Here is a 55,349-nt window from a genome sequence, read left to right on the forward strand (position 1 = left end):
ACGACCGGCACCCCGCTCGCCATCGCCTCCTGCACGGTCTGGCAGAAGGTCTCGCTCTCGCCGGGGTGCACGAAGACGTCGAGGCTCGCCATCGCGCGTGCCAGTTCGTCGCCGCCGAGGAAGCCGGTGAAGCGGGCGCCGGGCAGCATTCGCTCGAGCAGAGCCCGAGACGGGCCGTCGCCGATCACGACGAGCCGCACGCCGGGCAGGGCCGTGATCGCGCGAAGATCCTCGACCTGCTTCTCGGGCGCGAGGCGGCCGACGTAGCCGACGAGCACCTCGCCGCCCGGCGCCATGTCGCGGCGCCACGCCTCGTCACGTCGCATCGGCGAGAAGCGTTCGGTGTCGACACCGCGCCGCCACAGCCGCAGCCGGTCGACCCCGAGGGACTCGAGCTTGTCGACCGCCGACGACGACGGTGCGAGGGTCAGCGTGGCGCGCCGGTGCAGGCGTCCGAGATGCCTCGTGAGGGCGGGCGCCGCGCCGGGCACCCCGTACCGCTGCGCATATGACGGGATGTCGGTCTGGTAGACCGCGACGCTCGGGATGCCGAGCGACTCTGCGGCGAGCACCCCGCGCCAGCCCAGCACGAACGGCGACGCGAGGTGCACGACGTCGGCCCGGTGAGCGCGCATCACCTCGGCGAGCCGGTGCGCGCCCGCGAGCGTCACCCGCACGTCGGGGTAGCTCGGCAGCGGCACCGACGGGAGGAGCACGGCGCGGGCGCCGTAGAGGGTGTGGTCGATCGGCCCCGAGCGCGGGGCGATCACGAGGGCGTCGTGCCCCCGGCGTTCGAGGTGGCGCAGCGCCTGGAGCAGCGAGTGCGTCACGCCGTTCATGTGCGGGAGGAACGATTCTGCGAGGAGGACGACCTTCACGCCTCCAGCGTGAGGGGTGCGCGGGAGCGAGCACCCCGGAATCGCCCGCAGGAACCGAGGATTCATCGATCCGTCGACTCCTGTTCGCCGCCGCGTCGTCGAGACGCTCCGTGCGGCCCGTGCGGGTCTCGCTTTCCGCCCGGGCGTGGCGCAAGATGGGTCGTACGCACACACATCATTCGAGGGGGAATGCCATGTCATCCGTCGCACGTGTCACCACGATCACCGTCCGCTCCGAACAGGGATTCGACGACGCGGTCGCCACCGGCGTCGCGCGAGCATCGGAGACCCTGCGCAACGTCACCGGCGCCTGGGTGAAGGAACAGAAGGTCGACGTCGCCGACGGCACGGTCTCGGCCTGGTCGGTCACGCTCGAGGTGACCTTCGTGCTCGACGACTGAAACACGCGCCGAGACATCCGCTGTTCACCTCGCCGGGCTAGAACGGGCGAGTGGATGACGCATGGCTCGTCTCGCTCGCCGCCTCGCCGTGGCTGCTGCCCGCGGTCTTCGCGCTCGTCGTCGGCGATGCCTTCTTCGTCGTGCTGCCGAGCGAGACGGTCGTCGTGGCGCTCGGCGCGCTGTCGGCATCGACCGGGTCACCGCAGCTCTGGCAGCTCGTGCCCGTCGCCGCCGCCGGTGCGGTCGTGGGCGACGGGCTGTGCTACCTGATCGGTCGACGGGTCGGCCTCGATCGGTGGCGCTGGCAACGCACGGGTCGCACCGCGACGGCGATCGGGAAGATCCGCACCGCCGTGCACCGCAGAACCGCGCTGCTCGTGTTCACGGCCCGCTACGTGCCGTTCGCCCGCATCGCCGTGAACCTGGCCGCCGGAGCGGGCCGGGTTCCGCTCCGGCGTTACCTGCCGCTGTCTGCCGCGGCCGGGATGGCCTGGGCGTTGTTCAACGTCGCGATCGGCTCGATCGTGGGCGGCCTCCTGCGTGACTCTCCGCTCCTCGCGGCCGCGATCTCCGTTCCGATCGCGATCGTGCTCGGCGTCGTCGTCGACCGTGTGGTCGTGCTGCTCGATGACCGCCGTGCCCGAGGCGAAGCGTCACTCGCCGGCGAGACCGCCGATGAGGTGCCCGAAGGGACGATCGAGGGCGAAGGGATCCCTGATGTTCGCTGAGCGGTCGCTCGCTGCGACGAGCGCCGCGAGTTCGCCCCGAGGCCCGCTCGATGCGCGCGGGCAGCGTCTTCACGCTGTCGGCCGATTCGCCCCAGTCACCGGTCGCGGCGAACACCCCGGTCGGTGCGACGACGGCGTGCAGGTAGGTGAACATCGGCCGCAGCGCGTAGTCGAGTGCGAGCGAGTGCCGCGGCGTGCCCGGCAGTGGCGCCGATCACGACGGGCAGTCCGGCGAGCGCGTCGCTGTCGATCACATCGAAGAACGACTTGAAGAGTCCCGAGTAGCTCGTCGTGAAGATCGGCGTGACGGCGATCAGCCCGTCGGCGCCGGTGACGGCCTCGATCACGGCCTCGAGCTTCGGGCTCGGAAAGCCCGTGAGCATGTGATTCATGATGTCGGTCGCGACATCCCGGAGCTCGAAGGTCTCGACGGTCGTGTCGATGCCGTCTTCGGCGAGCCTGGCAACGGCGGCCCCACTGAGCTTGTCGGCCAGCATGCGGGTCGACGAGGGCTGGCTGAGTCCGGCGGAGACGACGGCGAGGGCGCGGGTGGTCATGCTCCGGCCCCTGTCACGGTTGCAGCGCCGAACGCGGCCCCCTTCGTCGCGGCATCCGCTCCGCCTTCGACCTTCACCGAGTTGCGAAGCGCGACGAGCGACGCGTGCGTCGGGGCATCCGGAACCGTCTCGGGGCGGTTCTTCGCGAATTCGCGGCGCAGCACCGGCACGACCTCGGAGCCGAGCAGGTCGAGCTGCTCGAGCACGGTCTTCAGCGGCAGACCGGCGTGATCCATGAGGAAGAGCTGGCGCTGGTAGTCGCCGACGTAGTCGCGGAAGCCGAGGGTCTTGTCGATGACCTCCTGCGGGCTGCCGACCGTGAGGGGGGTCTGCGAGGTGAACTCCTCGAGGCTCGGACCGTGCCCGTACACGGGCGCGTTGTCGAAGTACGGGCGGAACTCGCGCACGGCGTCCTGCGAGTTCTTGCGCATGAACACCTGGCCGCCGAGGCCGACGATCGCCTGGGCAGCGGTGCCGTGACCGTAGTGCTCGAAGCGCTGACGGTAGAGCCCAACCATGCGCCGGGTGTGCGAGGCAGGCCAGAAGATGTGGTTCGCGAAGAAGCCGTCGCCGTAGTACGCCGCCTGCTCGGCGATCTCGGGGCTGCGGATCGAGCCGTGCCAGACGAACGGCGGCACGTCGTCGAGCGGGCGCGGCGTGGACTGGAAGCCCTGCAACGGCGTGCGGAACTGGCCCTCCCAGTCGACGAAGTCCTCATGCCACAGACGGCGCAGCAGGTTGTAGTTCTCGAGCGCGAGGTCGATGCCCTGGCGGATGTCCTTGCCGAACCACGGGTAGACCGGCCCGGTGTTGCCGCGGCCGAGCATGAGGTCGACGCGGCCGTCGGCCACGTGCTGGAGCATCGCGAAATCTTCGGCGATCTTCACGGGGTCGTTCGTCGTGATGAGCGTCGTCGAGGTCGTCAGTTCGATCTTCGAGGTCTTCGCCGCGATGTAGGCGAGGGTCGTGCTCGGCGAGGAGGAGAAGAATGGCGGGTTGTGGTGCTCGCCGAGGGCGAAGACGTCGAGGCCGACCTCTTCGGCGTGCTGGGCGATCGTCAACACATCGGTGATGCGGTCGTGCTCGCTCGGCGTGCGCCCCGTCGTCGGGTCCTGGGTGATGTCGCTGACGGTGAAGATTCCGAACTGCATGGCGGCCTCCTGGGCTCATCCTCGTGGGAGCTTTCCGTGATACATGCTTTTGCATGTACTTTACCGAACGGATGCCTCACCTCCACTATTCCCGAATGGCAGGTGCCGGCGTGCGCGACGAAGAGCGGGGGCGCCGCGCGGCGCCCCCGCCCTTCGTCTTCGCGTCAGCCGAGTCGTCTTCGTGTCAGCCGAGCTCGCCGTGCTCGTGGCCTCCACCGCCGCCGACCGTGCCCTGCGGGCCGGCCGGATCCGGGAGGAAGTTGAACGGCAGCTTCTTGCCCTTCACCCCGTTGACGTCTTCGGTGGAGTACGCGTACGTGAGCACCGCGGTCGCGATCGCACCCGTGTTCACCAACAGCGCTTTACGGTCGATGTTCTCGATCGTGTCGCACGCGATGTGGTAGCACTGGTCGAGTTGCTCACCTGCGGTGCCGCCCCAGATCGCCGCCTGCTGCTCGGTCTTCACGACCTCGGCTCCGGTGAACAGGCCGCCTGCCGGAATGCCGTTGAGGATGAAGGCCTCGTAGTCGCTCCGCCCCGAGAACTCCGCATCGTCGTACGGGATGTGGAGCAGGGTGAAGTAGCTCTCGAAGAGGTCCTCGATGGCGATCGACCCCTCGGGCACCGGCACTGGCGCCTCGTACCCCGACTCGTCGCTGTCGTAGATCATGAACATGTAGTTCGGCGACGCGATCATGTCGAAGTTGAGGTAGAGCGCGATCTCATCCTTCTCGGCCTGCGAGAGGCCGGCGACGTACGCGGCCGAGCCCAGGAGCCCGGACTCCTCCGCGCCCCACCAGGTGAACCGAAGCGTGTTCTGGGGCTTCAGTTTGCCGATGTTCTCGGCGATCTCCAGCAGCGCGGCCGAACCGCTCCCGTTGTCGTTGATGCCGGGGCCGGCCTGTACCGAGTCGAGGTGCGCACCTGCCATGACGACGTTCTGGTCGTTCTTGCCGGGAAGCTCGGCGATCACGTTGGTCTGCGGCCGCTCCTCGGGCTCGGGCACGAAGGCCTTCGCCGTCGATCCTGTCTCCGCGAGCGCGACGCCCTGATCGAAGCTCGCACCGACCACCGGTATCAGCAGCGGGTCGGGATTCTCGCCGATGAGCGTTCCCGTGACGAGACCCGATCGTTCGGGCGTGTTGCCCTGGTTGAAGATGATCACCGCTTCGGCCCCGGCATCCTGTGCGTTCTTCGCCTTGACGCCGAACTCGCAGGTGCCGCGCTGGATGAGCGCGATGTCGCTCTCGCCCGAGAAGTCGAGCCCGACGAAGTCTGCTGCCTCGCAGCCGCTCGTCACGGGGTCGTACGGCGCGGTGAGCACGACATCGACGGGAACGACGGTGCCCTCGACCGTTCCCGAACCGGTGCCGGTGAACGACTCGGTCTCGTAGACGGCGGCGACCGGCGTCAACTGCTCGAGCGAGGCGGGCCCGGTGTACGTGTAAGGGAACTCCTCGAGCGTCACCTGCCAGCCCGCGTCTTCGAGCGTCTCAGCCACGTAGTCGACGCTGGCGTCGTAGCCGGGCAGGCCGGCCGCACGGTTGCCGCCGTTCTCGTCGGCGATCTGCTGGAGCTTGTCGAGGTGGGCCATGATGCCGAACGGTCTCACGCACTCGAGGAGCTTGGCCGCGGTGTTGTTGTTGCGATTGTCGCACTTGGCGGATGGCCCGGCCACGGCCGCCCCCGCCGGAATCAGCGCCACGGTGAACGCCGCGACGGTCGCGATCGCGGTCACCTTGGCCCGCCTGGAACGTGTTGCAGATGGGTACATCGTCTCCCCTTCCGTGCCGGTTCGTCTTCGTTGACCCCCGGACGGGGGCCAGCATAGGCAGATCACTCCCCCGTCCGACAGCCCTGATGCCAAATCGACCGCTACGACGCACGGATCGAGCGTGAAACGACCGCTCCGTGGCTAGACTCGCCGTGATGGGCACCATTTCGGTCGTCATTCCGAGCCTGAACGACGCGGTCTTCCTCACCGTGTGCCTCGATGCGCTCGCGAAGCAGACCCGGCGCCCCGACGAGATCATCGTCGTCGACAACGGCTCGACGGATGCCTCGGCCGACGTCGCCCGTGCCGCGGGCGCTCGGGTGGTGCACGAGCCGCTGCGCGGCATCTGGCCGGCGACGGCTGCCGGCTTCGACGCGGCTTCCGGCGATCTGCTCGCCCGTCTCGACGCCGACTCGGTGCCCGCGCCCGACTGGGTCGGCGAGGTCGAGCGGCGCATGAGCCGGCCCGACCGACCCGCGGTCGTGACGAACGGGGGCACGTTCTACGGGCGCAACGCGCTGGTGCGATGGATCGCCCGCAACATCTACATCGGCGGCTACTTCACCGTGATCGGCCCGTTGCTCGGGCACCCGCCGATCTTCGGCTCGAACTACGCGATGCGGGCCGACGCGTGGGCGATGCTCCGCGATCTCGTGCACCGTGACCGCGCCGACCTGCACGACGACCTCGACCTGTCGTGGTGGATGCAGCCCGGCATGACGGTCGTGCGCGACCGCCGGCTCGTCGTCGGCGTCTCGGCACGCCCGTTCGACAGCTTCGGCGGGCTCGCCCGCCGCGTGCGCATGGCGTTCCACACCATGTCCGTGGAGTCGCGGGAGTGGCCGCCGCTGCAACGACGTGCCGATCGCCGCCGCGGATCCGTGCAGGTGTGGGCCTGGGAGGCGGCAACGGGAGACCGGCAGGCCGACGCTCATTCCGGCGAGCCCGACCCCGACGGTGCTGCGGCATAGGTGCAGCAGTTCGACGCTATGGCGTGAGATCGGTCTCCGCGAAGAGCGCGAGCATGTCGCGCGCGAGCTGGTGCGGCGCCGTCTCGCATGGGCTGTGTCCGGCGGGATACACCGCCAGTCGCGCCCCGATCTCGGCGGCGAACCGTTCGTGCAACCACCGCGGCCACAGGTCGTGCTCCCCGACGGCCACGAGCTTCGGAATCGTCGTCGCGGCCAGCTGCGCCCGCAGGTCGGGTGTCTGCATCATGAGGGCGATGATGTCGTCGACGCTCTCACGCCGGGTGAGCGCGAAGCGTTCGCGCACGAACGCGAGCCGGCCCGGCGGCACCCGGTTGAGGTTGTTGCGGATGCCCCACAGCATGAGTGCTGCGCCCTGGCGCGGTGAGGTGAATCCGCTGATCGCACCGATGCGCTTGATGCTGCGGAACACCTGGCCGGGCTCTGGCGGGGCGCTCATCAGGGTGAGGCTCGCGAAGCGCTGGGGCCGCTCGAGCAGTGCGAGTTCGGCGAGGGTGCCGGCGAAGCTGTAGCCGAGCACGTGCGCGGGCGAGCCGCCGTCGTCGAGCACCGCGAGCAGGTCGTCGAGGAAGAGCCGCTCGTCATAGCGCAGCCGCGGTGGCCGAAGGTTCCAGGGCCCGGCTCGCCACGACTCGTACTGCCCGGCGAGGTCGAACGACTCGACGCGGTAGCCCGCCTTCGCGAGGAGCGGCAGCATGAGCACGAAGTCCTCTTTCGAGCCGGTGGCGCCCGGCACGAGCACGACGCGCGGACCCGATGCCGGACCGAGTGCGACACGTGCGAGCGTTCCGCTCGGTGCTGCGAAGTCCGAGCGTTCGGCGCCCTCGGGAAGAACCCGCCAATCGAGATCGGTGATGACGGCATCGGCCAGACGCGCGGCATCCGGAGTGGGCGCGGCATCGACGGCGACGTCGGAATTCGACAATGCATCGGATTCCGGCCGGCGCCGACGGAACGAACCCAGCGCACCTCCGAATGCGGCCACGCCTTCACGATAGCGGCGACCGTTGCGCCGGCGCATCGACCGCACTGAGCTGTCACTACCGCACTGAGCCGTCACGACCGCACTGAGCCTTCGCACAGCGATCGACGCTTAGGCTGAATGCATGGCTACCGTCGCGCTCACCCTGGACACCTTCGAGAAGACCATCCTCGAGGGTGGCACCGTCTTCATCGATTTCTGGGCCGGGTGGTGCGGCCCGTGCCTGCAGTTCGCTCCGAACTACGAGGCGGCCTCCGAGGCGAACCCCGACCTCACGTTCGCCAAGGTCGACACCGAAGACCAGCAGCAGCTCGCTGCCGCCATGAACATCACGTCGATTCCGACGATCATGGCCTTCAAAGACGGCATCGGCGTCTTCTCCCAGGCCGGCGCACTCCCCCGGCCGATGCTCGACGACCTCATCTCGCAGGTGCGGGCGCTCGACATGGTGCAGGTGCGCGCCGATCTCGCCAAGCAGGAGCAGGAGCAGGAAGCCTCGGTCTGAACCGGCGCACGCCGCACGGCAGCGTCAGCCCGCTGCAGCGTCACCCGGTGTCGCCCGCGTCGCCTGGAGCCGCATCGCTCAGGCGCTCGACGCCGCTGAGATCGAGCTCCACTCCGTAGGGCCGTGAGGCGCCGGTCACGAGCGCAGGCACCCGCACGTAGCGACCGCTCGCACGCAGGCCGTCGAGCAGTTCGCGCCACCGACCATCGGCCGCAGCGCTGAGAAAGCCGGCGTGACGCGGGCGGTCGCCGCCCACGAGCTGCACTCCGATGCGGTAGCGCCGAGAGAGCCATCGACTCGCCCGCGGCACGAGCACTGCGGGCTGCTCGGGCCCGCCCTGCAGGCGGGCGAGTTCGATCGCCGCCTGGTGGCGATGCGCATCGGCGACGGGAGCGACCGCGCGCACCTCGCGCTCGACGCGCGGTGCGTCGAGGAGTTCGAGCCCGTCGAGGGTCGCGAGATCTCCCCACTGGTCGGGGTTCGACCTCCGTGCGCCGCGCACCACGCCGACGATCAGCCAGGTGATGGCGGCGACGAGAATCACGAGGAACGGCCAGAGCAGCCACGGCGGGGCATCCGGTCGCACGAACCCGGTCAGCACGAGCAGCACGACCACGACGAGGAACGGGAAGGGCTCCCACGCGAGCAACGGCTTCGAACGGGGTGCGGGCATGGGAATCAGGCTATCGCGGCCGCGGCAGCCGCATGCTCAGCGCAGGCGCTGCATGAGCTGCGCCACGTCGTCGAGCACGGTCTCGTCTCCCGCGTAGAGGCCGTGCTCCCGCGGCCAGTGCACGACGACGTCGGTGAACCCGAGTTCGGATGCGCGCTCGACGGCGTCTTCGAAGGCCGCGGCGCTCTCGAGGCTGTATCGGGGCTCGGAGTCGAGCGAGAGAATGCGGTCGAGGCTCGCCGGGTCGCGACCCTCCCGCGCACAGGCCTCGTCGAGCCGGGTGCTCAGCTCGGCCAAGCGCCGCCACCAGGCGTCGGTGTCGTCGATCGTGCCGCCGGTCGTCACCCAGCCGTCGCCGACCCGCGCCGTCAGGGCGAGCGACCTGGGCCCTTCTGCGGCGAGGTGCAGCGGCATGCGCGGGCGCTGCGCGGGCTCGCCCACCATGCGGGCACCGGATGCCGCGAACCACTCGCCGTCGAACGAGATGCCGTCGGAGCCCCGCTGCTCGAACCGCAGCAGCACGTCGAGCGCCTCGGCGAACTCGGTGAACCGCTCGAGGCGCTGCCGCGGCGTGTACTCGGGCTGGCCGAGCACGAAGGCGTCGAAACCGGTGCCGCCCGAGCCGACGCCGAGCAGCATGCGACCGCCCGAGATCTGGTCGAGAGTCGCGGCGTCTTTCGCGAACGGCACCGGATGCCGGTAGTTCGGGCTCGCCACGAAGGTGCCGAGCCCGATGCGCTCGGTGACCATCGCGGCCGCAGTGAGTGTCGGCACCGTGGCGTGCCAGCGCTCCCCGGCGAGCCCGCGCCACGAGAGATGATCGTAGGTCCACGCATGGTCGAAGCCCAGTTCTTCGGCGCCGCGCCAGTAGCGCACCGCGTCGGGCCAATCGTGCTGCGGGAGGATGACGACGCCGAATCGCATGGTCCGAGTCTAGGCACCGGCGCCGACGTCAGCTCGCGAGCGGCCCCACCGCGACATCGAGCGCCTGCCGCAGGTCGGCGATGAGGTCGTCGGCGTCTTCGAGCCCGATCGAGAAGCGCAGGTGCCCGAAGGTCTTGAACCCGTCGGGGTAGTACGCGACGCGCGGTCCCGTCGTACCGACGTGCACGATGAGCGACTCGTCGTGCCCGAGCGAGACCGCCGAGGTCACGATGCGCAAGGCGTCGACGAAGGCGTTCTGCACCTCGGGCCCGCCGTCGACGGCGAACGACATCACACCGCCGAACGCGCCGCCGAACTGTGTCGCAGCGAGCTCGTGCTGCGGATGCCCCGCGAGCCCCGGGTAGGCGACGAACGCGATGCGCGGGTCGCCGTCGAGCACCTCGGCCACGCGCAGGGCAGTCGCGAACGTCTGGCGCAGACGCAGGGACAGCGTCACCGAGCCGCGCATGATGAGCCATGCGTTGAACGGGCTGATGACCCCGCCGACGTCGACCATGGCGTCGGCCTTCAGTTGCGCCACGAGTTCGCGGCGACCCGAGACCGCCCCGCCCATGGCGTCGCCGTGGCCGTTGATGTACTTCGTGAGCGAGTGCACCGAGAAGTCGGCGCCGTGATCGAGCGGGCGGAAGAACGGTGGCGGGGTGAACGTCGAATCGACGCTGAGCAGGGCGCCGGCCGCGTGCGCGATCTCGGCGATGCCCGCGACATCCGTCACCTTCGTCGTGGGGTTCGCGATCGCCTCGATGTGCACGAGGCGGGTGGTCGGGCGCAGTGCTGCACGCACCGCGGCGAGGTCGCTCGTGTCGACGAAGTCGGCCTCGATGCCGTACTTCTCGGGAAGGATCTCGTTGAACAGGCGGAACGTCGCCTCGTACGAGACATCCGAGACGATGACGTGGTCGCCCGACCTCAGGAACGTGAAGAAGACGGCGTGCAGCGCCGCGACACCGCTCGCGAGCACGACGGAGTCCTCGCCGTGCTCGAGCACCGCGAGCTTGTTCTGCAGCCCGATCTGGTTCGCCCCGGAGTTGCGTGTGTAGAGCGGCGTCTCGGTGCCCGACCAGCTCATCGTCGACGGGTCGTCGGGCAGCGCATAGGAGTTCGCCATGACGATCGGGGTGCGGATCGCCCCCGAGCCGCCGTCGACGGCGTTGCCGGCGTGCACCGCCTGGGTCGTGTCTGCGAGTTCGGTCCAGTCGGCGCGGGTCATGCTTCGACGCTACGCCTGTCGCCGCGCGTGTTACGGCGCATGGCGGGCGCCGGCCACCGTGCTTACTCCCTGGCGTCGACCGGCACCGGCACGAGATCGATGTCGAGCGCCACTGCTGCGGCATCGCGCGGCCGCTCGAACCGCACGAGCACGATGCCGCCGAGGATGAGGAGCCCGCCCACCGCCTGCAACGGCCCGATCGCCTCGCCGAGCACGAACCAGGCGATGATCGCGGCGAAGATCACCTCGGAGAGCCCGAGGAACGACGAGAGCCGCGTGCCGAGCAGGCGGATCGCGCTGATGCCCGCGACGTATGCGAACGCCGTCGAGACCAGCCCGACCGTCAGCACCGGCACCCACCACGGCGCGATCGTGCCGAGGTAGGGCACGTCGGCGAAGGTCGCGGAGAACGGCACGACGCCCGTGATGCCCGCAGCGCCGAGCACGACGGCTCCCACCACGAATCCGCTCGCGGCGAGGGCGATCGGCGGCACCGAGGCATCCGCTCGCTCGCCGAGCACGTAGTAGACGCAGACCCCGACCATGGCGACGCCCGCAAGCAGCAGTCCGACGACGTCGAGGCCGCCGCCGCCCGGGCCGATCACGAGGTAGAGACCGGTGATCGCGAACACCGAGCCCGCGATGACGACGAACTGCGGAGCCCGTCGCTGCCGGGCCCAGGCGACGAGCACGAGGGCGACCGGCGCGAGGTACTCGATGAGCAGGGTCGTGCTGACAGGGATGAGGGCGATCGAGGCGTAGAAGGCGACCTGGGTGCCGACGACGGCGATGATCGAGTAGGCGAGCACCGTCCACCGAGCGCGCCACAGCGGCCGCAGGTCGAACTTCAGGGCGATGAGGCCAGGCAGCAGCAGCGCGATCGCGGCGACGCTGATGCGGGCGAAGACGCCCGCTCCCGGTGACCAGCCGGCCTCGAGCAGCGGCTTGACGACGACGCCGCCCGCACCGAAGGCGAGCCCGGCGGCGACGCCGATCACGATGCCCGGCAGGCTCTTCGAACCGCGCATCCGCGTCTCCTTGCTCTCGCCAGCGGCGTGTTCGCTGTTTCGTCTGCTGCTGTGCCCATCGTGCCCATGCAGCGCCACGTCATGACCGAACGACGTTATGCTCGTGACAGTACCGCCAAAGAATGTCAGGAGTCAAATGATTTTCACCGATGACACGAACTCGGCGCTGAGCTTCGTCGCCGCGCTGGCCGACACCGTGCCCGAGGCATCCGAATCAGGGGTCGACGAACTCTCGACACCCGAGCAACTGGCCGCGATCCTCGATGCCTGGTGGTACTCGGGCCGGCGCGACGGCACCGCCGCCGAGGTGGCCGAGGTCGCCGCCGCGCGTGACCGGTTGCGCGCCCTCTGGCGGCTCGATCGCGACGACGTCGTCATCGAGGTGAACTCGATCCTCGAAGAGGCGAACGCCCTGCCACGGCTCGTGCGACACGACGATCTCGACTGGCACGTGCATGCGACCTCGCAGGACGCCCCGCTCACCGAGCGCATCCTCGTCGAAGCGGCGATGGCGTTCGTCGACGTCATCCGCGCCGACGGCATGGACCGCCTGCGTGCCTGCGAGGCTGACGACTGCGACGGCATCTTCGTCGACCTGTCGAAGAACGCGTCGCGCCGCTTCTGCAGCACCCGATGCGGCAATCGCATGGCCGCGCGGGCGTACCGGGCACGCGGCGAGTAGCCGACCGTTTCACTCCGTCCGTGAGTTGCGCGCGGCCCGCCGAGCCGTCCCCGCCGACCTGCCTGCGAACGACGAAAGCCCCCGGCCGGCTCGTGAGAGCGGGGCGGGGGCCTCGCAAGAAGTTCGCGGTTCAACGAGAGCCGCGTCAGCCGCACGGATGCGGCGCGTGACGCTTAGCGGCGCAGACCGAGACGCTCGATGAGCTTGCGGTAGCGGTTGATGTCGACGTCGGCGAGGTAGCCGAGCAGACGACGACGCTGACCGACGAGGAGAAGCAGGCCACGACGCGAGTGGTGGTCGTGCTTGTGCTCCTTCAGGTGCTCGGTGAGGTCTTTGATTCGCTTCGAGAGGAGCGCGATCTGAACCTCGGGGGATCCAGTGTCACCGGGGTGCGTCGCGTACTCTTCGATGATCGCCTTCTTGACATCAGCTTCAAGTGCCATAGATGGGATCCCCTTTCTCCTTGTTGCGCGCTGCCCGTGGCCGAATGCCTGGGCTCTCTTTGTGCGCGGCCGTCATGACGGCAACCTCAATACTCTACCAGAGCGGATGCCTCGCGGCAGACCTGCCCGGTTCGTCAACCGAGTTCGATCACCGACTTGCCGAGCACCGCGCCCGCCTGCAGGCGCGCGAGTTGCTGCGGCACCTGCTCGAGCGGGTGCGGGCCGTCGATGAACGCGCGCAGCTCGCCGGTCACGGCGAGCGCGGCGATCTCGGGGAGGTCGCGATTCGGCACGGCGGCGAGCAGTTCGACGTGCCGGTCGAGCTCCGCCTCTCGACTCCGCGGGTCCTGCCCGCTCTGGCGATTCGCGCGAGCACTCGCGAAGAGCACCTGGGCGATGCGGCGCGGGCTCCCCCCGATGTACGCGGCGCGCCCACCGTCGGCGAGCAACTCGTTCGTCTGCGCCGGCACCAGCGCGCCGATCACGTCGAGCACGAGGTCGAAGGCATGACGCGATGCGGCGCCATCGACGACGCCCGCGGAGACGTCGTCGGCCCCGAGATCGGCGAGCGCGTCGAGCTTCCACATCGCTCGCTCGACGGCGGTCACGTGCGCTCCGCCGCGCTTCGCGAGCTGGATCGCGAAGGTACCCACTCCCCCGCCGGCGCCGACCACGAGCACGCGCCTGCCGTGCAGCGAGCCGCTCGGCGCCGCCGCCTCGGCCCCGCCGAGCGCCTGCCACGCCATGCTCGCGGCCTGGGGAAGTGCGGCGGCGGTGAGGTCGTCGAGCGCAGGCGGCCGCGGCACGAGGGCATCCTCACGCGCGGAGACGATCTCGGCGAAGCCGCCCCAGCCCGATGCCGAGAGCTCCCCGAAGACGGCGTCTCCGACGCTGTGGCGAGTGACGCCGGGCCCGACGGCGACGACGGTGCCCGAGACATCCGAGCCGATCACCCGGCGCTTCGGGCGGAACGGCGCCTCGAGACGCACGAGCAACGCCCCGGTGGCGAGGTCGACATCCCACGAGTTGAGCGAGACCGCGGCGATCCGCACGGTGACCTCGCCGGCTCCCGGCACGGGATCCGGGAGTTCGGCGAGATGCATGACCCGCTCGGGCGGGCCGTACCGGTCGAGCACGATCGCGCGCATAGCCAGATCATGTCACGATGCTTGCGGCTCGGCCTCGGGTGCGAGAGGCTGCCCGCATGCGAAAGCCTGTGCTCGTCGCGATCGGGTCGCTCGTCGTCATCATGGGCGTCGTCTTCACCCTCCAGGGGGTCGGCCTCATCGGCGGCAGCGCCATGACGGGCTCCACGCTGTGGGCGATCCTCGGGCCGATCATCGCGCTCCTCGGCATCGCGCTCATCGTCGTCGGCCTCCGGAGTCGCACGAACAACTGAGCAGCGGGCTTCGGCACTTCCTTGGCATCGCGGATGCCGCGGGCCAGACTGGCACCATGGGATTCGTCATCAAGCGGGTGTACGAGCCCGCAGAAGCATCCGATGGCTACCGCGTGCTCGTCGACCGGCTCTGGCCGCGCGGAGTGTCGAAGGAGCACGCCGAACTCGACCTGTGGGACAAGGAGGTCGCCCCCTCGCCCGACCTCCGCACCGAGTGGCATCATCATCTCGAGCGATTCGACGAGTTCGCTGCCCGCTACCGGGCCGAACTCGATGAGAACGATGCGGCGAAATCGCTCGTCGGGCTCGGCGGCGAGCACGATCGGGTGACCCTGCTCTACGGCGCTCGCGACCGGGAAGTCAACCACGCGGTCGTGCTCCTCGAATGGCTCGGCGAGCACGGGGCCTCCGTCGAGCCGTGAGGCCGAGCGCCCGGCGGTCGATCGGCGTGCGGAACGCGGGCGGCCGGTCACATTCAACCCTGCCGAAACTTCAACCCTGCCGAAACGCACGCCCATCTCCTACCCTCGATGCATGGACGTCGTACTCGAGGGCATCGCGTTCGGTGAGTCGCCGCGCTGGCACGACCGCAGGCTGTGGGTCTCCGATTGGGGGCGCGGACGGGTGGTATCCCTCGCGCCGGGCGGCACCGCAACGATCGAGGCGGAGGTGGCATCGTTCCCGCTGTGTGTCGACTTCACCACCGACGGGCGACTGCTGCTGGTGTCATCCGCCGACAGGGCGCTGCTGCGACGTGAACGCGACGGCACACTGGTGCCGCAGGCCGATCTGAGCACGCACGCCACGACGCCGTGGAACGACATCGTGGTCGACGGGCGCGGCGACGCCTACATCAACAACATCGGGTTCGACTTCCCCGAGGGCGAGCCCCGGCCCGGGTTCGTCGTGCTCGCCACGCCCGACGGCGGGGTCACGCGGGTCGCCGACGACCTGCAGTTCCCCAATGGGATGGCGATCACCGCCGACGGCACGACCCTCGTCGTCGCCGAGTCGTACGCCGAGCAGCTGACGGCGTACGACATCGCGGACGACGGCACGCTGGCCGGCAGGCGGGTCTGGGCTGCGACCCCAGGCGACCACCCCGACGGCATCTGCATCGATGCTACGGGTGCGGTCTGGTACGCCGACGTGGGCAACAGCCACTGCCGTCGGGTGAAGGAGGGCGGCGAGGTGCTCGACACGGTCGGCTTCGGGCGCGGGGCGTTCTCATGCACGCTCAGCCGCGAGGGCGACCCGACGCTGTATGTCGTCGGTCAGGACTTCAACGCCCCCGAGGATGCGCCGCCCAGCGGCATCGTCGCAGGGTTCCCAGCGCCGGCTTCAGGCGCTGGGTTCCCATGATCATCAGGGTCGCGTGAGCCGTCAGCCGTGGCCGCGGCATCCGCCCCACCAGCGGTGATCGCCCGAGAACACACCGTCGATCCGCCAGACCTCACCGTCGAGCGCGGTGACGAAGGCAGCGTCGCGAGTGAGATCGAGCGAGGTCGGGCGGTCGAGACCGTCGACGACCACGTCGAACGTGCCGTCTGAAGCGACCTTCACGAGTGCACCGGTGTCGGGCGCCGCGGGCGAACCCTCGGGGGCGCCCTCAGGGTAGTCGCCCTGGGCCAGGGCATAGAGGCCGCACCGGCTGCCCTCCACGTCGACGAGCAGCGGAGCTCCCGATGCGACGACGCGCGGCGTTGGCCGCCAGAGGCTGAGCGAGACGACCGTGCCGTCCTCCGGGTTGTGCGGCACGGGCCCGGCCTGAGCGATGTACAGCTTCAGCCCCACGAGGTCGAGCCCGGTGGGCACGATGTTCTCGAATTGCGTCAACTGCGTCACCTGGCCCGACAGCGCCGCGAACACCAGACGGTTGTGATGACCGTCGGTGACGAGGAATCCGCCCGGCACCGGCTCCATCGCGAACTGCACGCCGCTCGGCACGAAGAAGTCCGTCGGGGGCGGGTTCGCGATCGACCAAGCGCCGATGTCGGCGACGACGGTGTTGCTGTCGGCGTCGTCGATGCGGTAGATGCCACTGACCGAGGTGCCGCCCGCGCCGGGATCGACGAGGGTGACGAGCGCGTACGCGGTCGCTCCGAGGAACGCGACGTCGATCACGCCGCCGATGGAATTGACCGCCGGCGGCAGCCCGCTGGCGAAGGTCGACTTCTCACCCGTTTCGGTGTCGACGCGGGTGATCACCCCTGTTGTGCCCTCACCCACGTAGAGGGCACCGTCGGGCCCGATCGTTGCGCCGCTCGCGCCCTGCAGCCCCGATGCGAGCAATACGGCCACCGGATCCGGCCCGTTGTCGTGCCCGCCGTCGGCGCTGGCCATCGACGACACGAAGAGCGACGGCAGCAGTGCTGCCGTCATGATCGCACCGAGCAGCGCGATCCGCTTGAGACCCATGTCTTCCACCTCCCGTTTCCCTTCGGGAAGGCCGGCCGCGCTCACCGTGCGGTCGTACCCCCAGGCGCTGCCCGACGTCGGTTCACAGAAGATCTCGCTGCACCACTGGGCAGCTCGACGGCAAGTCTCCTCGGATCATGGACCAGCGTCAAGGAATCCTCATGTTATGGATCGGTGAGCATTGGGTTTCGTCAAGTGGGGAGGCGAATGAAGAGCAGGTAGGTGATCTGCTCGATCACCTCGACCGGGTTCGCGATGCCGCCCGACCAGAACGCATCCCAGACCCGATCGACCTTCGACTTCAGCTCACCAGTGACCATGCTGCGCGTCGCCGCCCTCACTGTTGGCGCGCCCGGCAGAGAAGTGACTGCGGCACGCAACCTCGATCTTCTCAGAGGGCGACCCCACTCGCCGCACGCGGCTGGGCATCACCCCACTTCGGGGGTGAAACCCCGTGTTCGCCGCGAACTAGGGCCACGAGTGTCGGTGGCCTTCCGCATCCTGATCTACTTGCCGAACGCACGATCGGCGGTCGTCTCGGTCATCTGATCTGGATGCTGACACAGCGGGCGTGCGCCCAGGAGAACGACATGACCGACACGCAGAACCCCCAGCCCGAGCCGCAGCACGTCGTCGGCGACGAGGTCAACGGCCACCGCCTCACACAGACCGAATCCGGCACCCTTGAATGGGTGCCCGTGCCCGGTGCCGGTTTCGGTACAGGGCAGCCCACCTCGCCCGAGCCGACGGAGCATTCCCAGCCGCCGAAAGGCCGCACGTTGCCGGTGTGGGCGTGGATCGTGATCGGCGTCGTCGCCGTACTCACCGTGATCGGCGGCATCGGCGCGATCGGCAACGCGAACCGCTCCGACACGGCCGCCCCGACGCCATCGGTAGCCACCACCAGAGCTCAGCCGGCCGAAGCGAAAAAGCCCGAGCCTTCGGCTGAGCCCGTGATGGTGACGATCGGCGACTACACCGGGCAGACCGCCGAGTATGCCGCCGCCGCACTGAAATCGCTCGGCCTCGAGGCGAGCTATGCCACTGCGGGCGATGCCACCGTGAACGGCACCGTGCCCGCCGCCGGCACCGTCGTCGAAGCGGGCACTGCCGTCACCATCGACGCGACCGAGAAGCCGAAACTCACGCTCGCTCAGCAGAACGCGCTGAAGACGGCTGGAGACTATATCGCCTACATGCCCTTCTCTCGGCAGGGGCTCATCGACCAGATGACCTCCGAGTACGGATCCGGGTACGACGTTGAAACGGCAACGTGGGCGGTCGACTACCTCGCCATCGACTACAACGCACAGGCAGCCAAGGCCGCGCAGCAGTACCTCGACCTGACCGGGTTCTCACGCGACGGGCTGTTCGAGCAGCTGACCTCTGAGTACGGCGGCCAGTACACCCCCGAGCAGGCCAACGCCGGGCTCGCCGCGGTCGGCTACTGAGCTTCGACCATCGGCCGGCGGCCAGTTCGCCGGCCGATGGGATCCGGCTGCCCCAGAACCTACGGCGTCAGCAGGAAGATCGCCGGCCACCCCGTGTGCGCGTAGACGATGACGGCGAACACGACGGCGTCGAAGAGCATGTGCACGACGAACACATAGGTGAGCGACTTCGTGAGCTTGAACGTGTACCCCTGGATGAGGGCGAAGGGGATCGTGAGCAGCGGTCCCCACGACTGGTAGCCGAGCTCCCAGAGGAACGACACGAACACGATCGACTGCAGCAGGTTCGCCTGCCACGACGGAAAGTGCCGTCGCAGCAGCACGAAGACGGTGCAGATGAAGAAGAGTTCGTCCCACGTGCCGACGGCGATCACGCCGACGAGGAGGCGGCCGATCGAGTCCGGCTCGGTCACCGTCGGCCAGTTCTGGTAGACGCCCGAGGTGATGAAGTAGAACGGCAGGATCAGCCAGCCCGCGAGCGTCACGAAGATCAGGTAGAGCCACTGCGTGCGGTTCCAGCGCTTGCCTGTGCGCCACGGGAAGGTGATCGTCCGCTCGCGGTAGACGAACCTCGAGATGACATAGGGCACGAGCACGGCGAGCCCGAGCACGACCGCGAACCGCACCATGCCCTCGTCGCTGAGGTCGGCCTTCAGCGACACCGTCGAGATGATGACCTGGCCGACGGCGATGAGCGCGAGGTCGGCCGCGAGGCGCTCGGTGCGGCCGGAGCGGTCGCAGAGCCATGCGGCGATGAGACCGGCGGCGAGCATCGCGTAGCCCGCGATCGGCACCATGAAGCCGAAGAGCAGCACCGCCGCCCCGCACACGAGCAGGGCGGGCACGAGGGCGATCGGATGCGTCCGCAGGGCGGCCATGTCGACGGATGCCGCGGCGCCGGGTGTCGGATCGTTCGTGCGCGACATCTGCAGCCCGCTACTCGTCGTCGCCGAGATCGCCGCGCGTGGACGCCGCTGCCCACCGGGAGAGGAACGCCGCACCGGCCTCGTCGTGGATGAGCTCACCCGCGGTGAGCACCGGATAGTCGGTCGCCGGAATGCCCTCGGCCGGGCGCACGTCGATGTGCTTCACGCGCTCACCGCGTTCGAAGAGCCAGTCGGCCATGCGGTAGTCGCCGCGCGAGTCGCCCATCGTTCGCCAGTGCTGCGGGCGGATGCCTCGCTCCTCGAGCAGTTCGATGGCCCGCGCGGCCCCGAGGTCCTTGCCGAGCCGCACCGACTCGACATCGGTCGAGATGATCGTCGGATCGATGCGCCAGTGCACGCGCCCCGCGGCATCCGGTCGTTCGTCGACGCCCCGCACGGTGCCGAAGCCGCGAGCGGCGAGCGACTCGTGCGCGTGCGCGTCGAAACGCGGCTGGGCGCCGAGATAGTCGGCGGATGCCACATGCACGTGCTGCTCGACCGAGACCATCGCCCGTTTCGTGTCGTCGAAGAAGCCGAACTCGTCGAAATGCTCCTCGACGTAGTCGCGCATCTCGGCGGCGAAGTCGGTCGGCATCGCGAGATCGAGGTCGACGAAGACCTCGCCGAGCCCGCCCCGGTCGATCGCGGCCCAGACGGCACCCTTCTCGCAGATCGCCCAGACGGGCGCGTCCGGCTCGAGTCCGGCGGCGAGGAGCGGCGGCACGACCTGCTCGGCGATGAACGCGTCGGAGCGGCCCGTGTTGAAGATCACGGGGTTGCCCGCGTTCGCGAGCGCCGCGAGATCGCGGGCGATCGACGGGATCGCGATCGACCTGGTCACGGGGCTCGCGATGGGGCCGTCGACGTCGAGCAGGAGGCCGAGGAGCGGGGTGGTCGTCACACGTCCAGCCTACGGGCGCGGGTGCGGGCGCGTCGCATGGCTCATGTCGCCGGCAGGTGCGACGATCGAGCCATGCAGCAGATCGTGCCTCCCTACCTCCTCGACCGCATCGCTCAGCTCGCCGCCCCGCGGTTCCCGCTCGCGGCCGAAGCTGCGCGGCGCACCCTGCTGCGCGAGCCTCCCGCACCCCTCGGCATCGACCCTCTGCCCGAGCTTCCGAGCGTGCTGCCCGACGTCCCGTCGAAGCCCGACCGCCGCATCTCCGACGCAGAGGGCCGAGAGACGTTGCCGGGTCGCCTCGTGCGTCGCGAGGGCCAGCGCGCCACCGGCGACGAGGCCGTTGACGACGCCTACGACGGACTCGGCGACACGCATCGCATGTTCGACCGCGTCTTCGGCCGCGATTCGATCGACGGCGCCGGCATGCCGCTCGAGGCGACCGTGCACTTCGGCAAGAACTACGACAACGCCTTCTGGGACGGCGAGCGCATGGTGTTCGGCGACGGCGACGGCGAGATCTTCCGCGGCTTCACCGATTCGCTGACGGTCATCGGCCACGAACTCGCCCACGGCGTCACCGAGCACACGGCGAAGCTGCGCTACCAGGGGCAGAGCGGCGCGCTCAACGAGCACGTCTCCGACGCCTTCGGCGCACTCGTCGAGCAGTACACCCTCGGGCAAGACGTCGAGGCGGCGAGCTGGCTCATCGGCGAGGGCATCTTCACCGACGAGGTGCAGGGACGAGCGCTGCGCTCCATGCTCGAGCCCGGCACGGCGTACGACGACGACGTACTCGGCCGCGACCCGCAGCCCGCCCACATGCGCGACTACATCGAGACCGTCGACGACAACGGCGGCGTGCACCTGAACTCGGGCATTCCGAACCGGGCGTTCGCGCTCGCCGCACGAGAGCTCGGCGGTTTCGCGTGGGAGCACGTCGGGCGCATCTGGTACGACGTGCTCACCTCTGGGCGACTCCCCGCCGATGCCGACTTCGCACTCTTCGCCGCCGAGACCGTGCGGGCCGCGCGTGAGCGCTTCGGCAATGACAGCGGCGAGGAGCGCGCGGTCGCCGGCGGCTGGTCGGCGGTCGGCATCGAGGTGCCGCGCGAGTAGGCCGACGCGGCCACGGTCATGGCCACCGACGTGGGCACGACTCGGTCTTCGAGGCGGGAGTAGCATCGGCCCATGGACGTCATCGTGTCCCGCAGCGGCGGCATCGCCGGCATGAGGCTCACCTGGGAGGTTCGCGTCGACGAGCAGCCGGATCCCGACGAGTGGTACATCCTCATCGACGAGATCCCGTGGGGCGAGACGCCACCGCTGCCGCCCGAGCCCGACCGCTTCGTCTACGACATCCGCTGCGAGCCGCACGAGGCGACCCTCGCCGAGCGACAGCTCACGGGGCCGTGGCGCCAGCTCGTCGATCGAGTGCAGGAGACGACGGATCCGAAACGGCGCGGCCCGCGCGAATCGCCGCCACAGCGCCCCAGGCGATGAGTCCCTGCGCCGCGAGATAGGTCGACATGACGACGAAGTCGTGCGCGACGAACTCGTAGCCGGGCAGGAACCGCCCGAGGGCGAGCACCGAGTCCGAGGCGATGAAGAACGCGCCGCCGAGCGCGATCCACCTCGTGTGCAGGGACGCACACACCGCCATCATTCCGATCGCCGCCGCGTAGAGCACAAGCGGCACCGCGAGCGAACCCGCATGCGGCAGGAGGAGTCCGAGCACGACGATCATCCACGCCCAGTAGGCGTACGACCATGCCGGCGGGTGACGACGGACACGAGGCATCCGCAGGAAGAGCACGATGTAGGCGACGTGCGCGAGGAGAAACGAGACGAGGCCCGCCGCGAACCATCCGTCACCCGGGAAGGAGAGCAGCACGTCGCCGCCCCACGACAACGCGATGGCGGCGAGCAGCAGCGACGCCGGCGCACGGCGGTCGCGCGAACCGACCGGGCGAACGCAGAGCACGACCGCGAGGGCGAGGAGCGGCATCAGCATCGCCTTGGTCGCCGTCACGCTCCAAGCCGGGCCGATGTAGAGGAGCACGAGGTGCACGACCGAGAGCGCGAGGTACGGGGCGAACGCGAAGACGGGCGATCTGAACCGGGTCACGTCATCGTGTCCTTCTGCTCGGAACCGGCGGCGCCGGTCGGCACCTCGGCAGGTTCTCCCGATCGTAATCGACCCGGTGCATGAAGATCGGTGCATGAAGAAAGGCCGCCGGCATTCGCCGGCGGCCTTCACTCACGGTTCGTGCCGTCAGCTCACGCCGAGCAGGTCGATCACGAAGACGAGGGTCTTTCCCGAAAGCTGGTGGCCACCGCCGGCGGGGCCGTAGGCGAGCTGCGGGGGCACGGTGAGCTTGCGACGACCGCCCACCTTCATGCCCGGGATGCCCTCCTGCCAGCCGCTGATGAGCGCCTGCAGGGGGAAGTTGATGGACTGGCCGCGGCTCCACGAGGAATCGAACTCCTCGCCGCTGTCGTACTCGACGCCGAGGTAGTGCACGTCGACGGTCGAGCCCGGCTGAGCCTCGACACCGTCGCCCACGACGATGTCTTCGATCACCAGCTCGATGGGAGCCGGCCCCTCGGGAGCGTCGATCTCGGGCTTGCTGTTCGTATCGGTCATGCGTCCAGTTGAGCAGGTTCACCGCGCAGCCGCAAACGTGGACACCCGTCCACCTTCCTCTTGCGCTCACTGCGAACACGTTGCAGTCTGAAGTCCTAGAACTCGCCGCCCAGTCGAGTCGTCGGCATTGCCACACCACCGGGCGGCGAGTTTCTTTTGCGCCGTGCTCTCTGGCGCCGTGCCTTGGTCGCGAGAAGCGGATGCCTCAACTCAGCAGGATCCGACGATCCTCGACGACCGCGGCGAGCAGACCCTGCTCCTCGGCGAAGGTGGCGTCCTTCGCGAGCCCGGCGGCGATGCGCTGGCGGGTGAACGCGAGATGCGTGGCATCCGTGATGAGCTTGCGCATGGCCGCAGTACGCGCCGGGGTCTGCATCTTCGCCCACGCCTTGGCCTGCCGCCGCCCGGCCGGAGTCGCGAGCATCTCGACCTCGGCGGCACTGAACCATCCGGCCGACGCATACTCGGCGAGCCGGCGCCGGGTGACTCGCACCTCTTGGCGGCGAAGGAGCACTGTGATCACGACGGCGAAGATGAAGATCGGCACCTGCACGGTGAAGTAGAGGCCGATCGCATCGTCGGCGAAGGTGAGCGAGCCGTTCCAGAGCGCGTGCAGCAGCGTCGCGCCGAGGAGGCCGAACAGGAACCATCCGACGACCCCGACTCCCCCGCCGCGCCGGGCGCCGATGCCGATGGCGAGTCCCGTGCACACCGTGAAGAGCACATGGGCGAACGGGGAGAAGAGGCCCCGCACGACGAAGGTTGCTCCGAGCGTCTGCGCGCCGCCCTCGGCGAGCGCGGCGCCGAAGTAGAGCACGTTCTCGGTGAACGCGAAACCCGCGGCGACAGTCGCGGCGTAGACGAGCCCGTCGACGGGTCCGTCGAAGTGGGAGCGCGAGAAGGCGAAGATCGCCAGCACGCCGACGCCCTTCGCGAGTTCCTCGACGATCGGCGCCTGCACGACGGCCTGCAACGCCTCATCGGGGGTGCCCCCGGTTTCGGCGAACGCCATCGCGAGTTGCACGCCGAGGTCGACGACGAGGGCGATCGCCACCGAGACGGCGGCTCCCCAGAGGAAGGCGAACCAGAGCGCCCAGCGCGGTTCGGGCTCCCAGCGGTCGACCCAGCGCACGGCGAGCAGCACGAGCGCGAGCGGCACGAGCGCGAGGAGCGATCCGATCAGGAGCGTCGGGACGCCCAGGCCGCTCGCCAGGTAGGCGATGACGAGGAGCGCCACGAGTCCGGCGACCACGATGCCGACGATCGCGAACGCCAGTCCGCCGCCGCGCGACTTCGGCGGGGCGTTCCAGATCGGCGGCGTGGGCGACGGGTTCTGGGCAGGGTTCTGGGCAGGACTCGGGGCAGGGTTCTGGCCGTGTTGCTGGGCGCCGGAGGTCACCGGGGCAGCCTATCGAGCGGGTGCGTCGGGCGCCTCGAACATGACCCCCGGGTTGAAGATGCCCTTCGGATCGAAGAGCGCCTTGATGCCCCGCTGCAACTCGAAGGAGTCGTCACCGAGTTCGTCGGCGAGCCAGCGCCGCTTCAGGATGCCGACGCCGTGCTCGCCCGTGAGCGTGCCGCCGAGTGCGACCGCCGTGCGGAACATCTCGTCGGCCGCGGCCCAGACGTGCGCGGGCACCTCCTCGCCCGTGAACACGAAGTTCGGGTGCAGGTTGCCGTCACCGGCATGCGCGACGACGGGGATCTCGACACCGTACCGGCGGCCGATCTCCTCGATTGCACGGAACATCTGCGGCAGCCGGGAGCGTGGCACGGCGACGTCTTCGATGAGCACCTGCCCCGACGCCGCGAGCGCCGGGTGCATGGCACGACGGATGCCGAGCAGGCGGTCGCCCATCGCGGCATCCGCTGATCGGCTGACCCGGCCGCCCGCGGCCGTGAACAGACGTGCGATCGCCTCAGCCTCGCCGGCGGCGCCGGCGTCGTCGCTCTGGGCGAGGAGGAAGGTCTCGGCGGGCGCGAGCGACTCGAGCGGGGTGCCCGCGAGCCCATGCGCCCCGAGATGGGCGGCGATGCGAGCGAGCCCCGCCGAGTCGATGAGTTCGAGCACCGCCGGGCGCAGTCGCGCGGCGGTGACGGCTGCGGATGCCGCGGCCGCCGACTCGACGTCGGGAAACACCGCCGCGACGGTGACCGTCTCGCCCGGCGTGATCGGCCGCAGCCGCACGGTCGCCTCGACGATGATGCCGAGTGTGCCCTCGGAGCCGGTGAGGAGCGCCGTGAGGTCGTACCCCGTCACGCCCTTCACGGTGCGGTGGCCCGTACGCAGCAGTCGACCGTCGGCGAGCACGACGGCGAGGCCGAGCACGGCCTCGCGCGTGACGCCGTACTTGGCGCAGAGGAGCCCGCCGGCGTTGGTGGCGATGTTGCCGCCGATCGACGAGATCGCGCGACTCGCGGGGTCGGGCGCGAACCAGAGCCCGAGCGGGGCGAGCGCATCGTTCAGGTCACCGTTCAGCACGCCCGGCTCGACGACGGCGAGTTCGTCTGCCTCGGAGACCTCGAGCACGCGGTTCATGCGCGACACGTCGAGCACGATCGCGCCGGGGCTCGCGATGGCCCCGCCGGCGAGGCCCGTGCCGGCGCCGCGCGGCACGACGGCGGTGCCGGTCTCGTCGGCGACGCGCATGACGGCCTGCACTTCGGCAACGGATGTCGCGTGCACGAGCGCAATCGGCCGCGTGACGCTGCGCCGGCCCGAGCGATCTTCACGAACCGCATCGAGATCGGCCGGCAGGGTGGAGACGGCATCGCCGATCGCCGTGCGCAAGAGGGTGACGACGGCGTTCTGCATCTCTCCACCATAGGAGGCGTCGAACGCGCCGACTGCCGCTCGGTGATGTCCGATTCCCGCTGGTCGATGCCGGCGGCGCATGCGAGGGTGGAGGCATGACCAGCACCGCGACCGCCCGCCGCCCGCTCGGCGACTCGCTCGGCGACCCACTCGACGACCCCGTCTTCGCAGAGCGCTACCGGGCGATGCAGGCGCGCGACGCCCGCTTCGACGGGCAATTCATCACGGGAGTGCATTCGACGGGCATCTACTGCCGGCCGAGCTGCCCGGCGGTCGCGCCGAAGCCGTCGAACGTCAGCTTCTACCTCACCGCAGCGGCCGCGCACGAAGCGGGGCTGAGGGCATGTAAGCGCTGCCTGCCCGACGCGGTGCCCGGCTCTCCCCAGTGGGACCTGCGCGACGACCTCTCGGCCCGCGCCATGCGTCTCATCGCCGACGGCGTCGTCGAGCGCGAGGGGGTGCCCGGGCTCGCCGCACGGCTGAGCTATACCCCGCGTCACCTCACTCGCGTGCTCACGGCCGAGCTCGGCGCGGGGCCGCTCGCGTTGGCACGCGCCCATCGGGCACAGACCGCGCGGGCCCTGCTCACCTCGACCGCACTGCCTGCGGCCGATGTGGCCTTCGCCTCGGGGTTCGGCAGCATCCGCCAGTTCAACGACACGGTGCGCGAGGTCTACGAGCGCAGCCCGCTCGAACTCCGTGCAGCCGCGCGCCTGCGCGAGCGGCGCGCAACGACGACCGACCATGAACCGGGCGCGGCGATCGATGGCGGGGTCGTGCGGCTTCGCCTGCCGGCTCGCGCGCCCTTCGACGCTGCGGGCGTCTTCGGCTGGCTCGCGGCTCGAGCCCTCGACGGTGTCGAGCGCGCGGGCGACCTCCGCTATGCGCGCACCCTTCGCCTCCCGGGCGGCCCGGGCATCGTCGCCTTCACCGCGTCCGCCGCCGCCGAGTCGCCCGCGATCGAGGTCGAGGCGCGCCTCGCCACGCTCGCCGACCTTCCACCGCTCGTCGCTCGGGTGCGCCGACTCTTCGACCTCGACGCCGACGCCGTGGCCATCGACGCGGCGCTCTCGAAAGACCCCGCGCTCGCCGCATCCGTTGCCGAGACTCCCGGCATCCGCGTGCCCGGGTGCCTCGATCCCCACGAACTCGTCTTCCGCGCTCTCGTCGGGCAGCAGGTCTCGGTGAAGGCGGCCCGCACGACGCTCGCCCGGCTCGCCGCCGAACTCGGCGAGCGCGTGGCGCCGCCGAGCACGTCGACGCAGAGCCCTTCGATGCCGAGTACGTCGGCGTGGCCGGCCGACAATGCGCCCACGACGCTGTTCCCGTCGGCGGCGGCGATCGCCGAGCACGGTCATGCCGTGCTCAAGGGGCCGGCAGCGCGCGTGCGCACCATCCTCGATGTCGCGGCGCGACTCGAGTCCGGCTCGCTCGTCGTCGCCGCCGAATGCGAACGTGACGAGCTGGCGGCCGAGCTCCTCGTGGTGCCCGGCATCGGCCCGTGGACGGCCGGCTACGTCGCGATGCGAGTGACCCGCGCACCCGATGTGCTCCTGACGGGCGATCTGGCACTGCGGAGCGGCGCCGAACGCATGGGGTTGCCGTCAGCGGCCGCCGAACTCGCCGCGCTCGGGGCGCGATGGGCACCGTGGCGCAGCTATGCCTCGATGCACCTGTGGCGCGCCGCGGGCACACAGGTCTGACACCTCCGGTTTCGCCGCGACGGGCGGTCCCGACCATCCACATGATCGTTCGATTGTCGACGTGACGGTGCATCCGTCGGTGTTCGTTGTACGTCGTGCACACAGACGCCGCGGCGCCTCCCGATAGCCTGAAGAGGTGAAGTTCGCGCATCTGAGAGTCGAAGGCCAGACCACCCCTCGACTCGCGGCTGTGATCTCCGAGTCCGCACTCTTCCTCGACGAGTTCATGGAACGGTCGCCGCGCGACCTGCAAGATCTCATCGAGCGCGGCTCCGACGGCCTCACCGAGGTGCGCACCGTCGTCGACACGGCCGTCTCACTCGGCGCCGAACTGACGCCGGTGGCCGCCCTCCGGCACTCATCGGCCGTGCTGCGCCCGGCACAGGTCATCGCGATCGGTGCGAACTACGCCGCGCACGCTTCCGAGCTGAAGCTCCGCTCCGAGACGGCGATGACGATCTTCTCGCTCTGGCCGAACTCGCTCGCGGCGCACGGCGCTACGACGACCTGGCCCGAAGACCTCTCGACCCAGGTCGACTACGAGGCAGAACTCGGCGTGATCATCGGGCGACCCACTCGCGGTGTGCACGCGCGCGACGCACTCGACCACGTGTGGGGCTACACCGTCGTGAACGACATCACGGCACGCGACATCCAGTTCAGCGAGGCGCAATGGTCACGCTGCAAGTCGTTCGACGGCTTCACCCCCACCGGGCCCGTGGTCGTCACGGCCGATGAGATCCCCGATCCGCAGAACCTCTGGCTCACCACGAACCTCGACGGCGCCATCATGCAAGACGCCTCGACCGCCGACATGGTGCGAAGCGTCGCCGAGATCGTCTCGCTGCTCTCGCGGTCGGCCACGATTCCCGCCGGCACGCTCATCTCAACCGGCAGCCCCGGTGGTGCGGGCTATTCCCGCAAGCCCCCGGTGTTCCTGCGTGACGGATCGACCGTCACGGTGAGCATCGAGGGCATCGGGTCGCTCTCGACGCACTGCAAGGTCGTCTGACCGACCTCACTCGCTCGGTTCGCCCTTCAGGTCGACGAGCGGCATCGCCATCGTGATCGGGCGGATGCCAGAGAGCTTCGAGGGCTGCAACTGCGCCATGACGGCCTCGCGGCTCATGAGCCCTGCTTCGACCACGAGATCGGCGACGGGCCGGCCGGTCGTCAGCGCGAGTTTCGCCAGCGTGGATGCCGCGACGTACCCGATGAACGGAATGAGTGCCGTGATCACACCGACGCTCGAGGCGACCATCGCATCGAGGCGAGCGACGTTGGCCGTGATGCCGTCGACGCAGTTGACTCGCAGCGTCCAGCAGGCCTGGCGCATCCACGTGATCGATTGCAGGAGCGAGTGCGCGATGACCGGCTCGAAGGCGTTCAGCTGCAGCTGACCGTTCTCGGCGGCCATCATCACCGTGACATCCGCCCCGGCCACCGCATAGGCGACCTGGCTGACCGCTTCGGGAATGACCGGGTTCACCTTGCCCGGCATGATGCTCGACCCGGCCTGCTTCGGAGGCAGGTTGATCTCGCCGAACCCCGCCTGCGGACCCGACGAGAGCAGGCGCAGGTCGTTGCAGATCTTCGAGAGCTTGATCGCGCTGCGCTTGAGCGCGCTCGAGAAGGTCATGAAGACGCCGGTGTCGCTCGTCGCCTCGATGAGGTCGGGCGCCGACACGAGACGGAGCCCGGTGATGGCGCTCAGGTGCCGCACAACAGCGGCGGCGTAACCGGGGTCGGCGGTGATGCCGGTGCCGATCGCGGTCGCGCCGAGGTTCACCTCGGAGAGGAGCTTGATCGTTTCGGAGAGCCGCTCATGGTCTTCGCCGAGCGTCGTCGCGAAGCTGTGGAACTCCTGGCCGAGCGTCATCGGCACCGCGTCTTGCAGCTGGGTGCGACCGACCTTCAGCACCTCGTGGAACTCGTGTCCCTTGCGACCGAACGCGACGCGAAGCAGGTCGAGTTCACGCAGCATCGTCGTGAGCGAGAATGTCATCGCGAGCTTGACGGCCGTGGGGTAGGTGTCGTTCGTCGACTGGCTGCGGTTGACGTCGTCGATCGGGTGCAGCACGTCGTATCGGCCCTTGCCGTAGCCCGCGATCTCGAGCGCGAGGTTCGCGATGACCTCGTTCGCGTTCATGTTCGTCGAGGTGCCCGCGCCGCCCTGGATGACGCCGACCACGAACTGCTCGTGATGCTCGCCCTCGATGATGCGCTGGCACGCGTCGTCGATCCATGCGGCCTTCTGGTCGCTGAGCACGCCGACCTCGCGGTTGGCACGCGCGGCGGCCTGCTTGACCGAGGCGAGTGCCACGATGAGGTCGGGGTAGACCGAGATCGGGCGCTTGGAGATCGGGAAGTTCTCGAGTGCACGCATCGTGTGCACGCCCCAGTAGGCGTCTGCCGGCACCTCCACCGCACCGAGCGAGTCGGTCTCGGTGCGGGTCGGCGGCTGTGCAGCGCTTTCGAGGAGCGTCGGGTCTGTCTGTGCCGCGTCGATCTGCGCCGCGTCGATGGGGTCGGTGACGGGTTCGGTGGGCTCGTGCATCTCTTCCTCCACGGAGTCGCGCGCGAGTGGACGTCGAGGGTGTCGACGCCCCCGCAACCGGCTCCATCGCCTGGGGTCTGCGCGGGATCACCGCGCTCGTACTCGAATCCGAGCCTATCGCCGCCCGAGCGACGCGACGAACGCGGTGAGGCGATGGCGTTGCAACGCGGCGGCCGGCCCAGTCCGGCTGCGCGCTAGAGGAACGAGAACGGCAGCATCGCGAGTCCGAAGACGAATGCGCCGAGCGTGACGAGCGCGGTGCCCGCGAGCATGACGGCGTTCAGCACGATGCCCCAGATGGCCATGGTGCGAGACGCGGGTTCACGACCGAGCGCCAGGATGCCGAGCACGAGGCCCGCAACCGGCACGAAGAAGGTGGCGCTCGCGACGATGGAGACGAGGCCGAGTACGAGGCTCGAAATGCTGAACCCGCGAGACTCCACGAACGGCGCCTGGGTTGCGGTGTCGGTGACCGTGGTCATGGTGATGCTCTCCTGTTCGTGTGGACGCCCATGTCGGGCGTATCTCCAACGTACGGAGGCGGCGGAGCACTCGGTATGGGGCTATCCCCCGGATAGCACCTGACGGTTCCTGTACCGCCGACGCCGCTCAGCCGGCGAAGAGCGCTTCGACCGGACCGCGAGCGAAGAAGAGGAGGAAGCCCGCTGCGACGATCCAGAGCAGCGGGGCGATCTCGCGAGCCTTGCCGGAGAGCGAACGAACCACGACCCAGGCGATGAAGCCCGCGCCGATGCCGTTCGCGATCGAGTACGTGAGCGGCATGACGGTGACCGCGAGGAACACCGGCAGGAGCACCGAGAAGTCGGTGAAGTCGATGTGCTTGATCTGGGCCATCATGAGCGCACCCACGATGACGAGTGCGGCGGAGGCCACCTCGGTCGGCACGATCGAGACGAGGGGCGTGAAGAACATCGCAGCGAGGAACAGCAGGCCCGTCACGATGTTCGCGAGGCCCGTGCGCGCGCCTTCGCCGATGCCCGCGCCCGACTCGATGAAGACCGTGTTCGACGATGCCGAGGCGTAGCCGCCCGCGACGGCGCCGACGCCCTCGACGATCAGCGCGGACTTCAGCCGGGGGAAGTCGCCCTTCGCGTCGGCCAGCTGAGCCTCTTTCGAAAGCCCGGTCATCGTGCCCATGGCATCGAAGAAGTTCGTGAAGACGAGCGTGAAGACGAGCATGACGGCCGCGAGCACGCCGATGCGTTCGAAGCTGCCGAACGAGACCTGGCCGACGAGCGAGAGGTCGGGCAGGCTCACGATCGAGCCGGTGAACTCGGGAACCGAGAGGCTCCAGCCGCCCGCGTTGAACTCCTCGCCTGCGAACATCGGCCCGAGGTCCCAGATCGCCTCGACGGCGACCGCGACCACCGTGCCCGAGACGAGGCCGATGAGAATGCCGCCCTTGACCTTCCGCGCCATGAGGATGCCCGTGAGCAGCAGGGTGAAGATGAAGACGAGGGTCGGCACGGTTGCGACGGAACCCGCGACACCGAGACCGACGGGCGGCGACGATGCGCCGGTCGTGGTGACGAAGCCCGCGTTCACGAATCCGATGAAGGCGATGAAGAGACCGATGCCGACGGTGATCGCGAGCTTCAACTGGATCGGCACGGCGTTGAAGATCAGGCGGCGGAGGCCGGTGGCCGCGAGCAGCACGATGATGAGGCCGTTGACGACCACGAGTCCCATCGCCTCGGGCCAGGTGACCTGGCCGACGACGGAGACCGCGAGGAACGAGTTGATGCCGAGCCCCGCGGCGAAGCCGAACGGCAGGCGGGCGACGAGACCGAACAGGATCGTCATGACGCCGGCGGTCAGGCCCGTGACGGCCGAGACCTGAGCGAACCCGAGCTGGTCGCCGTCGATGTCGATGCCCGCCGACAGGATGATCGGGTTGAGGATCACGATGTAGGCCATCGTCACGAAGGTGACGATGCCGCCGCGTACCTCGGTCGCGACGGTGGAGCCGCGCTTGGTGATCTCGAAGAACCGATCGACGGGATGCCGCGGCTGCTTGCTCTGCTGCGACGCTTCGGGAGACGCGCCGGGGGTCGGCTCGGTGTGCGCGCTCGGGGTTGTTTCGGTGGTCATCCGGGAACCTTCGATGAGGGACGCGCCGGTCGACGGCACGACGGGTGGACTCGAGTTGCTCAGCTGAACAGTTTGATGATGTGCTCGCCGACGATCAGGTAGATGCCGAAGATCACGGCGATGCCGCTGAGAGCGAAACACGCCCACGCACCGACGAACGCCGCGCGCTTCTGCCCCTCGCTCAACGGGCTCTTCCTGGCCGCCTTGGCCGCCCGCTTCTCGGCCTGGCGGATCTCGGCCGGCGTCACCACGGTGATCGCGTCGGTGAACTCGGCCGGCGTCACGATGGGCGTGCGCCCGGAGTACGTCAGCAGCCTGACGCCGAGGGAGTAGGCGGAGACGACCACGACCGTGGCGATCATCGCGGAGACGAAGACCAGGAGGAAGGCGAGCATGTCGATCACGACGACACCTTCTTCTTCGGCTTCGGGTTGCGCTTGATCTTGACGGCTCGGCCCGAATGCGCCACCTCGCTCACCACGTTGTGGTGCGAGACCTCGTTGCGGCGCGACCAGAGGAAGATGCCCGCGATCACGGCGACGCCGACGATCGTGTCGATGATGATTCCGACGACGCCGAGGTGCGCGACGACCGCAGCGAGTGCACCGACGCCGCCCGCGGCGGGCAGGGTCAGGAGCCAGCCCACGCCGATGCGACCCGCCGTGCGCCAGCGCACCTTCGAGCCCCGACGGCCGAGGCCGGAGCCGATGACCGAACCCGACGCGACCTGCGTGGTCGACAGCGCGAAGCCGACGTGGCTCGACGCCAGGATCGTCGCGGCGGTCGCGGTCTCCGCGGCGAAGCCCTGGGCGGGCTTGACATCGGTGAGGCCGGTACCGAGGGTCTTGATGATGCGCCAGCCGCCCATGTACGTGCCGAGGGCGATCGCGATGGCGCAGGTGACGATGACCCAGAGCTGCACCTCGGCGCCGGCCGGCTGCAGGCCGGCCGCGACGAGGGTCAACGTGATGACGCCCATCGTCTTCTGCGCGTCGTTGGTGCCGTGCGCGAGGGCGACGAGCGAGGAGGAGAAGATCTGCGCATGGCGGAACCGGTCGCGCCCGTCGGGCTTGCCGTCGTAGCGGCGGGTGATGGCATAGGCGAGTTTCGTGGCGGCGAACGCGATGAGCCCTGCCGTGAGCGGTGCGAGCAGTGCCGGCAGGATGACCTTCGACATCACGACCGCGAAGTCGATCGCGCCGATGCCGAACCCGACGAGCGCCGCACCGATCAGTCCGCCGAAGAGCGCGTGGCTCGACGACGACGGCAGTCCGAGCAGCCACGTGATCATGTTCCACACGATCGCGCCGATGAGGCCCGCGAAGATGAGTTCGGGAGTGATGAGCACCCCGCCGTCGCCCTCTTTGATGATGCCGCCCGAGATGGTCTTGGCCACCTCGGTCGAGAGGAACGCGCCGACGAGGTTCAGGATGGCGGCGAGGCCGACCGCGACCTTGGGCTTCAGCGCGCCAGTGGCGATGGGGGTCGCCATGGCATTGGCCGTGTCGTGGAACCCGTTGGTGAAGTCGAAGAAGAGCGCCAGTGCGATGACCAGCACGACGATGAGGGTGAGATCCACCGGCGCCTTTCGTACGTGAAAACAACCTCTGGGGTGGGTGACGCGGGGTTCACCGGGTGTTCAGGAGATGTGCCTTGCAGAAGCAGGTCCGCCGTGCACCCATCGATACTACGCGTCTGGACTGCGCTCCTCCACCACCGTGGCGAGGTCACTTCCGAATACGAACGTGCGCCGCACCGTGCCCCCGTCGAGCACTCCGGGCAGCCAACGACTCGCGTCGTCCCACATCTCATCGAGCGGGATGTCGCGGACGTCGAACCATTCGGGATCCAGCTCGTCTGATCCCGCGGGTTCGCCGGCCCAGCGGCGGCACACGAAGACGTTCGACTCCTGGCTCCACGATTCCCGGTGCGGGAAGTGATAGCTCAACAGCCCGCGCGGTTCGAGGTCGGCGGCGACCACGACGAGGCCCGATTCCTCGAAGACCTCGCGCACCGCGGCATCCGTCGCCGACTCACCGGCTTCGAGTTTGCCGCCCGGCGCGACGAAGTAGCCCGTGCCGAGCCCGTGCTTCTTGCGCCCGAGGAGCACCTCGACGCGTCCCGCGCGCTCGCGCAGGAGGTAGCAGACGCACACCTGCGGCAGCAGCATGCTCAGCCGAAGAGGATCTTCGCCTCGTCGTATCGCGACTGCGGCACCCGGTTCAGGGTGCCGACCGCGTCGGCGATCGAGACGGTTCGGATGTCGGTGCCGCGAAGGGTGACCATCGAGCCCCAAGCCCGGTCGTAGACGGCGTCGACGGCCGCCATGCCGAGACGGGTCGCGAGCACGCGATCGTATGCCGAGGGCGCACCGCCGCGCTGGATGTGACCGAGCACCGTGGCACGCGACTCGATGCCGGTGCGTTCCTCGATCAGCGGGGCGAGCTGCTCCGAGATGCCGCCGAGCCGCGGCCGGTTGAAGGCGTCGAGGCCCTTGTGAGAGTGCGCCTCGTGCATTCCCGGAAGGGTGAAGCCCTCGGCGACGACGACGAGCGGTGCTCGCCCACGGTCGCGCACCGACTCGACCCACTCGCAGATCTGCTCGATCGACTGCGGCTGCTCGGGGATGAGGATCGCGTGCGCACCGCCGGCCATGCCGGAATGCAGGGCGATCCAGCCGACGTGGCGGCCCATCACCTCGAGCACCATGCAGCGGCCGTGGGAGTCCGCCGTCGTGCGCAGGCGGTCGATCGCCTCGGTGGCGATCTCGACCGCCGTATCGAAGCCGAAGGAGTAGTCGGTCGCGGTGAGGTCGTTGTCGATGGTCTTCGGCACACCGATGACGTTGATGCCGCCTTCGTCGTGCAGGCGGCGCGCCGCGGTCAGCGTGCCTTCGCCGCCGATCGCGATGATGGCGTCGATGCCCTGCGCGTCGAGCATGCGCTGGATGTTCTCGGGGCCGCCGCCCTCGCCTTCGAAGGGGTTGGTGCGGCTCGAGCCGAGGATCGTGCCGCCCTGCTTGGCGAGGCCGCGCACATCGTGGCGGGTGATCGGCACGAGGTCGGTCTCGACGACCCCCTTCCATCCCCAGCGGAACCCGACGAACTCGGTCTCGTGGGCGATGACGCCCTTCAGCACCGCGCCGCGGATGACCGAGTTGAGTCCTGGGCAGTCTCCGCCCGACGTGAGGATGCCGATCTTCATGCTCGTGGACTCCTTGGTACTCAGGTGAGGCGTGGCGCTCTGGGTGACGACGCCGGAGCCGCTTCATCGAGGCACGACTCCGGAAGTCTAGCGAACCTCGACTTCCCGCAGCGCTCGTTTACAATGCCCCGTCGAGCGCCTGCCGCAACAGGTGCTGGAGCGCATCGAGTTGCACCGAATCCGCCGAACCGGGCTCGACGTCGCTGCCGTCGAGCGCACGGGCGGCGAGCCCCTGCTTCGAGTCGATGAGCTCGGCGATGCGCGCATCGATCGTGTGCGCGGCGATGATGCGCCATGCAGTGACCGGTTCATCCTGACCGATGCGGTGCACGCGGTCGATCGCCTGCGTCTGCTCGGCAGCCGTCCAGCTGAGCTCGGCGAGCACGACGTTCGATGCGGCCTGCAGGTTCACCCCGACACCCGCCGCGGTGAGCGAGCAGACGGCGACCGCGACGTCGGGATCGTTGTTGAAGGCATCGATCGCGGCCTGGCGGGCCAGCGCGGTCTGGTCGCCGCGGAGCGACACGGTGCGCAGCTCCCGCGCGGCGAACGCGGCCTCGGCCTGGTCCATGACGTCGATGTGCTTGGCGAAGAAGACGACCTTGCCGACCGAGTGGGCGAGCTGGGCGGCATAGTCGGCGGCGAGGCCTGCCTTCGCCTGGCCGATGCGACGCACCATCGTGAAGACGTTCTCACCCGATTTCGTCGACTTCGATTCCTCGAGCTCGGCGCTCGCGACGGCACGGATGAACTGGTCGCGCTGGTCTTCGTCGAGATCGCCGACGCGCAGGTGTCGTGCCTCGACGAGCGCACGGAAGCGCCCGGCGAGACGATTGCCGAGTTCGCGTTCGGCCGCCCGCACCGATCGTCCGAGCTCGTCGTCGAGTTCGACGGGCAGGTCGGCGATGCGCTTGGCCGGGAGGTCGGCCGCGACATCCACCTTGCGGCGGCGCACGATGCCGAGGTCGATCACGGCGCGGCGCGCGGCACTGTAGAAGCCGGGCTCAGCGGGCGTGAGCCCCGTGCTCTCGAGCCTGCCCAGCAGCTCGGGCGAGGGCTTGTCGCCCTCGATCCATCCGAGGAACTTCCAGATCGCGCGGAAGTCGTCGACGTCGTTGATGAGCGGCGTGCCGGTGAGGGCGAGCAGCAGCGGGTCGCCGCCGGGCGCGGCGCGGCGGATGCGATCGGCGAGCGCGAGCACGTTCTTCGAGCGCTGCGACTGCAGGTTCTTGATGAAGTGCGCCTCGTCGACGACCATGCCCTTGAAGCCGAGCGTCGACAGCCATGCCATGTGCCGGTCGAGCACGTCGTAGTTGACGACGACGACGTCGGCGAAGGCGTCGAGCGTGTCGCCGTCGCCGTGGATGACCGTCGCGCGACGATGCGGAGTCCACCGCTCGACCTCACGTGCCCAGTTCATCTTCACGACGTTCGGCACCACTGCGAGCAGCGGGTAGGCACCGGCGACGGATGCCGCGAGCACCGACTGCGCCGTCTTGCCGAGTCCCGGCTCGTCGGCGAGCAGGAACGTGCGGTGCCCCTCGCGGGCGCTCTCGATGAAGCGCGACTGGTGCTTCATGAGTTCGAGGCCGCGCGGCGCGAGCCGGTCGACCTTCGGCGCTTCGGGCAGTTCCATCGTCGCCGCCTGACCACCGGAGCCGGACTCGAACGACTTGAACAGCGGGCCCAGCAGTTCCCAGTTGGCGAGCCGGCGCACCGGTACGACCTGCGTACCCTGTTTCGAGAAATCGGGCGGGAGGAACGGGTTCGCGAGCTGACGCGAGCGAACGGATGCCGGGATCACCTGGTTCTCGCTGAGCACGGGCGCTGCCTCGGGCTCGCGAACGATGATGAGCTCGTCGGGCGTGAGCTCCGCGCCCGACTCGAGCAGCCAGTCGCGGCGGAACCGCTGGGCCACGGTGGAGATCGAGGCGTCGGGCTCGAGCAGGGCGATGAGGCTCGTGTCGCGCGCCGCGGTCTTCGCGAGAATCTGCGCGATGCCGTCGAGTCGCTTGAGCAGCTCGGCGCGCGCGGCATCCGTCACCTCGCTGTCGGCCTTCACCCTCGCGCGTTCCTCGCGCATGAGCAGTGCGATCACCTGGAACTTGGTGCGGTTGGTCGGGCCGAGCTTGCCCTTCTGCGCCTTCTGCTCCACCTCGCGCACCTTGCGGGCGAGGATCGGGATGATCGGTGCGTCATCGTCGCGCGAACGCGTACGCTGTCGCTGCCTCGTCTGGGCCAATGGTCCTCCAGTGTGTGGGCGGAATCGATTCCGGCCGTTTCCAGCACGCCCCTCGACCATCGTCGGATGGTCGAAACCGCTCGGCGGCACCGGATCGATCGGGTGCTCGCGGTGCACGAATCCCGAACCGAGCAGCGAGCGAGCACGGGTTCGACACACCCAGCTCGCACGGTCGGACGAAGAACGGATTCGCCGTGCGCAGACCCAGTCTAGCGCCAACCGTGCACGTTCGTCGCGGCAAGCGCTCGCGAGGTCAGACGCCGCCGCCGCCTCCGCCGCCTCCGCCGCCGCCCGCGGAACCGCCGCCGCCCGAGCCGCTCGACGAGGAGCTGGCGCTCGAACCCGACCACGACGAGCTCGAGGCCGAGGAGAACGAGGAGATGCCGGAGGCGAGCAGCCCGGCGTTGAAACCGCTGGATCCGGCGTACCACGCGGGCTCGGTGCCGAGCTGTTCGTGCAGGGCCGAGAGCACCTCGGCCCATTCGCGTTCGAGGCCGAAGAGCACGGCGTAGGGCAGCAACCGCTCGTTGAGCTTGAGCACGGTCACCGGGTCGAGGTCCACCGTCGAGACCGGCACCACAGGGGCATCCGTCGCCGACGACGCTTCGGATGCCGCAGGCCGCTGCACCCGCAGTGCACCGCTCGGGCTCTGCAGCACGCGAAGCCGGTCCGCCTCGGCGAGGCGGATGTAGAGGCGCAGGCCTTCGAGGTGGTCGCGGATCGCCCGGCCCTGCTCGGTGAACGGCCGCACGCCCCCGATGATGAAGAGCGTCGCCACCGACGAGAGGATCGCGACGACGAACCAGATCGCGGGCCAGAACCCGCCCATCTGGTTGTCGAGCGCAATGGCGCCGAGCACGATCGAGAGCGTCGCCGCGATGGCGGCGACCACGGCGAGCAGTATTCGGAGGGCGACGGCGGGACTTCGCCGCAGCCCCGACGACACCACGCGCTTGCCGACCGCACCGAGAATCGCATGCAGGCGCTTGCCGAGCGCGGTGTCCTGCGCGAGCTCTCGCCGATCGCCCACGAGTCGATCGCCGAACAGCGCCGTCACGACCGCCTCGGCGTCGGCGTCGGCCTGGCTGCCAGTGCCGAGGTACTCGACGGCGTACTTCTTCTTGCCGGACTCGACGATGCGGAGTTCGCCTGCGACCGCCCGCTCGAGGATCGTCGCCGTCACGCCCTTGGCGGACTTGCCGACGAGGTCGGCCGAGACCATCGTCGAGACACCGGGCGGTGGCTCGTACTCGGCGATGATCGTGCCGCGCCCGGGATGGCTGCGCCAGCGTGTGATGCGCAGGAACAGCGCCGCCGCGGCCGCGAGCGCGGCGAACCCTGCGGCGATGGCGCCGCCGATCGCGGCGGGCGAGGCGCCGAACGACTCGTCGCGCGGCACGAAGGTGCCCTCGGTGAACGCCGCGGAGAAGGTGAGGGTCTCGAAGGGCCCGAGGTCGAGGGCTTCGGCGGTGATGACGGGCGGCTCGGCACCCTCGACGTCGAGTGAATCGCAGGTCTGACTCGATCCGCTTCCGCCCTGGTAGCAGGCGACGTCACCGGTGAACGCCGCCGCGACTTCGTCGCTCATGTGCAGCTCAGCGCTGACGCGCCCGAAGGGCTGCGCCCACCCGGTGCCGTTGACATCCCAGTAGAACTCGTCGACCGGGGCGTCGTCGGGCTGCAGCGTGACGTTGTGCTGCCGATAGCCGATGACGTAGGTCTGCTCGCCGTGCACGAAGTCGTCGGCGCGGATCGTGACGAAGACGAAGTCCTCGTCGTCGTCGTCTTCGTCGACCTCGAACGCTCGGGGCGCGCCGGTGCCGTCGGTCACCGTGATCTGCTCGACATCGGTGGGATGCCCGCGATAGGAACTCGGGATCGCTCGCCGGATGCCGCGATTCTGATCGAACTCGGGGAACCGGGCGACGATCGTCTCCGTCGCGTCGAGCACCGAGTGGCCGCCCTCGTCGCGCGAGAGTTCGTAGACGGCATCGAGGGAATCGATCGTGAAGTCGTCGACGCCGCTCGCGACGTCACCGCCGACGGATGCAGCAGGCAGCGCCGTGGCGAGCGCGGCGACGAGCCCGATGGCCGTCGCAGCGGTGGCGATGAGTGCGGAACGGCGCATGCCCCTACGCTAGCGCGGGCGGAAGCTCGGAAGCGTCACGCCCTGCGGAGCCGAAGGCTGTTCAGCACGACGAACACACTCGAGAACGCCATCGCGGCCCCGGCGATCATCGGGTTCAGCACACCCGCTGCCGCGAGCGGGATCGCCGCGACGTTGTAGGCGAACGCCCAGAACAGGTTGCCCTTGATCGTGCCGAGCGTCGCCCTCGCGAGCGAGATGGCGTCGGCGATCGCTCCCGGCTCGTCGCGCGTGAGCGCAAGGTCGCTCGCCGATGCCGCGGCATCGCTGCCGCCCCCCATGGCGATGCCGAGGTCGGCCGCCGCGAGTGCGGCGGCGTCGTTCACGCCGTCGCCGACCATTGCGACCCGCCGGCCGTCGGCCTGCTCGCGGCGAACGATCTCGAGCTTTCCCTCGGGGCTCACCCCCGCGTGCACCTCGTCGATACCGAGTGTCGCGGCGACGCGTGCTGCCGGACGCTCCGCGTCGCCCGTCACGAGTGCGGGACGAAGTCCGAGGGCACGGAGTCGGTCGACCGTCGCCCGGGCGCCGTCTCGAACGCGGTCGCCGACCTCGATGAGCGCCACCACCTCGCCGTCTTCGCCCACGGCGACCTGCGTGTCGTCGGAGGCTGCAGCCCGCTGCTCGAGTGACACCGGCATCCGGTAGCCGAGTTCGACGAGGAAGGCCGATCGCCCCGCCGCAGCGGCCACATCATCGACGACGCCGGTGACGCCGAGTCCGGCGTGTGCACGGAAGTCGCTCACCTGCGCGCCGCGCCATCCGGGCGCAGCGGCATCCGCCCCGTCGACGATCGCACGCGCGATCGGATGCTCGGAGCCGCGTTCGAGTGCCGCAGCGAGGGCGAGCGCGGCTGCGCTCTCAGTGCCGACCGAATCGGCGACCGTCGTCACTCCGGTGAGGCTCATTCGACCCGTGGTCAACGTGCCGGTCTTGTCGAGGAGGATCGTGTCGACGGCGCCGGCCCGGTCGAGTGCGTCGGGACCGGTGATGAGGATGCCGCGCTCCGCGCCGCGTCCGGTGCCGACGAGAACGGCCATCGGCGTCGCGAGCCCGAGCGCGCACGGGCAGGCGATGACGAGCACGGCGACCGCCGCGGTGATGGCCTGCTCGGCGGGGCTTCCCGTGGCGACCCACACGATCGCAGTGGCCACGGCGAGCGCGATGACGATCGGCACGAACACCGCCGAGATGCGATCGGCGAGACGCTGCGCCCGCGACTTGCCGAGCTGCGCGTCTTCGACGAGTCGGGCGATCTGAGCGAGTCGGGTGTCGGCACCGACGCGCTCCGCCGCGACGACGAGGCGGCCGCCGTGCACAATGGTCGCCGCTGTGACGGTGCTGCCCGGCTGCACGTCGACCGGTGCGGGCTCGCCGGTCAGCATGCTCTCGTCGACCCCGGCCTCGCCCAGCGCGACGATGCCGTCGGCGGCGATGCGCTCACCGGGGCGTACGACGAACCGGTCGCCGGGTCGGAGCGCCGCGATCGGCACACGTTCTTCACGCGGCTCACTGCCCTCGCCCCGGAGCACTGTGACCTCGCGCGGCGCGAGCTCGAGGAGCGTGCGAAGCGACTGGCCGGCGCGCCGCTTCGATCGCGCCTCGAGCACCCGACCGAGCAGCAGCACCGTGATGACGCCCGCGGCGACCTCGAGGTAGATGTCGCCGCCCGGCGCGCCGCGCACCCCGAAGGACCATTCGTGCGTCATACCCGGCATGCCCGCGGTGCCGAAGAAGAGCGACCACAGCGACCAGGCGAAGGCGGTGAGCGTACCGAGCGAGACGAGCGTGTCCATCGTGAGCGAGCCGCGGCCGAGGTTCGCCGCGGCGGCGCGATGGAACGGCCAACCGCCCCAGACGACGACGGGCGCAGCGAGCACGAGCGACAACCACTGCCAGTAGGTGAACTGCAGGGCCGGCGCCATCGAGAGCACGACGACCGGCGCCGTCAGCACGGCCGAGATCACGAAACGGGTCATGAGCGGGTCGGATGCCGCGGCGCTCGCTGCGCCGGCCTGCGAGTCACCGGTGGTCGGCGTCGAGGCCTCCTCCACCGTGGGCATCCGCGCCGTGTACCCGGCCGCCCGCACCGCTTCGAGGAGATCGTCGATCGACGTGGTCGACGGGAACGACACGCGCGCCTTCTCGGTGGCGAGGTTCACCTCTGCCTCGACGCCCTCGATCCTGCCGAGGCGTTTCTCGACCCTCGAGACGCAGCTCGCACAGGTCATGCCCTCGATACCGAGGTCGATCGTGCGGGTCTCGTGCTGCAGCAACTCCGTCGCCCTCCTTCGGCGTATCTCGCCGACTCCGACCCAACAGTACCCCCGAGGGGTATCTGTCGCAAGCGGGGTATCCTGTGTACGTGATCGAGGACATCAAGAAGCGCGCATTGCACCGCACGAAGATCATCGAGGGCCAATTGCGCGGCATCGAGAAGATGATCGAGAACGACGAGTACTGCGTCGACATCATCACGCTCTCGCTCGCCGTGCAGAAGTCGCTCGGCTCGCTCAACAAGCTCCTCGTCGAGAATCACCTGCGCACCCACGTGACCGAGATGTACGACGCCGGCGGTGAGCAGCGCGAGGCCGCCGTGGCCGAGCTGGTGCGCATCTTCGAGCTCTCCAACAACCGGGGCTGAGCGGCGCACGCTGCCACGACTGCTTCAGAATGACCCTCGAACGGGGGCGGACTCGATAGACTCCGGGTGATGCGGTATCGATTGCGTGCCTCATGACCATGCGCTTCGAGGTGCTCGGCCCGCTCGTGATGCGCCTCGACGGTCGCGACGTCACGCCTCGCGGAGCTCGCGTGCGCAGGTTGCTGGCCGCACTCCTCGTCGCCGACGGCGTGCGCGTGACCGACGACCGCCTGAGCGAACTGCTCTGGAACGGCGAGGGAACCGTCGCTCGGCTCCAGCTCCTCGTGCATCGGTTGCGCTCGACGCTCGACGAGGCCGACCGCCTCGTGCGCGAACCCGACGGGTACCGGCTCATCGCATCCGACGACGAACTCGACACGGCCGAGTTCGAGCGCCTCGCTGCATCCGACCGAGGCCGCGCCGCCCTCGCGCTCGTGCGTGGCCCGGCGTTCGACGGATTCGACGGCGAACCGTTCGATTCGGCACGGAATCATGCCCGCGTCACGCAACGGACCGTACGGCACCGCGTGCTCCGCACCGAGATCGAACACGTCGACCCTGCCGGCCTCATCGCCGAGATCGCCGCGGCGGTCGCCGCGGACCCGCTCGACGAAGAACTCGTCGTGCTCCACATGACGGCGCTCGCGCGCAGCGGACGCCAGGCCGACGCCATCGATGCGTACTTCTCGCTACGCTCCGCCCTCGCCGACGAACTCGGCATCGATCCCGGCGCCGAGATCGACGAACTCCACCGTCGCCTCGTCTCGGGTGACCCGCTCGACCCGACCCCGGCGCCGCGCCAGCTTCCCGCCGCCACCGCCCTCGTCGGGCGTGACGCTGCGCTCGAACGGCTCGACGGGCTGACCGGTCCAGGCGACACCCGGATCGCGGTCGTCTCCGGTACGGCCGGCGCGGGCAAGACGGCGCTCGCACTCGGGTGGGCATGGCGGGCACGGCGCCACTTCACCGACGGCAGCCTCTTCGTCGACCTCAGGGGCTTCAGCGGAACAGGTCCGCGAGGCGCCGGCGACGTGCTCGCGGGCTTCGTTCGAGCACTCGGGTACCGTTGGAGCCTGCCCGGCGACATCGAGGAGCTTTCGGCGCTCTACCGCAGCCTCGTGCACGAACGGCGCATGGTGATCGTGCTCGACAACGCGAGGTCGGTCGACCAGGTGAGACCGCTGCTACCGGGCGGAGACGGCCCCGTCGTCGTGATCACGAGTCGTGAATCGCTCGTCGGGCTCGGCATGCATGCGCAGGCGCACACTGAGGAACTCGATCCGCTCGACCTCACCGCAGCCGTCGAGCTCATCCGGGCGCTCGTGCCCGACGAGGTCAGCCGGTTCGACGCCGAGCAGTTGGCGACGCAGTGCGCACGGCTCCCACTCGCGCTGCAGATCGCCGCCCGGCTCTCAGCCACTTGCGGTCAGGGTGTGGCGCGGTTGGTCGCAGAACTCGAGGCCCACCGCAACCACCTCGATCGGCTCGACATCGGCGACGATGTCCGATCTGACGTGCGCACCGTGCTCTCGTGGTCATACGAGGCACTCGATCCGCGAACCCGACGCATGTTCCGGCTGCTCGGACTCCTCCCCGCGCAGGGGGCGCCCGAAACAGCGGTGGTCGCTCTGGTCGGCGGCGACCCCGGCCAAGCACGCACCGACCTGCGATCGCTCCGGCGCGTGCACCTGGTCGGCCTCGACGAACACGGGAGGTACGGCCAGCACGACCTGCTGCGCGCCTATGCGCGAGAACTCGCCGGTGGCGGGCCCGACTCCAGCACCGAGGCCGAAGCTCGGACCCGCCTCCTCGGCTACTACGCCGCCGGCTGCGCGGACGCGGCGGCGGCGCTCGTGCCGCGGTGGGGGCCGATACTGCGGGCGAGCGACGCCGGTGAACCCGACGATGCCGCCCTGGAGGCGATCTCCCCCGCCATTCGGGTCGGCCCCTTCCCCGACGCCGCGGCAGCGAAGTCCTGGCTCGACGACGAGCATGCCGCGATCGCCGACGTCGTCGGGTCGACCGGACCAGAAGCCGATGCGCGGGCGATCGCGATCGTGCTGCGTCTTCGCCCGTACCTTGCGACGCAGGGATGGCTCACCGAGGCTCGGGTGCTCTTCGCCGACCTCCTCGAGCGCACCACCCGTCGCGACGACCCGCTCGGGCAAGCCACGGCCTTGCGACTCCTCGGTGCGCATGATGCACATGGCATCGACTATGTCTCGGCGACCCGTCGCCTCACCCGCGCGCTCGATCTCAGCCGAACGCTCGGCGATTCGACGGGCGCCGCCATCGCCCTGAACAACATCGCCGAGATGGAGAGACTCCTCGGTGACCCTGCCCGTGCTGTCGAGCTTCTCGATGAAGCCGTGCAGATCAATGCCGACACCGGCGATGTCGCCAGGCTGGGTCTCGGTCACGGCAACCTGGCCCTCGCCCACAACGCCCTCGGCAACCACGAAGCGGCAGAGGCCGCGAGTCGTCGCGCACTCGAGGCCGCCGACCGGATCGGCTCGGAACGCATTCGCAGTCTCGGTCTGCGCGCCATGGCCGAGGCGAAGCTGGGGCTCGGGTCGGCAGCAGAATCCGCAGGCCTCGCCCGCACCGCCTACGAACTCGCGCTCACCCTCGACGACGTGGAGATGGAGGCATGGTCGGCGGAGGTGCTCGGCCGGGCGCTCGTCGCGATCGACGCACTCGAGGAGGCGGAGCAGATGTTCGAGCGTGCCATCGAGTCGAGCCGGCGCGGAGGCTCATTGGCCCAGCTGGCCCCGGCGTTACGGGCGCTCGCAACGCTCCGCGAGGTGAACGCGCCCGAAGAGGCGACCCGCCTGCTCGACGAGGCGCGAGCGATCGGCCAACGACTTCGCGCCGGGGCGCTCGGCCCCATTTCACCGTGACCGGAACACACGGTCCGGTGGGAACGGCCCGCCTACGCCAGGCGCGCTCGCGGCGACCACCGCGAAAGGTCCCGCGCCTCCGATGTCAACATGGCGGCGATCCGCCGTGTCTCAGCGGGAACGCGGGTCACATGCTCGAGGCGCTCGATTCCGGGCAGGCCCCGGCCGACGACGATCGCCCGATCGGCCGAACGCAGGAGCTCGAGGTCGTTCAGGTCGTTTCCGAGTGCGAGCACGGTATCCCCCGGGCCCACAAGACGCGCGAGACCGTTCGCCTTGTTCGTCCCCGCGGCGACGACGTCGGCGTCTCCGCTCATGTGCGGGAACACCTCGGCGCGTCCTGCGGTCAGCTCCACCAGTTCTCGCGCCCGAGGTGCGCCGTCTTCGATGCAGAGTTTCACGACTCCGCCGAGTCGCAACCCGTCGATGGGCGCGACCACGCGGGCTGCCGTGCCCATCCACGGCAGCGCACCCGGCCGACTCTCGACGAAGTGGTCGCCGTAGTCGAGACAGTATGCGGCGTCCGCACCGAGCGCCACCGTCAGCTGGTCGACCAGGTCGGGTGCGAGGGCGGCCCGGTGCACCTCTCGACCGCTGGAGCTGACCAACGCGCCGTTGCAGCACACTCCACCGAGTTCCGACGCGAGCGAATCGAACCAGTCGCCGAGCACCCGCGGCGAACGAGCCGTTGCCACCACGAGGCGCGCCCCGTAGCCGAGCACGAGTCGTGAGAGCACCGTGCTGATGAGCGGATCGGGCGGCCGGTTGTCGAAGGCGATCGTGCCGTCGAGATCCGTCGCGATCACGAGACTCACCGCGGCGCCCCTGCCGCCGCCACGCGCCGAAGCGCGACTGCCCCGATACCTGCCGCTCCCGCCACTGCGACGACGACGAACATGGCAGAGGCGAACATCGCGGGCTGGATGCCGATCGGCTCCCCAGCCACCGGCACGAGTCCCGCCGTCGTGACCAAGGCGATGCCGACCGCGCCCCCGATGTTCTGCGCCGTCGTCAGCAGCCCGGCCGTGGTCGCTCTGGCCTCTTCCGGCGCGGTATCGACCGCGGCGACCGACACGGCCGGGAAGGCCAGTGCGAGTGCGCATCCGACGCCGACCATCGCGGGAAGCACCCCGACCCACGGCGGCACTGCGAGACCGACGGCCCCGAGCCAGACGAGGCTCGCAATGAGCACCGCTGCACCGATGGCGACCGTGCGCCATGCACCGATACGGGTCACGAGCCGGGCCCCGGTGCCGGCGAGGAGGCTGAACGCCAGCGGCTGCGGCAGGATGACGAGCGCAACGATGAGTGCGGTCGCACCGGACTCGACGAGGCCGAGGCTCAGCACGTACATCGACGCGACGACTCCGGCGAAGATCCCGGCGAGCGCAAGGCATGCCGCGCGCACGCCCGGCGAGCTCGCGACGCCGCTCGGAAAGCCCCGCACGCCGCGTCGGGCGAAGAGGGCGACCACGACGAGGGCGAACGCGGCGAGTTCGACGCCGGCGACGATCGCCGGGAGACCGCCGATCGCTCCGATGAGATGTACTCCGAGCATGAGCGCGGCCGTCAGCAGCACCGCCCCCACGACATCCGGCCGCTCCCGCGATCGGGTTCGGCGAGCACGAATCGTCCACGTCGCGCCGAGCACCGCGAGCACCACGGGGATCGAGACGAGAAAGCTCGCCCGCCAACCGAGCAGGGTCACCACGACGCCGGGAACGACGAGCCCGAGCGAGAATCCGACGGCGCCCATTGCGCCGTAGAGCGCGACAGCCCGGTTTCTGGCCGCTCCGGCAGGCAGGCCCTCGGTGATGAGGGCGAGCGCTGCTGGCGCGCTGAGGGCCGCGCCCGCGCCCTGCACGAAGCGGCCGGTGATGAGCAGCCCTGCATCGGGCGCGAACGCGCACACGATGCATCCGACTCCGAACAGCGCAATGCCGATCAGGAACACGCGGCGACGGTCGAGCGTGTCGGCGAGGGAACCGGCGATCGGCAGGAGTCCGGCGTACGCGATCAGGAACGCGCTCGCCACGAGTGCCAGTTCGGCCGGCCCGATGCCGATGTCGTCGCGCATCACGGCGATCTGCACGTTGATGCCCGACGCGCTCATGCCTTCGAGCAGCAATGCGAGGCAGACCACCACCATGCGGGCCCGTGAGAGCGGCGCACCTGCCGCCTCTCGGCCCCGGTCGCCGTTCGCTCGCCGATACCTCGTGCGCATACCCGCTCCGATCGCTCATTGGTCGAGAGCCATCGTGGGCCGGGCCGCTTTCAGCGCACTTTCATCACGTGCCGGGCATCGTGGTCTCGGGGGCTGCGGCGCGGGCGTCTCGGATGCCGTCTGGCAGCTCGGTGACGCACGGGTCACGGCCCTTCCGCTGTTCGCGCGCCGTTGGGCGATCGATGCAGGTCACTTTCGAGGGTCGCTGACGGGCCTACGCGATCGAGAGGTGCGGATACTCCGCCGAGCGACGCTGGAACTCAGTGATGGCGGGGTTGCGAATGCGCCCGCCGGCGATCTCCGTGGCGCGATCGATCGTCTCGGACGCAGCCCACGAATCAGGCCCCTCCATGACCGTGCGAAGGAAGGGGATCAGCGCCACGCTGATCTCCCACGTGGCCGAGTTCCAGAGGTACGACGGGCTGTGATCGACGGCGTAGTAGTTCGTCGACGCTCCCACCGTGAACATCGGGTCCTCGAAGGAGGTGGGGCGTGCCCAGGCGAAACCCATGCCGGCGTCGACGGACACGTCGACGATGAGACTGCCCGGCCGGAAGATGGCGAGGTCCTCGGTGCGCAGGTACGTGAGCGGCGCATTCGGATCCTGCAGGGTGCAGTTCACGACGATGTCATGCTCGGCGAGGAACGGGGCCAGCGGAACCGGTCCGTCTTCGGTGTTGACCGTGCTCGCGAACGGCGTCTCGGTGTCGTGCTCGAATCGGATGATGTCCACCGAGGGGATCGGTGAGCTCACGGCGGCGGTGTCGCGATTGGTGAGCACCTGCACATCGTGGACGCCGTGCGCGTTCAGGGCGGTGACGGCACCGCGTGCGGTCGCTCCGAACCCGATGACGACCGCGCTCAGACGTCGTCCGTAGTCGCCCGTCGTCCCGCACAGTTGCAGTGCGTGCAGCACCGAGCAGTAGCCCGCGAGCTCGTTGTTCTTGTGGAACACGTGCAGGGCGAAGCCGCCGCCGGCGGTCCAGTGGTTCATCGCCTCCCAGGCTATGAGGGTGAGTCGTCGGTCGATGGCGAGCTGGGTCATCTCACGGTCTTGCACGCAGTGCGGCCAGCCCCAGAGCACTTGGCCGTCGCGCAGCTCGGCGAGGTCGGCGGCCTGCGGCTTCGGGAGCAGGATGACGTCGCACCGCGCGATGAGCTCCTCGCGGGTGCCGACCGCGCCGACGAGGGATTCGAGCTGGACATCGGAGACGCCGAAGTCCTCACCGTATCCGCGTTCGAGCATCATGTGCGCCCGGAGATCGGCATCGATGCGTTCCAGATGCGACGGATGCAGCGGGAGCCGCTTCTCGTCGGGCTTTCGCGAGTGCGCGAGCACTCCGAGTCGCAGGAGTTGAGGCTTCGTGTCGGCCATCGCGGACGTCCTGTCTGCCGAGGCGGCGCTGCACTCGACGAATTCACTCGCGGAATCCGCGACGAACCGGTCGCCGTCGAATCACCGGCCACGCGTGTGCACGGCCTGTTCCAGAGGCTACGCCATGCCGTCTCGCCTCGCGCCGTGCGCGTGGACCTCGATGCGCCGGTCGGGCGGCAGTGCGCCGGTCGGCAGCTCGCCGGTCGGCAGCTCGTCGGTCGGCAGCTCGCCGGTCGGCAGCTCGCCGGTCAGTCGCGCTCGTTGCCGCGACGATAGTTGCCGCTCGCTCGCGCGAGCAGGTGTTGAGCCTGTGATTCGTCGGCTCGCTGCAACGCGGCAACGAGTCGCGCTGCGCCCTGCCCGCCGACGGTCATGACCGCGCGCCCGCCGCGCGAGACGATCACGCTGCCCTGCTTGGTGATGCGGTAGTCGAATGGGTCGATGACGAGTCGCTCCCGCTCGTCTGACGCGCCGTTGCGTCCGGACATCTCGCTCCTATCGCAGACTCTTCGTGTGCCAGACCGTCTTGGTCTCGGTGAACGCGGCGATGCGACCGAGTGCCGGCGCCGCGGCATCCGCCCCCGACTCCGGTCGCAGCACGCGCTTCAACGTGTCGGCCGCCTGGACCTCGAGCGAGACCCAGTCGAGGTCGCCTGCCCCGACGAGGTCGAGCGCGTTGACGTCGGAGTGGCTCGCGAGCCACGGCGCGATCTCGGCGGGCGAACCCGTCAACACGTTGACGACCCCCTTCGGCACATCGCTCGTCGCGAGCACCTCGGCGAGGCTGATCGACGAGAGGGGGAACCGCTCGCTCGCGACGGCGACGACCGTGTTGCCGGCGACGAGCACGGGCGCGACCGCCGAGACGAAGCCGAGGAGGGAGGAGTGTTGCGGCACGACGACCGCCACGACGCCGGTCGGCTCGGGAACAGAGATGTTGAAGTACGGCCCCGCGACGGGGTTGGCGTTGCCGGCGACCTGTGCGTACTTGTCGGCCCAGCCCGCGTACCAGACCCAGCGATCGATCGCCTCGTCGACCTGCGCGGATGCCACGGCGCGCGTGACCCCCTCGGCCTCCTCGATCTCGGCGACGAACTGCCCGCGACGCCCCTCGAGAAGCTCCGCGATGCGGTAGAGCACCTGCCCGCGGTTGTACGCGGTGGCGCCCGCCCAACCCGACACGGACGCGCGAGCCGCCACGATCGCGTCGCGGGCGTCTTTGCGCGAGGCCCTCGCCGCGTTGGCGAGGAAGGAGCCGTCGGCGGCGAGCACTTCGTAGGTGCGGCCCGACTCGCTCCGGGGGAACGCTCCCCCGATGTAGAGCTTGTACGTCTTCGGCACGGCGAGACGGCTCATCGCTTCGATCCCTTCGCAGCGTTCTTGCGTTCTCGGGCGGGCTTCTCGGCGCGCGAGCGCTTCTCGGGCGCCGAGGCGTCCGCTTCGATGGCGGACTTCGATGCCGGACCTGCCAGCGCGGCAGGCCCGCTCGCGGCCCGCCCGATCGGGGCGGGCGAGAGGTAGGCGGCGAGGCCGTGCCGGCCGCCCTCGCGACCGTAGCCCGACTCCTTGTAGCCGCCGAACGGCGAGGCGGGGTCGAAGCGATTGAAGGTATTCGCCCAGATCACGCCGGCACGCAACTGGTCGGCGACCGCGAGGATACGGCTGCCCTTGTCGGTCCAGATGCCCGCGGAGAGCCCGTAGGGAGTGTTGTTCGCCTTCGCGATCGCCTCGGCGGGCGTACGGAAGGTCAGCACCGAGAGCACCGGGCCGAAGATCTCCTCACGCGCGATGCGGCTCGAGGTCTGCACGCCAGTGAAGATCGTCGGCGCGTACCAGAAGCCGTTCTCGGGGATCTCGCACGGGACGCTCCACCGGTCGGCACCCTCGGCCACGCCGATGTCGGAGAGCGCGCGGATGCGATCGAGCTGTTCCTTCGAGTTGATCGCGCCGATGTCGGTGTTCTTGTCGAGCGGGTCGCCCAGACGCAGTGTCGTCAGGCGCTGCTTCAGTCGTTCGACGACCTCGTCGTGGATGTTCTCCTGCACGAGAAGCCGGGATCCGGCGCAGCACACGTGGCCCTGGTTGAAGAAGATGCCGTTGACGATGCCCTCGATCGCCTGGTCGATGGGCGCGTCGTCGAAGACGATGTTCGCGGCCTTGCCGCCGAGTTCGAGCGTCACCTTCTTGTCGGTGCCTGCGACCTGCTTCGCGATGGCCCGGCCGACCGCGGTCGACCCGGTGAACGCGACCTTGTCGACGCCCTCGTGCGAGACGAGCGCGGCACCGGTGTCGCCGGCGCCCGTGATGATGTTCACCACACCGGGCGGCAACTCGGCCTGCTGCAGGATCTCTGCGAAGATCAGCGCGGAGAGCGGCGTCGTCTCTGCGGGCTTCAGCACGACGGTGTTGCCGGCGGCGAGGGCCGGGGCGATCTTCCACGCGAGCATGAGCAGCGGGAAGTTCCACGGGATGACCTGCGCGGCCACGCCGAGCGAGCGCGGCCCCGCTCCGAGGCCGGCGTGGTCGAGCTTGTCGGCCCAGCCGGCGTAGTAGAAGAACCAGGCCGCGACGAGCGGCACGTCGACGTCGCGCGACTCCTTGATCGGCTTGCCGTTGTCGAGCGACTCGGCCACGGCGAGCTCACGCGCCCGCTCCTGCACGAGGCGAGCAATGCGGAACAGGTACTTGCCGCGGTCGCGCCCGCTCATCTTCGACCAGGTGCGGTCGTATGCCCGCCGGGCGGCGGCCACCGCAGCGTCGACGTCGGCGGTGTTCGCATTCGCGATCATCGCGATGCGCTCTTCGGTCGCCGGGCTGATCGTCTGGAAGGGTTCGCCGCGACCGTCGACGAACTCGCCGTCGATGAAGAGGCCGTAGCCGTCGCGAAGCGAGAGGATCGCCCGCGACTCGGGGGCGGGTGCGTAGTCGAGGAAGCTCATGTGTTCGTCTCAGTCCGTCTCAGTCGATCGTCACGTAGTCGGCGCCGGAGTAGTGCCCGGTCGCGATCTTCTGCCGCTGCAGCAGCACGTCGTTCAGAAGACTCGAGGCACCGAAGCGGAACAGGTGCGGTTGCAGCCAGTCTTCGCCGACGGTCTCGGCGACCGTCACGAGGTACTTGATGGCGTCTTTCGACGATCGGATGCCGCCGGCGGGCTTCACGCCGATGCGCTGCCCGGTCGCGAGGTGCCAGTCGCGCACGACCTCGAGCATGAGCAGGGTGACGGGCAGCGTCGCCGCGGGCGCCACCTTGCCCGTCGAGGTCTTGATGAAGTCGCCGCCCGCGAGGATCGAGAGCCACGAGGCGCGACGCACGTTGTCGTACGTGACGAGCTCACCGGTCTCGAGGATGACCTTGAGGCTCGCGCTCGAACCGTCGGGTCGACGACATGCCTCCTTCACCGCGGCGATCTGGTCGAAGACGAGACCGTAGCGCCCGGCCAGGAATGCACCGCGGTCGATGACCATGTCGATCTCATCGGCGCCCGCCGCGACGGCTTCGGCCGTGTCGGCGAGTTTGATCTCGAGCGATGCGCGCCCGCTCGGAAACGCCGTCGCCACCGCCGCGACGGCGATCAGGCCGCCATCGGGGTCGCCGTGAGCGCCGCCCAGGGCCTCGACCGCGGAGGGCACCATGTCGCCGTACACGCAGACGGCTGCGACCCGGGGGGTCGAGACATCCGACGGATCGGGATTGACCGCCTTCGCGACGAGTGAGCGCACCTTGCCTGGGGTGTCGGCGCCCTCGAGCGTCGTGAGGTCGATGAGGGAGATGATGCGGTCGAGGGCCCACTGCTTGGAGCTCGTCTTGATCGAGCGTGTGCCGAGCCCCGCAGCGCGCTGTTCGAGGCCGACGGCATCGACTCCCGCGATGCCGTGCAGGTAGCGCCGCAGCGTGGCATCGTCGGGTTCACCGCCGAGCACGGCGACGGCCCGCTCGCGGGCTGAGACGAGGGAGGTGCCTGACATGAGAGGTGACCTGGCTTTCGTGAGGTGGTGCGGAGAACGGCGTCAGCCGCCGAGGAGGTGGAGCGCGGTGGCTTCGTCGGTGACGAGCACCGAGCAGAGCCGGCTGCGCACGACGGCGTCGGCGACGGCGTGCTTGCCCGGCCCCGAGACGACGGCGATCGCGAGGCGGGCCGTGCGCAACTCTTCGAGAGTGAGGCCGACGGTGCGCGCGTCGAGCGCCGGATCGACGATGTTGCCGTCGGAGTCGATGTAGCGGCCGACGACATCGCCGACGGCCCCCTTCTGCACGAGCAGGTCGACGTCGTGCGCCGAGAGGTAGCCGCTCTCGACGTGCACCGAGGAGTGGTCTGCCGCGCCGGCACTGAAGAGGTAGGCATCGGCCGACCGCGCGAGTTCGATGACGCCGGCCACGACTCGATCGGACTCGATCGCCTCTTTCGTCTCGAGACGTTCGAGGATCGCGGGGCTCGGCAGGAGTGTGGCGCTGCCGCCGCCCTTCTGGGCGATGCCGACCGCTGTCGCAGCGGCCGTGCCCGGCCGGCGGTTGAGGCTCACGCCGCCGTTGATCTGCACGACGTTGACGTTCGTCGCCCAGCCGCTGCGCAGGTGCTGGGAGAGGTCGAAGAGCGTGCGCCCCCAGCTGACACCGAGCGTGCGCGGCACGGGGCGCAGAGCGGTGAGGTAGTCGGCCGCGGCCTGTGCGGTGCGCGCCTGCAGTTCTTCGGGTGTGGCCACCCCGGCGGTCGAGACGACGATCGCGTCGTCGAGGCCGCGCTCGTCACGAAGGCGCCGCTCGATCGGCAGGCGCCTGGCGCGGGGGTGCAGGATCTCGATGCGGATGAACCCGCGCTGCTTCGCCTGCGCGAGGAGGCGCCCCACCTTCCACCGGGTGAGGCGCAGCGCCTGCCCGATCTCGTCTTGGGTCTTGTTCTCTTCGTAGTACAGCTCAGCGGCCCTGATCGAAAGCAGTTCGTCGATCTCGTCCATGCGCCTCCTCGTTCCACTCCAGCGTAGGCACGTGCGTGCGCGTCAGCAACACTCGCAGGCGATCGTGCTCACATGAGCAGATGCAGGCGACGAACTCAGCCGCCGAGCAACGGAGGTTGGTCGGGCGCCGGAGCGGGCGCGGGTTCCGCCGCGGCCGATGCCCGGTCCGCCCAGGCCGCCGCCCCGCGGCGATGACGCACCAGCACGAGCGCGCTGATGCCGACGAGCACGACGAACGCGATCGACAGGGCCCCGAGCGCGAACCAGTTCGCGTCGAGCCCGAGCACCAGTCCCGCTGCGATCACGGTGATCCCCGCAGCGGAGAGTTTCGACCCCGACTTCAGCTTCAGCGCGGGACTCATCCGTCCGTCAGGTCCGTCGCCGCCGACGAGCAGGATGTCGGCGAACGAGTCGATCGTTGCGAAGAGCGCACCGCTGTAGGCGAGAGCGCAGCCGAGTGCACCCCAGAGATTCGGTGCCTTCGGGGCGGAGACGACCTCGGCGAGCTGCAACACGGCGTCCATGACACCCGGATACTACGACCGCGCGCCGACCGCGGCAATGGTGCGTGCCCTGAGGCCGCGCTCAGCCGGCGAGGATGACTCGCGTGCGCTCGACGTCGTCGCGGATGGTGTCGACCAACGCCGGAATGCTCGTGAACGCCACCATGCCGCGGATGCGTTCGACGAACTCGACGTCGACGACGTGGTCGTAGAGGTCGATCTCACGGTCGAGCACGTACGCCTCGACCTGCTTCTTCGCGACACCCTCGAACGTCGGATTGTCGCCGACCGAGATCGCGGCAGGGTAGCGGGTGCCGGCGTCGGTCAGCCAGCCCGCATACACGCCATCGGCGGGGATGAGTCCCTCGGACTCGGGCGAGAGGTTCGCCGTCGGAAAGCCGAGTTCACGGCCCCTGGCAGCACCGTGCACCACGATGCCCGTCACCGTCGGGGTATGGCCGAGCAGTTCGGTCGCGCTTCTGATGTCGCCCGCTGCGAGCAGTTCGCGGACCCAGGTCGACGAGACGCGACGTTCACCCTCGGGACGCACGTCGTCGATGACGTCGACGGTGAACCCGAACTTCGCACCCAGCTCGATGAGGAGCGGCACGTCTCCGGCACCGCGTGCGCCGTAGCGGAAGTCCGCGCCGACGAGCACGGCCTCGGCGTCGAGGGCGTCGACGAGCACGCGCTCGACGAACTCCGTCGCCGGCACCGAGGCGAGCGCTCGGTCGAACGGCAGCAGCAGCGTGGCATCGACACCGGTCGTCGCGAGCAACTCGAGTTTCTGACGCACACTCACGAGCGGGTCGGGACACTTGTCGGGGGCGAGCAGCGCGAGCGGGTTGCGATCGAAGGTCACGACGATCGTCGCGAGGTCACGCTCGTCGGCGATGGCACGCGCGCTCGCGATGACGGCGCGATGGCCCTGATGCACGCCGTCGAACTTGCCGATCGTCACGATCGAGGGGCCGATGCCCGGGGGTACGGCCCCGAGTCCCTTGAAGGTCTTCACGAGGCATCAGCTCCCGGGGTCGGGCGGTGGCGCGCCAGCCACCACATGCCGAGCACCGGCAGCACGAGCGGAATGAACAGGTAGCCGGCGCCGAACCGCGACCACACCGTGTCGTGGGGGAAGAGCTCGGGCAAGACGATGCTGAGCGTGCCGATCACGATGACGCCGGTGAACTCGAACGCGATCGTCGCCCACGCCACCCGGTACCAGGCGATGCCGGGGCGAACCAGCGCGATCGTCGCGACGATGTAGACGACGGCCGCGAGCGCCG

55 protein-coding genes and 1 pseudogene (2 of these 56 cut by a window edge) are annotated in these 55,349 nt (G+C 69.5%); 15 read left to right on the forward strand and 41 right to left on the reverse strand.

What is annotated here, in order from left to right:
• A protein-coding gene (locus FHG54_RS11815) for a glycosyltransferase (RefSeq protein WP_139417447.1) crosses the window boundary here: on the reverse strand, positions 1-878 show its 5' portion. Its footprint begins 1,222 nt before the window's first position; 878 of the gene's 2,100 nt are visible here — the first part of the coding sequence; the start codon lies at positions 876-878; the stop codon falls past the left edge of the window.
• Positions 879-1,072: 194 nt separating this feature from the next.
• Here FHG54_RS11815 and FHG54_RS11820 point away from each other — a divergent pair, with 194 nt between their 5' ends.
• Positions 1,073-1,279, forward strand: coding sequence for a dodecin family protein (locus tag FHG54_RS11820; protein ID WP_139417448.1), 207 nt, complete (start codon positions 1,073-1,075; stop codon positions 1,277-1,279).
• Positions 1,280-1,329: 50 nt separating this feature from the next.
• A complete protein-coding gene (locus FHG54_RS11825; protein WP_139417449.1) occupies positions 1,330-2,007 on the forward strand; it encodes a DedA family protein in 678 nt (225 codons plus the stop codon).
• Here FHG54_RS11825 and FHG54_RS11830 read toward each other — a convergent pair.
• The 3 genes and pseudogenes from FHG54_RS11830 to FHG54_RS11840 all read right to left on the reverse strand — a co-directional run bounded on the left by FHG54_RS11830 (position 1,933) and on the right by FHG54_RS11840 (position 5,453).
• Positions 1,933-2,564 (reverse strand): annotated as a pseudogene (locus FHG54_RS11830) (FMN reductase). The gene FHG54_RS11825 and the pseudogene FHG54_RS11830 overlap by 75 nt on opposite strands.
• Positions 2,561-3,715 (reverse strand): LLM class flavin-dependent oxidoreductase, encoded by a 1,155-nt coding sequence (locus tag FHG54_RS11835; protein WP_139417450.1) that lies wholly within the window; start codon positions 3,713-3,715, stop codon positions 2,561-2,563. The pseudogene FHG54_RS11830 and the gene FHG54_RS11835 overlap by 4 nt, the downstream one beginning before the upstream one ends.
• Positions 3,716-3,899: 184 nt before the next feature.
• The gene (locus FHG54_RS11840; protein WP_232331431.1) at positions 3,900-5,453 is read right to left on the reverse strand and encodes a M28 family metallopeptidase; all 1,554 of its coding nucleotides are present in this window, start codon (positions 5,451-5,453) and stop codon (positions 3,900-3,902) included.
• 191 nt (positions 5,454-5,644) lie between these two features.
• On the opposite strand from FHG54_RS11840, the gene FHG54_RS11845 reads away from it, so the two are divergent.
• Positions 5,645-6,460 carry a glycosyltransferase family 2 protein gene (locus FHG54_RS11845; RefSeq protein WP_139417452.1) on the forward strand — a complete coding sequence of 272 codons (816 nt, stop codon included), beginning with the start codon at positions 5,645-5,647 and terminating at the stop codon, positions 6,458-6,460.
• 16 nt (positions 6,461-6,476) lie between these two features.
• On the opposite strand, the gene FHG54_RS11850 is transcribed toward FHG54_RS11845, so the two are convergent.
• Positions 6,477-7,403, reverse strand: coding sequence for an alpha/beta fold hydrolase (locus tag FHG54_RS11850; protein ID WP_415858817.1), 927 nt, complete (start codon positions 7,401-7,403; stop codon positions 6,477-6,479).
• A 181-nt stretch (positions 7,404-7,584) separates the two neighbouring features.
• Here FHG54_RS11850 and FHG54_RS11855 point away from each other — a divergent pair, with 181 nt between their 5' ends.
• Positions 7,585-7,965 carry a thioredoxin family protein gene (locus FHG54_RS11855; RefSeq protein WP_139417454.1) on the forward strand — a complete coding sequence of 127 codons (381 nt, stop codon included), beginning with the start codon at positions 7,585-7,587 and terminating at the stop codon, positions 7,963-7,965.
• 40 nt (positions 7,966-8,005) lie between these two features.
• Here the strand turns inward: FHG54_RS11855 and FHG54_RS11860 are convergent, their stop codons facing one another.
• The 4 genes from FHG54_RS11860 to FHG54_RS11875 form a co-directional block, all read right to left on the reverse strand.
• Entirely contained in the window at positions 8,006-8,638 is a 633-nt protein-coding gene (locus tag FHG54_RS11860; protein ID WP_139417455.1) for a hypothetical protein, read from the reverse strand.
• 36 nt (positions 8,639-8,674) lie between these two features.
• Entirely contained in the window at positions 8,675-9,562 is an 888-nt protein-coding gene (locus tag FHG54_RS11865; RefSeq protein ID WP_139417456.1) for an LLM class flavin-dependent oxidoreductase, read from the reverse strand.
• A gap of 28 nt (positions 9,563-9,590) precedes the next feature.
• Positions 9,591-10,793, reverse strand: a complete 1,203-nt coding sequence (locus FHG54_RS11870) for a trans-sulfuration enzyme family protein (protein WP_139417457.1) — start codon at positions 10,791-10,793, stop codon at positions 9,591-9,593.
• A gap of 62 nt (positions 10,794-10,855) precedes the next feature.
• The gene (locus FHG54_RS11875) at positions 10,856-11,821 is read right to left on the reverse strand and encodes an EamA family transporter (protein WP_139417458.1); all 966 of its coding nucleotides are present in this window, start codon (positions 11,819-11,821) and stop codon (positions 10,856-10,858) included.
• A 136-nt stretch (positions 11,822-11,957) separates the two neighbouring features.
• Here FHG54_RS11875 and FHG54_RS11880 point away from each other — a divergent pair, with 136 nt between their 5' ends.
• Positions 11,958-12,503 (forward strand): CGNR zinc finger domain-containing protein, encoded by a 546-nt coding sequence (locus tag FHG54_RS11880; RefSeq protein ID WP_139417459.1) that lies wholly within the window; start codon positions 11,958-11,960, stop codon positions 12,501-12,503.
• Positions 12,504-12,676: 173 nt separating this feature from the next.
• On the opposite strand, the gene rpsO is transcribed toward FHG54_RS11880, so the two are convergent.
• Complete coding sequence (gene rpsO, locus FHG54_RS11885) at positions 12,677-12,946, reverse strand: 30S ribosomal protein S15 (RefSeq protein WP_139417460.1); 270 nt, start codon at positions 12,944-12,946, stop codon at positions 12,677-12,679.
• 134 nt (positions 12,947-13,080) lie between these two features.
• Positions 13,081-14,094: an NAD(P)-dependent alcohol dehydrogenase gene (locus tag FHG54_RS11890; protein WP_139417461.1), complete on the reverse strand. Its 1,014-nt coding sequence runs from the start codon at positions 14,092-14,094 to the stop codon at positions 13,081-13,083.
• Positions 14,095-14,150: 56 nt separating this feature from the next.
• Between FHG54_RS11890 and FHG54_RS11895 the strand changes: the two genes are divergently transcribed.
• The 3 genes from FHG54_RS11895 (at position 14,151) to FHG54_RS11905 (ending at position 15,707) form a co-directional block, all read left to right on the forward strand.
• The gene (locus tag FHG54_RS11895) at positions 14,151-14,345 is read left to right on the forward strand and encodes a hypothetical protein (protein WP_139417462.1); all 195 of its coding nucleotides are present in this window, start codon (positions 14,151-14,153) and stop codon (positions 14,343-14,345) included.
• A 56-nt stretch (positions 14,346-14,401) separates the two neighbouring features.
• The gene (locus FHG54_RS11900; protein ID WP_139417463.1) at positions 14,402-14,767 is read left to right on the forward strand and encodes a DUF488 domain-containing protein; all 366 of its coding nucleotides are present in this window, start codon (positions 14,402-14,404) and stop codon (positions 14,765-14,767) included.
• A 112-nt stretch (positions 14,768-14,879) separates the two neighbouring features.
• Positions 14,880-15,707: an SMP-30/gluconolactonase/LRE family protein gene (locus FHG54_RS11905; protein WP_139417464.1), complete on the forward strand. Its 828-nt coding sequence runs from the start codon at positions 14,880-14,882 to the stop codon at positions 15,705-15,707.
• A 21-nt stretch (positions 15,708-15,728) separates the two neighbouring features.
• Here FHG54_RS11905 and FHG54_RS11910 read toward each other — a convergent pair whose 3' ends face one another.
• Together FHG54_RS11910 and FHG54_RS16825 are read right to left on the reverse strand one after the other, a co-directional pair.
• Complete coding sequence (locus FHG54_RS11910; protein WP_139417465.1) at positions 15,729-16,763, reverse strand: ScyD/ScyE family protein; 1,035 nt, start codon at positions 16,761-16,763, stop codon at positions 15,729-15,731.
• Between the two features lie 191 nt (positions 16,764-16,954).
• Positions 16,955-17,083 carry a type I restriction-modification system subunit M N-terminal domain-containing protein gene (locus FHG54_RS16825; RefSeq protein WP_232331432.1) on the reverse strand — a complete coding sequence of 43 codons (129 nt, stop codon included), beginning with the start codon at positions 17,081-17,083 and terminating at the stop codon, positions 16,955-16,957.
• A gap of 270 nt (positions 17,084-17,353) precedes the next feature.
• Between FHG54_RS16825 and FHG54_RS11920 the strand changes: the two genes are divergently transcribed.
• Positions 17,354-18,214 (forward strand): Ltp family lipoprotein, encoded by an 861-nt coding sequence (locus tag FHG54_RS11920; protein WP_168197167.1) that lies wholly within the window; start codon positions 17,354-17,356, stop codon positions 18,212-18,214.
• Positions 18,215-18,273: 59 nt separating this feature from the next.
• Here the strand turns inward: FHG54_RS11920 and FHG54_RS11925 are convergent, their stop codons facing one another.
• Together FHG54_RS11925 and FHG54_RS11930 are read right to left on the reverse strand one after the other, a co-directional pair.
• Positions 18,274-19,140 (reverse strand): CPBP family intramembrane glutamic endopeptidase, encoded by an 867-nt coding sequence (locus FHG54_RS11925; protein ID WP_420837414.1) that lies wholly within the window; start codon positions 19,138-19,140, stop codon positions 18,274-18,276.
• 10 nt (positions 19,141-19,150) lie between these two features.
• Complete coding sequence (locus tag FHG54_RS11930) at positions 19,151-20,041, reverse strand: hypothetical protein (protein WP_168197168.1); 891 nt, start codon at positions 20,039-20,041, stop codon at positions 19,151-19,153.
• Between the two features lie 72 nt (positions 20,042-20,113).
• Between FHG54_RS11930 and FHG54_RS11935 the strand changes: the two genes are divergently transcribed.
• Entirely contained in the window at positions 20,114-21,157 is a 1,044-nt protein-coding gene (locus FHG54_RS11935; RefSeq protein ID WP_233437762.1) for a M4 family metallopeptidase, read from the forward strand.
• A 72-nt stretch (positions 21,158-21,229) separates the two neighbouring features.
• Positions 21,230-21,541 carry a protealysin inhibitor emfourin gene (locus tag FHG54_RS11940; RefSeq protein ID WP_139417468.1) on the forward strand — a complete coding sequence of 104 codons (312 nt, stop codon included), beginning with the start codon at positions 21,230-21,232 and terminating at the stop codon, positions 21,539-21,541.
• On the opposite strand, the gene FHG54_RS11945 is transcribed toward FHG54_RS11940, so the two are convergent.
• The 4 genes from FHG54_RS11945 to FHG54_RS11960 all read right to left on the reverse strand — a co-directional run bounded on the left by FHG54_RS11945 (position 21,441) and on the right by FHG54_RS11960 (position 25,500).
• Entirely contained in the window at positions 21,441-22,166 is a 726-nt protein-coding gene (locus FHG54_RS11945) for a lysoplasmalogenase (RefSeq protein ID WP_168197169.1), read from the reverse strand. The genes FHG54_RS11940 and FHG54_RS11945 overlap by 101 nt on opposite strands.
• A gap of 147 nt (positions 22,167-22,313) precedes the next feature.
• Positions 22,314-22,685 (reverse strand): FKBP-type peptidyl-prolyl cis-trans isomerase, encoded by a 372-nt coding sequence (locus FHG54_RS11950; RefSeq protein WP_139417470.1) that lies wholly within the window; start codon positions 22,683-22,685, stop codon positions 22,314-22,316.
• A gap of 205 nt (positions 22,686-22,890) precedes the next feature.
• Complete coding sequence (locus FHG54_RS11955) at positions 22,891-24,084, reverse strand: PrsW family intramembrane metalloprotease (protein WP_139417471.1); 1,194 nt, start codon at positions 24,082-24,084, stop codon at positions 22,891-22,893.
• A gap of 9 nt (positions 24,085-24,093) precedes the next feature.
• Entirely contained in the window at positions 24,094-25,500 is a 1,407-nt protein-coding gene (locus FHG54_RS11960; protein ID WP_139417472.1) for an FAD-binding oxidoreductase, read from the reverse strand.
• A 185-nt stretch (positions 25,501-25,685) separates the two neighbouring features.
• Between FHG54_RS11960 and FHG54_RS11965 the strand changes: the two genes are divergently transcribed.
• Positions 25,686-27,203 (forward strand): DNA-3-methyladenine glycosylase 2 family protein, encoded by a 1,518-nt coding sequence (locus tag FHG54_RS11965; protein ID WP_233437914.1) that lies wholly within the window; start codon positions 25,686-25,688, stop codon positions 27,201-27,203.
• Positions 27,204-27,339: 136 nt separating this feature from the next.
• Positions 27,340-28,215, forward strand: a complete 876-nt coding sequence (locus FHG54_RS11970; protein WP_210415429.1) for a fumarylacetoacetate hydrolase family protein — start codon at positions 27,340-27,342, stop codon at positions 28,213-28,215.
• A 6-nt stretch (positions 28,216-28,221) separates the two neighbouring features.
• Here the strand turns inward: FHG54_RS11970 and FHG54_RS11975 are convergent, their stop codons facing one another.
• The 10 genes from FHG54_RS11975 to FHG54_RS12020 form a co-directional block, all read right to left on the reverse strand.
• Positions 28,222-29,760, reverse strand: coding sequence for an aspartate ammonia-lyase (locus FHG54_RS11975; protein WP_139417474.1), 1,539 nt, complete (start codon positions 29,758-29,760; stop codon positions 28,222-28,224).
• A gap of 194 nt (positions 29,761-29,954) precedes the next feature.
• The gene (locus FHG54_RS11980; RefSeq protein WP_139417475.1) at positions 29,955-30,242 is read right to left on the reverse strand and encodes a hypothetical protein; all 288 of its coding nucleotides are present in this window, start codon (positions 30,240-30,242) and stop codon (positions 29,955-29,957) included.
• A gap of 127 nt (positions 30,243-30,369) precedes the next feature.
• Positions 30,370-31,872, reverse strand: a complete 1,503-nt coding sequence (locus FHG54_RS11985) for an NCS2 family permease (RefSeq protein ID WP_139417476.1) — start codon at positions 31,870-31,872, stop codon at positions 30,370-30,372.
• A gap of 59 nt (positions 31,873-31,931) precedes the next feature.
• Positions 31,932-32,267: a peptidase gene (locus FHG54_RS11990; RefSeq protein WP_139418434.1), complete on the reverse strand. Its 336-nt coding sequence runs from the start codon at positions 32,265-32,267 to the stop codon at positions 31,932-31,934.
• Between the two features lie 5 nt (positions 32,268-32,272).
• Positions 32,273-33,451, reverse strand: a complete 1,179-nt coding sequence (locus FHG54_RS11995) for an inorganic phosphate transporter (RefSeq protein ID WP_139417477.1) — start codon at positions 33,449-33,451, stop codon at positions 32,273-32,275.
• Between the two features lie 108 nt (positions 33,452-33,559).
• Positions 33,560-34,042, reverse strand: coding sequence for an 8-oxo-dGTP diphosphatase (locus FHG54_RS12000; RefSeq protein WP_139417478.1), 483 nt, complete (start codon positions 34,040-34,042; stop codon positions 33,560-33,562).
• A gap of 2 nt (positions 34,043-34,044) precedes the next feature.
• A complete protein-coding gene (locus FHG54_RS12005; RefSeq protein WP_139417479.1) occupies positions 34,045-35,076 on the reverse strand; it encodes a 6-phosphofructokinase in 1,032 nt (343 codons plus the stop codon).
• A gap of 118 nt (positions 35,077-35,194) precedes the next feature.
• On the reverse strand, positions 35,195-37,378 hold the full coding sequence (locus FHG54_RS12010; RefSeq protein WP_139417480.1) for a DEAD/DEAH box helicase: 2,184 nt from the start codon (positions 37,376-37,378) through the stop codon (positions 35,195-35,197).
• A 193-nt stretch (positions 37,379-37,571) separates the two neighbouring features.
• Positions 37,572-39,446 carry a DUF2207 family protein gene (locus FHG54_RS16380; protein WP_157002520.1) on the reverse strand — a complete coding sequence of 625 codons (1,875 nt, stop codon included), beginning with the start codon at positions 39,444-39,446 and terminating at the stop codon, positions 37,572-37,574.
• Between the two features lie 35 nt (positions 39,447-39,481).
• Positions 39,482-41,695 (reverse strand): heavy metal translocating P-type ATPase, encoded by a 2,214-nt coding sequence (locus FHG54_RS12020; protein ID WP_139418435.1) that lies wholly within the window; start codon positions 41,693-41,695, stop codon positions 39,482-39,484.
• A gap of 134 nt (positions 41,696-41,829) precedes the next feature.
• Here FHG54_RS12020 and FHG54_RS12025 point away from each other — a divergent pair, with 134 nt between their 5' ends.
• On the forward strand, positions 41,830-42,108 hold the full coding sequence (locus FHG54_RS12025) for a metal-sensitive transcriptional regulator (protein WP_139417481.1): 279 nt from the start codon (positions 41,830-41,832) through the stop codon (positions 42,106-42,108).
• A 92-nt stretch (positions 42,109-42,200) separates the two neighbouring features.
• Entirely contained in the window at positions 42,201-45,008 is a 2,808-nt protein-coding gene (locus FHG54_RS12030) for an AfsR/SARP family transcriptional regulator (RefSeq protein ID WP_139417482.1), read from the forward strand.
• A gap of 32 nt (positions 45,009-45,040) precedes the next feature.
• Here FHG54_RS12030 and FHG54_RS12035 read toward each other — a convergent pair whose 3' ends face one another.
• The 12 genes from FHG54_RS12035 to FHG54_RS12085 all read right to left on the reverse strand — a co-directional run.
• On the reverse strand, positions 45,041-45,823 hold the full coding sequence (locus FHG54_RS12035; RefSeq protein ID WP_139417483.1) for an HAD family hydrolase: 783 nt from the start codon (positions 45,821-45,823) through the stop codon (positions 45,041-45,043).
• Positions 45,820-47,232: an MFS transporter gene (locus FHG54_RS12040; RefSeq protein WP_139417484.1), complete on the reverse strand. Its 1,413-nt coding sequence runs from the start codon at positions 47,230-47,232 to the stop codon at positions 45,820-45,822. The genes FHG54_RS12035 and FHG54_RS12040 overlap by 4 nt, the downstream gene beginning before the upstream one ends.
• A gap of 64 nt (positions 47,233-47,296) precedes the next feature.
• Positions 47,297-47,425 (reverse strand): hypothetical protein, encoded by a 129-nt coding sequence (locus tag FHG54_RS16960; RefSeq protein ID WP_267898498.1) that lies wholly within the window; start codon positions 47,423-47,425, stop codon positions 47,297-47,299.
• Positions 47,426-47,446: 21 nt separating this feature from the next.
• Entirely contained in the window at positions 47,447-48,607 is a 1,161-nt protein-coding gene (locus FHG54_RS12045) for a N(5)-(carboxyethyl)ornithine synthase (RefSeq protein ID WP_139417485.1), read from the reverse strand.
• A gap of 248 nt (positions 48,608-48,855) precedes the next feature.
• Entirely contained in the window at positions 48,856-49,095 is a 240-nt protein-coding gene (locus FHG54_RS12050) for a hypothetical protein (protein WP_139417486.1), read from the reverse strand.
• Positions 49,096-49,102: 7 nt separating this feature from the next.
• Positions 49,103-49,963: an aldehyde dehydrogenase family protein gene (locus tag FHG54_RS12055; RefSeq protein WP_139417487.1), complete on the reverse strand. Its 861-nt coding sequence runs from the start codon at positions 49,961-49,963 to the stop codon at positions 49,103-49,105.
• Positions 49,960-51,546, reverse strand: coding sequence for an aldehyde dehydrogenase family protein (locus FHG54_RS12060; RefSeq protein ID WP_139417488.1), 1,587 nt, complete (start codon positions 51,544-51,546; stop codon positions 49,960-49,962). The genes FHG54_RS12055 and FHG54_RS12060 overlap by 4 nt, the downstream gene beginning before the upstream one ends.
• A gap of 19 nt (positions 51,547-51,565) precedes the next feature.
• Entirely contained in the window at positions 51,566-52,573 is a 1,008-nt protein-coding gene (gene deoC / locus FHG54_RS12065; RefSeq protein WP_139417489.1) for a deoxyribose-phosphate aldolase, read from the reverse strand.
• Positions 52,574-52,615: 42 nt separating this feature from the next.
• Complete coding sequence (locus FHG54_RS12070) at positions 52,616-53,560, reverse strand: sugar-binding transcriptional regulator (RefSeq protein ID WP_139417490.1); 945 nt, start codon at positions 53,558-53,560, stop codon at positions 52,616-52,618.
• A 95-nt stretch (positions 53,561-53,655) separates the two neighbouring features.
• On the reverse strand, positions 53,656-54,084 hold the full coding sequence (locus FHG54_RS12075) for a hypothetical protein (RefSeq protein ID WP_139417491.1): 429 nt from the start codon (positions 54,082-54,084) through the stop codon (positions 53,656-53,658).
• 61 nt (positions 54,085-54,145) lie between these two features.
• Positions 54,146-55,078: a bifunctional riboflavin kinase/FAD synthetase gene (locus FHG54_RS12080; RefSeq protein ID WP_139417492.1), complete on the reverse strand. Its 933-nt coding sequence runs from the start codon at positions 55,076-55,078 to the stop codon at positions 54,146-54,148.
• Positions 55,075-55,349: the 3' portion of a hypothetical protein gene (locus FHG54_RS12085; RefSeq protein WP_139417493.1), read on the reverse strand. Its footprint extends 169 nt past the window's final position; 275 of the gene's 444 nt are visible here — the last part of the coding sequence; the start codon falls outside the window, past its right edge; the stop codon is at positions 55,075-55,077. The genes FHG54_RS12080 and FHG54_RS12085 overlap by 4 nt, the downstream gene beginning before the upstream one ends.

Origin of the sequence: Agromyces laixinhei (genome assembly GCF_006337065.1) — a bacterium.
Classification (GTDB): Bacteria; Actinomycetota; Actinomycetes; order Actinomycetales; family Microbacteriaceae; genus Agromyces; species Agromyces laixinhei.

Excerpts from the sequence above, each read along its gene's own strand:
- rpsO (WP_139417460.1), bottom strand. The coding sequence starts at position 12,946 with ATGGCACTTGAAGCTGATGTCAAGAAGGCGATCATCGAAGAGTACGCG.
- FHG54_RS11875 (WP_139417458.1), bottom strand. The coding sequence starts at position 11,821 with ATGCGCGGTTCGAAGAGCCTGCCGGGCATCGTGATCGGCGTCGCCGCC.
- FHG54_RS11935 (WP_233437762.1), top strand. The coding sequence starts at position 20,114 with ATGCAGCAGATCGTGCCTCCCTACCTCCTCGACCGCATCGCTCAGCTC.
- FHG54_RS11855 (WP_139417454.1), top strand. The coding sequence starts at position 7,585 with ATGGCTACCGTCGCGCTCACCCTGGACACCTTCGAGAAGACCATCCTC.
- deoC (WP_139417489.1), bottom strand. The coding sequence starts at position 52,573 with ATGTCAGGCACCTCCCTCGTCTCAGCCCGCGAGCGGGCCGTCGCCGTG.
- FHG54_RS11910 (WP_139417465.1), bottom strand. The coding sequence starts at position 16,763 with ATGGGTCTCAAGCGGATCGCGCTGCTCGGTGCGATCATGACGGCAGCA.
- FHG54_RS11975 (WP_139417474.1), bottom strand. The coding sequence starts at position 29,760 with ATGCACGAGCCCACCGAACCCGTCACCGACCCCATCGACGCGGCGCAG.
- FHG54_RS12040 (WP_139417484.1), bottom strand. The coding sequence starts at position 47,232 with ATGCGCACGAGGTATCGGCGAGCGAACGGCGACCGGGGCCGAGAGGCG.
- FHG54_RS12050 (WP_139417486.1), bottom strand. The coding sequence starts at position 49,095 with ATGTCCGGACGCAACGGCGCGTCAGACGAGCGGGAGCGACTCGTCATC.
- FHG54_RS11960 (WP_139417472.1), bottom strand. The coding sequence starts at position 25,500 with ATGCAGAACGCCGTCGTCACCCTCTTGCGCACGGCGATCGGCGATGCC.
- FHG54_RS11860 (WP_139417455.1), bottom strand. The coding sequence starts at position 8,638 with ATGCCCGCACCCCGTTCGAAGCCGTTGCTCGCGTGGGAGCCCTTCCCG.
- FHG54_RS11880 (WP_139417459.1), top strand. The coding sequence starts at position 11,958 with ATGATTTTCACCGATGACACGAACTCGGCGCTGAGCTTCGTCGCCGCG.
- FHG54_RS12055 (WP_139417487.1), bottom strand. The coding sequence starts at position 49,963 with ATGAGCCGTCTCGCCGTGCCGAAGACGTACAAGCTCTACATCGGGGGA.
- FHG54_RS11900 (WP_139417463.1), top strand. The coding sequence starts at position 14,402 with ATGGGATTCGTCATCAAGCGGGTGTACGAGCCCGCAGAAGCATCCGAT.
- FHG54_RS11985 (WP_139417476.1), bottom strand. The coding sequence starts at position 31,872 with ATGACCACCGAAACAACCCCGAGCGCGCACACCGAGCCGACCCCCGGC.
- FHG54_RS11940 (WP_139417468.1), top strand. The coding sequence starts at position 21,230 with ATGGACGTCATCGTGTCCCGCAGCGGCGGCATCGCCGGCATGAGGCTC.
- FHG54_RS11870 (WP_139417457.1), bottom strand. The coding sequence starts at position 10,793 with ATGACCCGCGCCGACTGGACCGAACTCGCAGACACGACCCAGGCGGTG.
- FHG54_RS12060 (WP_139417488.1), bottom strand. The coding sequence starts at position 51,546 with ATGAGCTTCCTCGACTACGCACCCGCCCCCGAGTCGCGGGCGATCCTC.
- FHG54_RS11990 (WP_139418434.1), bottom strand. The coding sequence starts at position 32,267 with ATGCTCGCCTTCCTCCTGGTCTTCGTCTCCGCGATGATCGCCACGGTC.
- FHG54_RS11950 (WP_139417470.1), bottom strand. The coding sequence starts at position 22,685 with ATGACCGATACGAACAGCAAGCCCGAGATCGACGCTCCCGAGGGGCCG.
- FHG54_RS12000 (WP_139417478.1), bottom strand. The coding sequence starts at position 34,042 with ATGCTGCTGCCGCAGGTGTGCGTCTGCTACCTCCTGCGCGAGCGCGCG.
- FHG54_RS11895 (WP_139417462.1), top strand. The coding sequence starts at position 14,151 with ATGCGAAAGCCTGTGCTCGTCGCGATCGGGTCGCTCGTCGTCATCATG.
- FHG54_RS11965 (WP_233437914.1), top strand. The coding sequence starts at position 25,686 with ATGCAGGCGCGCGACGCCCGCTTCGACGGGCAATTCATCACGGGAGTG.
- FHG54_RS12070 (WP_139417490.1), bottom strand. The coding sequence starts at position 53,560 with ATGGACGAGATCGACGAACTGCTTTCGATCAGGGCCGCTGAGCTGTAC.
- FHG54_RS11905 (WP_139417464.1), top strand. The coding sequence starts at position 14,880 with ATGGACGTCGTACTCGAGGGCATCGCGTTCGGTGAGTCGCCGCGCTGG.
- FHG54_RS12005 (WP_139417479.1), bottom strand. The coding sequence starts at position 35,076 with ATGAAGATCGGCATCCTCACGTCGGGCGGAGACTGCCCAGGACTCAAC.
- FHG54_RS11865 (WP_139417456.1), bottom strand. The coding sequence starts at position 9,562 with ATGCGATTCGGCGTCGTCATCCTCCCGCAGCACGATTGGCCCGACGCG.
- FHG54_RS11890 (WP_139417461.1), bottom strand. The coding sequence starts at position 14,094 with ATGCGCGCGATCGTGCTCGACCGGTACGGCCCGCCCGAGCGGGTCATG.
- FHG54_RS16825 (WP_232331432.1), bottom strand. The coding sequence starts at position 17,083 with ATGGTCACTGGTGAGCTGAAGTCGAAGGTCGATCGGGTCTGGGATGCG.
- FHG54_RS11920 (WP_168197167.1), top strand. The coding sequence starts at position 17,354 with ATGACCGACACGCAGAACCCCCAGCCCGAGCCGCAGCACGTCGTCGGC.
- FHG54_RS11925 (WP_420837414.1), bottom strand. The coding sequence starts at position 19,140 with ATGTCGCGCACGAACGATCCGACACCCGGCGCCGCGGCATCCGTCGAC.
- FHG54_RS16380 (WP_157002520.1), bottom strand. The coding sequence starts at position 39,446 with ATGCGCCGTTCCGCACTCATCGCCACCGCTGCGACGGCCATCGGGCTC.
- FHG54_RS12020 (WP_139418435.1), bottom strand. The coding sequence starts at position 41,695 with ATGACCTGTGCGAGCTGCGTCTCGAGGGTCGAGAAACGCCTCGGCAGG.
- FHG54_RS11820 (WP_139417448.1), top strand. The coding sequence starts at position 1,073 with ATGTCATCCGTCGCACGTGTCACCACGATCACCGTCCGCTCCGAACAG.
- FHG54_RS12045 (WP_139417485.1), bottom strand. The coding sequence starts at position 48,607 with ATGGCCGACACGAAGCCTCAACTCCTGCGACTCGGAGTGCTCGCGCAC.
- FHG54_RS12010 (WP_139417480.1), bottom strand. The coding sequence starts at position 37,378 with ATGGTCGAGGGGCGTGCTGGAAACGGCCGGAATCGATTCCGCCCACAC.
- FHG54_RS11980 (WP_139417475.1), bottom strand. The coding sequence starts at position 30,242 with ATGACCACGGTCACCGACACCGCAACCCAGGCGCCGTTCGTGGAGTCT.
- FHG54_RS11845 (WP_139417452.1), top strand. The coding sequence starts at position 5,645 with ATGGGCACCATTTCGGTCGTCATTCCGAGCCTGAACGACGCGGTCTTC.
- FHG54_RS12075 (WP_139417491.1), bottom strand. The coding sequence starts at position 54,084 with ATGGACGCCGTGTTGCAGCTCGCCGAGGTCGTCTCCGCCCCGAAGGCA.
- FHG54_RS11835 (WP_139417450.1), bottom strand. The coding sequence starts at position 3,715 with ATGCAGTTCGGAATCTTCACCGTCAGCGACATCACCCAGGACCCGACG.
- FHG54_RS12030 (WP_139417482.1), top strand. The coding sequence starts at position 42,201 with ATGACCATGCGCTTCGAGGTGCTCGGCCCGCTCGTGATGCGCCTCGAC.